The organism is Latilactobacillus curvatus JCM 1096 = DSM 20019 (genome assembly GCF_004101845.1).
GTDB lineage: Bacteria > Bacillota > Bacilli > Lactobacillales > Lactobacillaceae > Latilactobacillus > Latilactobacillus curvatus.
The window spans coordinates 1326041-1383471 of the sequence record NZ_CP026116.1 but is presented as its reverse complement, the minus strand read 5'-3'; the positions used below and the strand labels follow the sequence as shown (position 1 = coordinate 1383471).

The following is a 57431-nucleotide window of genomic DNA, read 5'->3' as shown; positions in this document are numbered from 1 at the left end:
TTAAGTACTGGGAGATGCCAGCGATGATTGCGGAAATGGTTGCGGACTATAATACTGCTAATCTATTTGTTTCCCGTGCGATTAAACTTGCGGAAAAAGAAGAACGATTTGCTTTAGCGGCGGATATGGTTTCTTTAATGGGCTACAACCAACACCAAATCCGTGAATTGCAAAGCCAACTAGGAAAAGCAGCGCGCGAAGGATTAGATGAAGAAGACGACGATTAAGATAGAGGGAAGTGGGCTAGGTGACTGACGAACAACATATTTGTGCTGAGATAGTACCGATTTTTAATCATTTAGACCGTGATAGTTTGGTCAAGATTTCGGCAGTTACCCATCATGAACGCGTTAAAAAAGGGACGTTGGTGATGAGCCCGATGGATCAGAAGCGGTTAGTGATCTTAGCTAAGGGGAGCATTAAGGTCTATCAGCTCTCTACAGCAGGCAAAGAGCAACTGCTACGCATGATGGAACCCGGTGATTTTGAAGGAGAAAAGTTACTTTTTAAAACGGAAGATGAGCCGTTGTACGGTGAGGTCTTGCAAGATAGTACAATCTGTACGTTATCGCGGAGTGCTTTTCAACAGTTACTGTTAGCCTATCCCGAAATTAGTTTAAAGTTACTAGAAGCAACTACTGATAAGATGACGCGTTTGGAAAAACAGGCGAACTTAATCAATATCGAGTCAGTTGAATCCAGAATCGTGACTTATCTACTTGATTTAGCTAAAGCGAGCGGAGAAACTGAAGTGATGATTCCGATGAAGTTAAAAGAACTGGCAACATATATTGGAACAACGCCTGAAACCTTATCGCGTAAGTTAAAACAGTTAGAAAGTCATGCGCTAATTGAACGAAACGGTCGAAAGATTGCGATATTAGACTATGAAAACCTAGAAGACTTCTATTAGGACGTGAAGATTCTGCGAATTTTGCAGGATCTTTTTGTTTACCTATACCAATTTGGATAAAATTGGAACAAATAGCAGTTTAAAAGTATTATGAGGGATAATCAATAGCGCAGATTAGGGATGAGAATCCGGGTGATATGAATTATTTTTTCGATATTTATACAGGAATTCAATTTTTTTGAATTTTTTTCAAATTAGTGATTGACGTTGTCCCACTAGGATGGTAAGATATTCTATGTCGTCGAGAGATGAGCATGTAGCAAAACGTTGAATGAATATTACTTAAAAAAAGTTGTTGACATTCGGGTTTATACATGATAAGATAGATTGTGTTGCTTATGAGTTTTAACTTAATAAGTGATTAACTAATATCTGATGTAGACCTTTGAAAACTGAACAAAGTTTCGACAAACCAAATGTGTAGGGTCGCCCTTCGGGGCACAAAACATATTTGCAAAGTCAATTTCGCTAGCAAATAAATTAAGTAACAAAACAAGAGCTACAAACTTTTAATCGAGAGTTTGATCCTGGCTCAGGACGAACGCTGGCGGCGTGCCTAATACATGCAAGTCGAACGCACTCTCGTTAGATTGAAGAAGCTTGCTTCTGATTGATAACATTTGAGTGAGTGGCGGACGGGTGAGTAACACGTGGGTAACCTGCCCTAAAGTGGGGGATAACATTTGGAAACAGATGCTAATACCGCATAAAACCTAGCACCGCATGGTGCAAGGTTGAAAGATGGTTTCGGCTATCACTTTAGGATGGACCCGCGGTGCATTAGTTAGTTGGTGAGGTAAAGGCTCACCAAGACCGTGATGCATAGCCGACCTGAGAGGGTAATCGGCCACACTGGGACTGAGACACGGCCCAGACTCCTACGGGAGGCAGCAGTAGGGAATCTTCCACAATGGACGAAAGTCTGATGGAGCAACGCCGCGTGAGTGAAGAAGGTTTTCGGATCGTAAAACTCTGTTGTTGGAGAAGAACGTATTTGATAGTAACTGATCAGGTAGTGACGGTATCCAACCAGAAAGCCACGGCTAACTACGTGCCAGCAGCCGCGGTAATACGTAGGTGGCAAGCGTTGTCCGGATTTATTGGGCGTAAAGCGAGCGCAGGCGGTTTCTTAAGTCTGATGTGAAAGCCTTCGGCTCAACCGAAGAAGTGCATCGGAAACTGGGAAACTTGAGTGCAGAAGAGGACAGTGGAACTCCATGTGTAGCGGTGAAATGCGTAGATATATGGAAGAACACCAGTGGCGAAGGCGGCTGTCTGGTCTGTAACTGACGCTGAGGCTCGAAAGCATGGGTAGCAAACAGGATTAGATACCCTGGTAGTCCATGCCGTAAACGATGAGTGCTAGGTGTTGGAGGGTTTCCGCCCTTCAGTGCCGCAGCTAACGCATTAAGCACTCCGCCTGGGGAGTACGACCGCAAGGTTGAAACTCAAAGGAATTGACGGGGGCCCGCACAAGCGGTGGAGCATGTGGTTTAATTCGAAGCAACGCGAAGAACCTTACCAGGTCTTGACATCCTTTGACCACTCTAGAGATAGAGCTTTCCCTTCGGGGACAAAGTGACAGGTGGTGCATGGTTGTCGTCAGCTCGTGTCGTGAGATGTTGGGTTAAGTCCCGCAACGAGCGCAACCCTTATTACTAGTTGCCAGCATTTAGTTGGGCACTCTAGTGAGACTGCCGGTGACAAACCGGAGGAAGGTGGGGACGACGTCAAATCATCATGCCCCTTATGACCTGGGCTACACACGTGCTACAATGGATGGTACAACGAGTCGCGAGACCGCGAGGTTTAGCTAATCTCTTAAAACCATTCTCAGTTCGGATTGTAGGCTGCAACTCGCCTACATGAAGCCGGAATCGCTAGTAATCGCGGATCAGCATGCCGCGGTGAATACGTTCCCGGGCCTTGTACACACCGCCCGTCACACCATGAGAGTTTGTAACACCCAAAGCCGGTGAGGTAACCTTCGGGAGCCAGCCGTCTAAGGTGGGACAGATGATTAGGGTGAAGTCGTAACAAGGTAGCCGTAGGAGAACCTGCGGCTGGATCACCTCCTTTCTAAGGAATAATACGGAAAACCTTGTACATTTGCGAAGTCGAAACTTTGTTTAGTTTTGAGAGGTCTACTCTCATTGAATTAGGACGTTTTTTGGGCCTATAGCTCAGCTGGTTAGAGCGCACGCCTGATAAGCGTGAGGTCGATGGTTCGAGTCCATTTAGGCCCATTGTACTAAGAATTAAATAGTACCAACACGGGGGATTAGCTCAGCTGGGAGAGCGCCTGCTTTGCACGCAGGAGGTCATCGGTTCGATCCCGTTATCCTCCATTGATGACAATAGTCATCGAAACTTTGTTCTTTGAAAACTGGATAATAAGTAATATATTAGTTTTAAAAGCCGAGAAAACATTGCGTTTTAAAGAGTTTTTTAATAGAAATATGAATTAGTTCATATCGCTAAACTCAAATAATAACCCTTTACCGTAGGTAAAGTTAGGTTAAGTTATAAAGGGCGCACGGTGGATGCCTTGGCACTAGGAGCCGATGAAGGACGGTACTAACACCGATATGCTTCGGGGAGCTGTAAGTAAGCTTTGATCCGGAGATTTCCGAATGGGGGAACCCAATACCTTTAGTCGGGTATTATCATTAAGTGAATACATAGCTTAATGAAGGTAGACGCGGGGAACTGAAACATCTAAGTACCTGCAGGAAGAGAAAGAAAAATCGATTCCCTAAGTAGCGGCGAGCGAACGGGGAAGAGCCCAAACCAAGAAGCTTGCTTCTTGGGGTTGTAGGACAGAACATTGGAGTTACCAAGTTAAGTTGTAATCGAATCAGCTGGGAAGCTGAGTCAAAGAGTGTGATAACCACGTAGATTAAACAACTTAACCTCCGTTCTGGATCCTGAGTACGGCGGAACACGTGAAATTCCGTCGGAATCCGGGAGGACCATCTCCCAAGGCTAAATACTCCCTAGTGACCGATAGTGAACCAGTACCGTGAGGGAAAGGTGAAAAGCACCCCGGAAGGGGAGTGAAATAGATCCTGAAACCGTGTGCCTACAATTAGTCAAAGCTCGTTAATGAGTGATGGCGTGCCTTTTGTAGAATGAACCGGCGAGTTACGTTTATATGCGAGGTTAAAGTGAAAAGCTGGAGCCGTAGCGAAAGCGAGTCTGAAATGGGCGAGTGAGTATATAGATGTAGACCCGAAACCAAGTGACCTACCCATGTCCAGGTTGAAGGTGTGGTAAAACACACTGGAGGACCGAACCCACGTCAGTTGAAAATGGCGGGGATGAGGTGTGGGTAGCGGTGAAATTCCAATCGAACTTGGAGATAGCTGGTTCTCTCCGAAATAGCTTTAGGGCTAGCCTCGGAATATTGGATCATGGAGGTAGAGCACTGTTTGGACTAGGGGCCCGTCATGGGTTACTGAATTCAGATAAACTCCGAATACCATTGATTTAGTTCCGGGAGTCAGACTGCGAGTGATAAGATCCGTAGTCGAAAGGGAAACAGCCCAGATCACCAGTTAAGGTCCCAAAATTTATGTTAAGTGGAAAAGGATGTGGCGGTGCACAGACAACTAGGATGTTGGCTCAGAAGCAGCCACCATTTAAAGAGTGCGTAATAGCTCACTAGTCGAGTGCCGCTGCGCCGAAAATGTACCGGGGCTAAACATAATACCGAAACTGTGGGTGGACACGTAAGTGTCCGCGGTAGGAGAGCGTTCTAAGGGCGATGAAGCTAGATCGTAAGGACTAGTGGAGCGCTTAGAAGTGAGAATGCCGGCATGAGTAGCGAAAGATCAGTGAGAATCTGATCCACCGTATGACTAAGGTTTCCTGGGGAAGGCTCGTCCTCCCAGGGTTAGTCGGGACCTAAGGCGAGGCCGAAAGGCGTAGTCGATGGCCAACAGGTTGAGATTCCTGTACTAGTTTATTTTGTTTGAACGATGGAGGGACGCAGGAAGCTAAGGAATGCACACGACTGGAAATGTGTGTCTAAGCAACAAGTCTTGAGTTGAGTGAAATGCTTGATTCTTTAAGGACAAGTTGTGATGGGGAGCGAAATTAAGTAGCGAAGTTCCTGATGTTACACTGCCAAGAAAAGCTTCTAGTGAGAAATAAACTACCCGTACCGTAAACCGACACAGGTGGTCGAGGAGAATATCCTAAGGTGAGCGAGTGAACTCTCGTTAAGGAACTCGGCAAAATGACCCCGTAACTTCGGGAGAAGGGGTGCTGACCGTCAGGTCAGCCGCAGTGAATAGGCCCAAACAACTGTTTATCAAAAACACAGGTCTCTGCAAAATCGAAAGATGACGTATAGGGGCTGACGCCTGCCCGGTGCTGGAAGGTTAAGAGGATGAGTTAGCGTAAGCGAAGCCCAGAATTGAAGCCCCAGTAAACGGCGGCCGTAACTATAACGGTCCTAAGGTAGCGAAATTCCTTGTCGGGTAAGTTCCGACCCGCACGAAAGGCGTAATGATTTGGGCACTGTCTCAACGAGAGACTCGGTGAAATTATAATACCCGTGAAGATGCGGGTTACCCGCGACAGGACGGAAAGACCCCATGGAGCTTTACTGTAGCTTGATATTGAGTGTTTGTACAGTTTGTACAGGATAGGTAGGAGCCGTAGAAATCGGAACGCTAGTTTCGATGGAGGCGTTGGTGGGATACTACCCTAACTGTATGACCACTCTAACCCGCGCCACTTAGCGTGGCGGGAGACAGTGTCAGGTGGGCAGTTTGACTGGGGCGGTCGCCTCCTAAAGTGTAACGGAGGCGCTCAAAGGTTCTCTCAGAATGGTTGGAAATCATTCGTAGAGTGTAAAGGTATAAGAGAGCTTGACTGTGAGATTGACAAATCGAGCAGGGACGAAAGTCGGACTTAGTGATCCGGTGGTTCCGTATGGAAGGGCCATCGCTCAACGGATAAAAGCTACCCTGGGGATAACAGGCTTATCTCCCCCAAGAGTCCACATCGACGGGGAGGTTTGGCACCTCGATGTCGGCTCATCGCATCCTGGGGCTGTAGTCGGTCCCAAGGGTTGGGCTGTTCGCCCATTAAAGCGGTACGCGAGCTGGGTTCAGAACGTCGTGAGACAGTTCGGTCCCTATCCGTCGCGGGCGCAGGAAATTTGAGAGGAGCTGTCCTTAGTACGAGAGGACCGGGATGGACATACCTCTGGTGTACCAGTTGTGCCGCCAGGCGCATCGCTGGGTAGCTATGTATGGACGGGATAAACGCTGAAAGCATCTAAGTGTGAAGCCCCCCTCGAGATGAGATTTCCCATTCCTTTATGGAAGTAAGACCCCTGAAAGATGATCAGGTAGATAGGCTAGGAGTGGAAGTACAGCGATGTATGGAGCGGACTAGTACTAATCGGTCGAGGACTTAACCAAAGGTGCAATGTTAGGCTTTTGAAATGAAATATTACTTATTATGCAGTTTTGAGAGAACGAAGTTCTTCTCAGTGCGCAAGCACAAAATAGTGTGGTGGCGATAGCAAGAAGGATACACCTGTTCCCATGTCGAACACAGAAGTTAAGCTTCTTAGCGCCGATAGTAGTTGGTGGGAAACTACCTGCGAGGATAGGACGTTGCCGCGCTTTTTATTGATGGAGGTTTAGCTCAGTTGGGAGAGCGTCTGCCTTACAAGCAGAGGGTCACAGGTTCGAGCCCTGTAACCTCCATTGAGTCGTTAGCTCAGTTGGTAGAGCATCTGACTTTTAATCAGAGGGTCGACAGTTCGAGCCTGTCACGACTCATCGGCCAAGTTACACGCCAAAATGCGGGTGTGGCGGAATTGGCAGACGCGCTAGATTTAGGTTCTAGTGTCTATATAGACGTGGGGGTTCAAGTCCCTTCACCCGCATTCAATTGAATATTCAATGAAAGTTATCTTATTATGCCGACTTAGCTCAGTTGGTAGAGCATCTGATTTGTAATCAGAGGGTCGGGCGTTCGAATCGTCTAGTCGGCATTAAGATGCGGAAGTAGTTCAGTGGTAGAACATCACCTTGCCATGGTGGGGGTCGCGGGTTCGAATCCCGTCTTCCGCTTTCATTATGATTAAGCCGGGGTGGCGGAACTGGCAGACGCACGGGACTTAAAATCCCGCGGTAGGTGACTACCGTACCGGTTCGATTCCGGTCCTCGGCATCATAATGAAAAATGCACCCATAGCGCAACTGGATAGAGTGTCTGACTACGAATCAGAAGGTTGTAGGTTCGACTCCTACTGGGTGCATATAACGGGAAATAGCTCAGCTTGGTAGAGCACCTGGTTTGGGACCAGGGGGTCGCAGGTTCGAATCCTGTTTTCCCGACTGGATACAAAAATATTAATAAAAAATGCGGAAGTAGTTCAGTGGTAGAACATCACCTTGCCATGGTGGGGGTCGCGGGTTCGAATCCCGTCTTCCGCTTTTTTTGTACCCGTAATAAAATAGTTTCCGGGAAGTAGCTCAGCTTGGTAGAGCACTACGTTCGGGACGTAGGGGTCGCAAGTTCAAATCTTGTTTTCCCGACTCTCAAAGACTTGTTGATGACAAGTCTTTTTTTGTGCGTCCAATTGATTAGCTACTAAAAGTCAGTAAACTTTCATTTTGTACTGATAATCGTTATAATAATAGTCAACGTTAGTCAAAGTTAAACTTTTGACACTGAAAAACGCAGAAGACTAAATGAAGGGGCTGATATGTTTGCAAAGTCAGAACATCTCGGATATTATTGAAGCCTATCTAAAAAAGATACTGGCTGACAATGAACAAATCGAAATTAGACGCTCCGAAATTGCTAAGCTTTTTAATTGTGTGCCGTCCCAAATTAACTATGTGATTAATACGCGGTTCACTGAGCAGCGCGGTTATGTCGTGAATAGTAAACGTGGCGGCGGTGGTTATATTCGGATCGTCAAGGTTCAATTTCTCGATGATCGGGACTTTTTAGAAGCGTTAATTGAAAATGTTGATACGCAGATTTCCCAGGCGGACACCTTAGCCATTATCCAGAAACTATATGATGAACAAATTCTTTCGCAAAAGGAAGGCAATTTGATACTCGCGGCAACGAGTCCACAGACATTAGCGGTTAATAATAAACAATTAGAAGAGCAGCTTCGAGCACAGATTCTAGTTGCAGTGTTAGAACGACTACGATATGAAATTAAGTAAAGAGTGGGGGATTATCCATGAATAATCTATTTACACCAAGTGCAAAAAACGTCTTAATGATGGCACAAGAACAAGCAAAGAAATTTAATCACCATGCACTAGGAACGGAACATCTCCTATTAGCAATCGTATTAGAAAATGAGGGAATTGCTGGGACTACCTTACGCGAATTAGGTGTCAATTCGACCGATGTCCTTGAAGAAATTGAACGCTTAACCGGATATGGCGATGCTGTAATCGCTTCTGGCATTGGCGGTTATTTACCATATTCGCCCAAAGCCAAACAAGTACTCGATATTGCTCGGGTTGAAGCGCAACAAGCTAATTCGGTTAAAATTGGCACAGCACACCTATTATTAGCACTTTTACGTGATGATGATATTATCGCTGCGCGGATCTTATTGAACTTAGGACTTAGTTTAGCTAAAACACGCCAACTACTACTTCAAAAGATGGGTGTGGATACGGCAACCGCTAAAAAACGGGCTAAAGCAGCTAAGAATAATGCCGATCAAGCTGGGACACCAACGTTGAACCAATTAGCGCGCGATTTAACACAACTTGCTCGTGACAATCAAATTGATCCGGTCGTGGGTCGTGATGAAGAAGTTCGGCGACTTGTGCAGATTTTAGCCCGGCGTTCGAAGAATAATCCCGTCTTAGTTGGTGAACCTGGTGTCGGTAAGACAGCGATTGCTGAAGGTTTTGCGCAACGCATCGTCAATGGCGATGTGCCAAGTGACATGCAGCAAAAGCGGCTCATGATGCTCGACATGGGGTCATTGGTTGCTGGGACAAAGTATCGTGGTGAATTCGAAGATCGTTTGAAGAAGATTATCGATGAAATCTATGCAGATGGGCAAGTGATTCTCTTTATTGATGAATTACACACCCTCATTGGTGCAGGTGGCGCTGAAGGGGCAATTGATGCTTCTAATCTCTTGAAACCAGCATTAGCGCGTGGTGAATTACAATTAATTGGTGCGACGACTTTAGATGAATATCAAAAGTACATTGAAAAAGATGCAGCTTTAGAGCGGCGATTCGCGACCGTCACGGTCAATGAACCAACGCCAGAAGATGCGGAACAAATCTTAAAGGGATTACGTCCACGTTATGAAGCTCATCATGGGATTGCAATTTCAGATGAAGCTTTACATGAAGCGGTTGCCTTATCAAATCGCTACATCACGAACCGATTCTTACCGGATAAGGCAATCGATTTAATGGATGAAGCGACGGCTAAAGTGCGCTTGGATGCTGTTAACCAGAAGACACCGTTGGATAAATTAGAACAAAAACTACAAACTTTAAATGACGATAAAGAAGCCGCTGTTCGCGCGCAAGATTTTGAAAAAGCGGCGACGATTCATGAGCAAGAAGTAACCACTAAGGCCAAGATTGCCAAGTTACAAGCTGCCGAACAAGAAAACGGTGTTCGCAGTGACATTCAAGTGACTGCTGAAGACATCGCTCAAGTGGTTGCGCAATGGACCGGTGTGCCTGTTACTCAGTTGCAACGCAAAGAAAGCGAACGTCTCATGCAACTTGAAAAAGTCTTGCATAAACGGGTTGTTGGCCAAGAAGAAGCCATTTCTGCCGTTTCACGTGCAATTCGTCGTGCGCGCAGTGGTTTGAAAGATCCAAAACGACCAATTGGTTCATTTATGTTCTTAGGCCCAACCGGGGTTGGTAAGACAGAGTTAGCCAAAGCATTGGCGGAAGCTATGTTTGGTTCTGAAGACAACTTGATTCGGGTTGATATGTCTGAATATATGGAACGTTACAGCACGAGCCGTTTAGTTGGGGCGGCCCCTGGCTATGTCGGCTACGAAGAAGGCGGCCAATTAACAGAAAAGGTCCGCAATAAACCATATTCCGTCATTTTATTTGATGAAGTTGAAAAGGCCCACCCTGATATCTTCAATATCTTGTTGCAAGTCTTGGATGACGGCTATTTAACCGATTCAAAAGGACGTAAGGTTGATTTCCGTAATACGATCATGATTATGACATCAAACTTAGGTGCGACAGCCTTACGTGATGATAAATCCGTTGGGTTCGGGGTTAAAGATGTAACTGCTGATTATAAAGCAATGCAAGGGCGCATTATGGAAGAATTGAAGAAAGCTTTCCGTCCAGAATTCTTAAACCGAATTGACGAAACGGTTGTCTTCCATTCCTTAACACAACCTGAATTGCGCGAAATCGTGAAGATTATGGCGAAGAATGTCTTGGGCCGTTTAGCGGAACAAGGGATTCAAATCAAGATGACAGCTGCAGCGATGGATGTTGTTGCCAAAGCTGGGTTCGATCCTGAATATGGGGCACGACCAATTCGACGGGCGCTACAAACCCAAGTAGAAGATCAGTTGAGTGAAGCGTTGCTTGCTGGCGAGATTACGATGGGTGTACCGGTGACAATTGGCGCAACTAAAGGTAAAATTACCATTACCAGTAAGACTGATAAAGTAACTGTTTAAACGTAAATAAGGTGTCAGACCAATTGGTCTGACACCTTATTTTTTTGCCCTAAAAGGGTCGTGAGCTGTTCAATTTCAGTTTTAATCGCAGCGCCGATATTCGTTTGACTGACACGTTGACGTTGACTAACTTGATCAATCACTCGACGCGTGGAAATAATGTCTTGCATCTTGGCAATTGCATTGGCTCGTGTGGTGAACGGCTGATGGGTGACTAACTGCATTCCATACGAATTGTACAGGAGCGTAAAGCCACCAATGCCAGTTGTGTGGTGATAAGCTTTTGAAAAGCCGCCATCAATCACGATCATTTTGCGATTAGCCATGATTGGATTGTGGCCTTTTTTGACAGGTGTGTGACCATTGAGAATGTGCCCCGTTTCTGGCGTTAAGCCAAACTCCAACAAGAGTTTCTCAATGAAGTCTTCCTGATGGCGGAGTTGGTAATATGCGTTCTTCTTTTCTTCGTGTAAAACGGGGTCGGCGCTGAAGTAGCGTTCGAAGGTCGTCATCGCATTCTTGCCAAATAGTGGGGAGAGCGGTCCTGTCCACAGGTACCAGAGTAAATCGGTGGATAAATTATCTTGATTGAGCGGGTGGTCGAAGCTCGTTCGAATTTGGTGATCGAAGAAGTCGAGTAATGATTTACCAGCGTATTGTCGGTTAGCGAGGGTTAGCGTGAGGAAGTTGCCGGCTTCATCAACTGGAATACAGCCGTGAAAAAGGAGGTTCTGGTTGTAGAGTTGGTACATGTTACCGTTGTCGATTAAAAAACGGAGATGCTTGCGTAGTTTTTGGCAGTGGGTAAACGTGTTTAGCAATGATGTAACAATGGCTGCTTCATCGGAAGTTAATATTTCTGGGTGTGTGGGGTCGACTGTTTGAAAGCAGGTGTTATCAAGTGGATAGTTATGACCATTTAGATGAATTGTCTGCTGTTCAAAGTCAACATGGCTGAGGGTTAAGCGGTGGTCCATTTTGAAATCAGGATTGCGTTTAATCACGGTTTGTTCCAACTTAAACTGCATGATGGCGATGGCTTGGTGCACTTGGTTGATGCTTTTCTTTTCAGCTGTTGAGATTGCGTGTTGATTGGCAGCAACCTTTGGTTCGAAGGCGGGATTGGGCTGATAAGTTCGTTGGGCAAACTGAACCAGTTCGCTAAGGTCAATTCCGTAAGCTTTCTCGATGATGGCTAAATTATTGTAGCGTGCGCAAATGCGTAAAAGGTTGAGCATACATAGTTGAGAACCGCTAGCGGCGCCGAACCAGAGAATATCATGATTGCCCCACTGAATATCAACCGCGGGGAGCTTGGTGAGTTGTTCGACAATCAGATCGGGACGCGGCCCACGATCGTAAATGTCACCGATGATATGCCAATGATCAACCACTAGTCGTTGAATCGTATGACTGGTGGCGATAATTAAGGCATCGGCTTGGCCCATCGAAATGATGGACGTCGTGATTTCTTGGAAGTAGCGTTTCTTATCGCTGTTAGCTACATCGCCGTACATTAATTCTTCGGTAATGTAGACGAAATCGGGCGCCATTGCTTTACGGACTTTTGAGCGTGTGTATTTTGTGGAGACAAATTTTAAGAGGTCGATTAACCGTTTAAAAGTGGTGAGGTACCACTGATCGAGTTCGCTAGCAGATAGTTGTGCGTGTTTGAGTGCAAGCCGCTCGGTTGGGTAGTAAACTAAAAAAGCGAACGCCTGCATTGTGTCTTCAGTCATTTCACCGGAAAAGACCTCTGCAATTTTTTGCCGGAGATTCCCTGCGCCAGTGCGAATGAGATGCTGGAAGGCATCATATTCGCCATGTAAATCACTCATGAAGGCTTCAGTGGGTTTGGGGAGGTTCAAGATGGCCTTTAAGTTGATGATTTCGGAAGTAATTGCCATTTTAGTGGGGTATTTTTCGGATAACGTTTTCATTTTATTGTTAATCATTCGCCAAACTCCTTTGATAAACTAATAGTTCGATTATACCAATCATAAATATAAATGCAAATTACTTTGTTTAAAAGCTTTTTATTAGTATATACCAATTAAAAAGTCGCGCAGTTTAGCGCGACTTCTGGAAACTATTGATCTTGGATGGTGCCATCAACGTGGCGCTCAACTTTCATTTGCGTCATTGGGATGTAGCCCAGTTTAGGGACGATTGTCTTTTGAATGTCTTTTGATTGGATGAAGTGGATGAAACGGGCTGTTTGATAGTTAGGTGCGCCCTTAGTATACATATGTTCGTAAGACCAGATTGGCCATGCATTGGTTGAAACGTTCTTTTCGGTAGGCTCAACGTCGTTTAACTTAACGGCTTGCAAGTTACCTTTGATGTATGGGAAGGCGAGGTAACTGATAGCGCCTGGCGTTTGTTCGACGATTTTTTGAACAGTCCCAGAGGAATCTTGTTCTTGGCTGGTAACAACTTTGTCGGTTTTAAGACCTAATTTTTCAAACGTTTGACGTGTCCCACTTCCTTGGGCCCGGTTGATAACGGTGATTTTTTCGTTAGGACCACCAACGGTTTGCCAGTTTGTGATTTCGCCTTTAAAGATGCCTAGCAATTGTGCACTGGTTAAATTTTTGATGCCTAACTTTTTATTAACAACGGGTGCGATTGCAACCACAGCAACTTTGTGATCAACCAGTTTCTTAGTATCGATACCATCTTTTTCTTCAGCGAAGATGTCCGAGTTACCGATTGTGACGTTGCCACCACTAATTTGGGTTAAACCAGTTCCTGAACCGCCACCTTGAACGGTGACGTTGACTTTAGGGTTATCCTTTTGATATTGATCGCCAGCTTGTTCAACAAGGGGTTGAAGGGCTGTCGAACCAACTGCAGTAATTTTAGCGCCTTGATCCTGGCTTTGACTTGCACTTTTTGATTGGCCTTGACAACCAGCTAATAAAAGAGCGGCCGCACCAACTGTGAGTAATGCCATACTAATGCGTTTCATAATGATTCCTCCTGAGGACTGATTTAAGGGTACAAGTTCAGTATAGAGACGTCGTGTAAAGATTGACCGCTAATTCGTGTAAAAAACGTAAATGATAAGTCGCGAGTTTGTAAATGATTCCGTGAGGGGCTTGAAGATTGTATGGCTGCTTATTGTGCCAATCGAGCTATTTTAGCGCCAATTGAATGTGCAGAAAAGTCGGGCTATTATATGGAAGTAAAAGAACATTATGGACGCTAAATTAAGGGATGAATAACCCGAGGCAGATTATTGACTTTTAGTAGTAAAAGAAGTATATTATACAGTAACTGCGAAAATCCGTAGAAAAATTTATTGTGCTGATCTATTGTCCAGCACGGTATTCATGAAAAACAAAAATAGTTAGTCTGATTTATTCAGCTTAAAATAACTGTTTTTGTTTTTTTTCTGCTCAAAATTACCAAAAAATGGCGATGTAATATTTTCTTAACATTTGTCATATTTTTGTAACAATGAGGCTGCGGAAAACTTATAGAGGGGTGAACAATTTGGCAGGACACTTAGTGAATTACGGTAAACATCGTACTCGTAGAAGCTACGCACGGATTAAAGAAGTGCTAGAACTACCAAACTTGATCGAGATCCAATCTAATTCCTATCAATGGTTTTTAGACGAAGGGCTTCGTGAAATGTTTGATGACATTATGCCAATTGACGATTTTGCTGGTAACTTATCATTAGAATTCGTTGATTACCAACTTCTTGAACCTAAATACACGGTTGAAGAAGCTAGACAACATGATGCCAACTACTCAGCACCATTACACGTTACTTTGAAATTAACAAACCATGAAACTGGTGAAATTAAATCTCAAGACGTTTTCTTTGGGGACTTCCCATTGATGACTGACCAAGGGACTTTCATCATCAACGGTGCTGAACGGGTAATTGTTTCTCAATTAGTTCGTTCACCAGGCGTTTATTTCAACAGCGCTGTTGATAAAAACAGCCGCACAACTTATGGTACAACTGTCATTCCTAACCGGGGTGCATGGTTAGAATTTGAAACAGATGCTAAGGATATTGCATATGTTCGGATCGATCGGACACGTAAGATTCCAATGTCTGTTTTAGTTCGTGCTTTAGGTTACGGTTCTGATCAAGAAATTATCGATATCTTAGGTGACAACGATTCATTAATGTTGACGTTAGAAAAAGATATCCATAAGAATACTGACGACTCAAGAACAGAAGAAGCTTTGAAGGATGTCTACGAAAGACTTCGCCCAGGCGAACCGAAGACAGCTGATAGCTCACGTTCATTACTTTATGCACGTTTCTTCGATGCTAAACGTTATGATTTAGCTGCTGTTGGTCGTTACAAGATCAACAAGAAATTAAGCTTAAAGACGCGTTTATTGGGTCAAACATTAGCTGAAACACTTGCTGATCCCGATACTGGTGAAGTGATTGCTGCTAAAGATACAGTTGTTGATCGTCAAGTGATGGATGCTTTGGCACCATACTTAGACAAAGAAGACTTCAAGACGGTTACTTACCAACCATCTGATGAAGGTGTCTTACCAGAACCAATGACACTCCAAGTGATCAAAGTGTACTCACAAAAAACACCTGATAAAGAAATCAACTTAATCGGTAACGGTCATATCGATGCCAAGATTAAGCATGTTATTCCTGCTGATATCATCGCTTCAATGAACTACTTCTTTAACTTACAAGAAGGTCTCGGTTCAACGGATGATATTGATCATTTAGGGAATCGTCGGATTCGTTCAGTTGGTGAATTGTTACAAAACCAATTCCGAATTGGTTTATCACGGATGGAACGTGTGGTTCGTGAACGGATGTCAATCCAAGACACAAGCACCGTGACACCACAACAATTGATCAATATTCGCCCAGTTGTTGCCTCAATTAAGGAATTCTTTGGTTCATCACAATTGTCACAATTCATGGATCAAACCAATCCCCTTGGCGAATTGACGCATAAACGTCGTCTATCTGCCTTAGGACCTGGTGGTTTGACTCGTGACCGTGCCGGTTATGAAGTTCGAGATGTTCACTATACCCATTATGGTCGTATGTGCCCAATCGAAACCCCTGAAGGCCCTAATATCGGTTTGATTAACAGTTTGGCTAGTTACGCTGTTGTTAACCGTTACGGCTTCATCGAAACACCATATCGCCGTGTTAGTTGGGATACGCATGATGTTACTGATAAGATCGACTATTTAACAGCCGACGAAGAAGATAACTATGTCATTGCGCAAGCCAACTCACCATTAAACGATGATGGTTCATTCGTTGATGATACTGTTTTAGCACGTTACAAAGATGACAATATTGAAACTTCAATCGACAAGTTAGATTACATGGACGTTTCGCCTAAGCAAGTAGTTGCTGTCGCTACGGCCTGCATTCCTTTCTTGGAAAATGATGATTCAAACCGTGCCTTGATGGGTGCTAACATGCAACGTCAAGCTGTGCCATTAGTTGACCCACATGCACCACTTGTTGGGACAGGGATGGAATATAAAGCAGCCCACGATTCAGGGATTGCTTTATTAGCACAACATGCCGGAACTGTTGAATACGTTGATGCGAAAGTGATTCGCGTTCGTCGTGAAGACAGCTCATTAGATACGTACGAATTAATGAAATTCCGTCGTTCAAATGCTGGTAAGAACTACAACCAACGTCCAATCGTTGCAAAAGGCGATCACGTTGATGTTGATGAAATTATCGCTGATGGACCAGCTATGGAAAAAGGTGAATTAGCCTTAGGTCAAAACCCATTGATTGCTTTCATGACTTGGAATATGTATAACTACGAAGATGCGATCGTTCTTTCAGAACGTTTAGTGAAAGAAGATTTATATACTTCAATCCATATTGAAGAATACGAATCAGAAGCTCGTGATACAAAACTTGGACCTGAAGAAATCACACGCGAAATTCCTAACGTTGGTGAAGATTCATTGAAGGATCTTGACGAATTCGGGATTGTCCGTGTTGGTGCTGAAGTCAAAGATGGCGACATTTTAGTTGGTAAGGTAACGCCTAAGGGTGTGACAGAATTATCAGCCGAAGAACGCTTATTGCACGCTATTTTCGGTGAAAAGGCTCGCGAAGTTCGCGATACATCATTGAAAGTACCTCATGGTGGCGGCGGGATTATCCAGGACGTTAAGATCTTTACGCGTGAAGCTGGCGATGAATTGTCACCAGGTGTTAACATGATGGTTCGTGTTTACATTACACAAAAACGTAAGATCCAAGTCGGCGATAAGATGGCTGGTCGTCATGGTAACAAAGGGACTGTTTCAATCGTTGTTCCTGAAGAAGATATGCCATACATGCCAGATGGTACCCCAGTTGATATCTTATTGAGTCCCATGGGTGTGCCTTCTCGTATGAATATCGGACAAGTTCTTGAATTACATCTTGGGATGGCTGCTAGAAACTTAGGCATCCATGTTGCAACACCAGTCTTTGATGGTGCGCAAGATAAAGATTTATGGGACGCTGTTCGAGAAGCAAACATGCCTTCTGATGGTAAGAGCATTCTTTATGATGGTCGGACCGGTGAACCATTCGATACACGTGTGTCAGTTGGTGTCATGTACTACATGAAACTAGCCCACATGGTTGACGATAAACTCCATGCACGTTCAATCGGACCTTACTCACTTGTTACGCAACAACCATTGGGTGGTAAAGCTCAATTTGGTGGCCAACGTTTCGGTGAAATGGAAGTTTGGGCTCTTGAAGCTTACGGTGCCGCTTATACCTTACAAGAAATCTTAACTTACAAGTCTGATGACGTTGTTGGTCGTGTGAAGACATACGAAGCAATCGTTAAGGGTGAACCAATTCCAAAACCAGGTGTTCCGGAATCATTCCGAGTATTGGTTAAAGAATTACAATCACTTGGCTTGGATATGAAGGTCTTGGATATCGATAATCAAGAAATTGAATTACGCGATATGGACGATGATGATGATATCGAAAACATCGATGCATTATCTAAATACGCTAAAGAACAAGAAGCCAAAAAGGCACAAGAAGAAGCTGAAAAAGCACAAGCAGCAAATGCTGATGCAGTAGATCCATCTGCTGAATAAAGCGTGCTATAAATTATGAGGAGGTCGGCCCTTTGATAGATGTCAATAAGTTTGAAAGTATGCAAATTGGTTTAGCATCTTCAGATAAAATCCGTAGTTGGTCGTATGGTGAAGTTAAAAAGCCAGAAACAATCAACTACCGTACTTTAAAACCTGAACGTGATGGCCTTTTTGATGAACGAATCTTCGGACCTACGAAAGATTGGGAATGTGCTTGTGGTAAGTACAAACGAATTCGTTATAAAGGAATTGTCTGTGATCGTTGTGGCGTTGAAGTTACACGTTCAAAAGTGCGTCGCGAACGCATGGGACATATCGAACTTGCAGCACCAGTAACACATATCTGGTACTTTAAAGGGATTCCTAGCCGGATGGGTCTTGTCTTAGACATGAGCCCTCGTGCATTGGAAGAAATTATTTACTTCGCATCATACGTTGTGATTGATCCAGGCGATACAGCCTTAGAAAAGAAACAACTGATGACCGAACGTGAATATCGTGAAAAATTAGATGAATACGGTAATCGTTTTAACGCTAAGATGGGTGCTGAAGCCATCAAAGAATTGTTACGTGACGTTGATCTTGAAGGCGAAGTTGCTGAATTAAAGGAAGACTTGAAGTCAGCACAAGGTCAAAAGAGAACGCGTGCTATCCGTCGTTTGGACATCTTAGATGCCTTCCGTAAATCAGGGAATAACCCTGAATGGATGGTTATGGATGCTATTCCAGTTATTCCACCAGATTTACGTCCGATGGTTCAATTGGAAGGTGGCCGTTTTGCCACATCTGATTTGAATGATTTGTACCGTCGTGTGATCAACCGTAACAACCGTTTGAAACGTTTGTTAGACTTGATGGCACCAAGCATCATCGTTCAAAACGAAAAACGGATGTTACAAGAAGCCGTTGATGCTTTGATTGATAATGGTCGTCGTGGCCGTCCAGTTACTGGACCTGGTAACCGTCCATTGAAGTCTCTTTCACACATGTTGAAAGGGAAACAAGGTCGTTTCCGTCAAAACTTACTTGGTAAACGTGTCGATTATTCTGGTCGTTCCGTTATCGATGTTGGTCCTACATTGAAGTTCTATCAATGTGGATTACCACGTGAAATGGCACTTGAATTGTTCAAACCATTCGTCATGCACGAATTAGTGAAACGCGATATGGCTTCAAACATTAAAAATGCAAAACGTAAAATTGATCGTCAAGATGACGATGTTTGGGATGTTTTAGAAGATGTCATCAAGGAACGCCCAGTTCTATTGAACCGAGCACCTACATTGCATAGACTTGGTATCCAAGCATTCGAACCAATCCTGGTTGATGGTAAGTCAATCCGTCTTCATCCATTAGCTTGTGAAGCTTACAATGCCGATTTCGATGGGGATCAAATGGCGATCCACGTACCTTTATCTGATGAAGCACAAGCAGAAGCAAGAATGTTAATGCTTGCCGCTCACCATATTTTGGCACCAAAAGATGGTAAACCAATCGTTACACCTTCTCAAGACGTTGTTTTAGGGAACTACTACTTAACGCTTGAACAAAAAGGTAGTCTCGGCGAAGGCATGATCTTCAAAGATACAAACGAAGTTTTAATGGCTTATCAAACAGGTCACGTTCATTTACACAGTCGGATTGGTTTGTCAGTTGTTGATATGGATAATCGTCCATTCCCTGACGAACAACGCCACAAGATTATGGTAACAAGTGTTGGTAAAGTGATGTTCAACGAAATCATGCCAACTGGCTTCCCATATTTGAACGAACCAACAACAGATAACTTGATGAATGGTGTGCCAGATAAATACTTCATCGATAACGGTGAAGATATTCATGACTACCTCTCAAGTGCCCCAGTGATTTTACCATTTAAGAAAGGCTTCTTAAGTGATATCATCGCGCAAGTCTTCAAGGTATATAAGGTTCAACGGACATCTGACTTATTGGATGATATGAAGACCTTAGGCTACGTTCAAGCGACCCATGCTGGTTTAACAGTTGGGGTTGCCGATGTTCCTCAATTACCTGAAAAACAAGAAATTGTTGATGAAGCCCATAAGAAAGTCACAACGGTTTCTAAACAATTCCGTCGTGGGTTGATTACAGATGAAGAACGCCATGCGCGCGTTATTGAAATCTGGAACGATGCTAAAGACGATATCCAACAACGACTCACAGATTCGTTTGATCCAACAAACCCAATCTCAATGATGTCTGATTCTGGTGCTCGTGGTAACATCTCTAACTTTACGCAACTTGCTGGTATGCGTGGGTTGATGGCTGCTCCTAATGGTGGGATGATGGAAGTTCCTGTTACATCAAACTTCCGTGAAGGCCTCTCTGTCATGGAAATGTTTATGTCTACCCATGGTGCCCGTAAAGGGATGACTGATACGGCGCTTAAGACTGCCGATTCTGGTTACTTAACACGTCGTTTAGTTGATGTTGCTCAAGACGTTATCATTCGTGAAGAAGATTGTGGGACTGATCGCGGTCTTCTCATTCACTCAATTCGCGAAGGTAATGAATTAATCGAACCATTGTATGACCGTCTTGTTGGTCGTTGTGCAATGAAGACCATTGTTAATCCAACAACGGGTGAAGTGATGGTTCAACGTAACCAATTAATGGATGAACAACTTGCTCAAGCTGTTGTTGATGCCGGTGTTGAAGAAGTCACAATTCGTTCTGTCTTCACATGTAACACAAAACACGGTGTCTGCAAAAAATGTTACGGTCGTAACATGGCCAACGGCGAAGAAGTTGAAGTTGGTGAAGCAGTCGGAACAGTCGCAGCTCAATCAATCGGTGAACCTGGTACGCAATTAACCATGCGTAACTTCCATACCGGTGGGGTTGCCGGCGGTGAAGATATCACTCAAGGTTTGCCTCGTATCCAAGAAATTTTCGAAGCGCGTAATCCTAAGGGGCTTGCAACAATCACTGAAGTAACTGGTGAAGTTGTTGCGGTGGAAGAAAACCCTGCAGAACATACACGTGAAATCACTGTTCAAGGTGAAACAGATACACGTTCATATAGTGTGCCTTACACAGCCAACGTCATCGTTAACGAAGGCGACATGGTTCGTCGTGGTTCTAAGTTAACGGGTGGTTCTGTTGATCCTAAACAATTAATTAAAGTCCGTGACGTCTTATCAACTGAAAACTACCTCTTGCATGAAGTTCAAAAAGTTTACCGTATGCAAGGTGTTGAAATCGGCGATAAACACGTTGAAGTTATGGTCCGTCAAATGCTACGTAAAGTCCGTGTCATGGATCCGGGTGATACAGAAATCTTACCTGGTACATTAATGGATATTAGTGAATTTACAGACCGTAACCACGAAACCTTAATTAGCGGTGGCGTACCTGCTACTTGTCGTCCTGTCTTGCTTGGTATTACGAAAGCATCATTGGAAACAAATAGTTTCTTATCAGCCGCATCATTCCAAGAGACAACACGTGTCTTAACGGATGCTTCTATCCGCGGTAAGAGCGATCCATTACTTGGTTTGAAAGAAAATGTTATCATCGGTAAGATTGTCCCAGCTGGTACTGGTATGGCGAAGTATCGTCATATGGAACCTAAGACAGTCGGCGCTGTATCAGAAAATGTCTACTCAATCAGTGACATCGAAGCACAGATGAAAGAAGAAACAAAAGAATAACTGAGTGCCAATTTAGAACAGTTGCTCTAAATTGCACGTTAAAGGGCCTCACCGACATGGTGAGGCCCTTTTTTATGTGTTTGCAATAAACAAAACGATTAAGACACCGTAGCTGATATACGGGACAAATGGAATTGGGCGGCGTCCGACTAAGGCGAGGACAACTGGATGGTGGAGACTATCAATGAGATATTTGATTAAACAGAGGAGACAGGCAATTAATAACATGGATAGGGTGACCTCCAATCCAAACCACAACCCAAGAATTGCCAATAATTCAATGTCACCAGTACCGATGCCATCTGAAAAGTAGTTGATGACAGATAAGGTGCTGCCAATCAATAGGGCACTGAGCCAATGGTTTGTCGGCCAGTAGTCAATAAACAAAGGCATAAAAGCCAGTACCATTGGAACTGGGTATAGAGCTGTATGGAAAATATCGACTAGGCTCAACAAATAAAGGATAAGCAATAAATAGCCAATCTGTGGTGTGAAATATTGACTGGCTAAACAACACGCTAACAAGCCGCCAATAACCTCACTAGTAAAAAAATGGTGCTGGATTCGAGTATCACAATAGCGGCAGTGCCCTCTGAGAATGAGGTAACTGATAATTGGACATAAGTCGTACCAAGCGAGGGCGTGATGGCAGAAGTCACACCGTGAACCAGGCCATGTGATGGATAAACCGAGTGGCCAACGCCAAGCACAAACAGTTAAAAAAGAGGCGCAACACGCGCCAATAACAAAGGTTAAAAAATATATTAACAAACGTGTCATCTCCTTTATGATAACTACAAAAAAAGGGCGCAACTTTTTCTGAAAAACTGGCTTATAGCACGTTGACTTTCGTAGTTGTGCATGCTATTCTTGTAGATGTGCTTTTTACGGAAGTTTTCTGATATTCAGACATGCTGACTGACGTCTAAAAATGCATTACAATCCACGCAATCTAGGTTGCCATTTTTTTATCGCAAAAAAAGAACCACCTGGATGTGTGGACTTAAAACTCAAAAATAACTTTCAGATCAAGGAAGGAGGAACCTTCAAATGCCAACAATTAACCAATTGGTACGTAAGGGTCGTAAATCAAGAACTTCAAAGTCTGATGCACCTGCATTAAACTTTGGCTACAACAGTATGAAGAAAAAAGCTACAGATAATCCAGCACCACAAAAACGTGGGGTTGCTACTCGTGTGGGTACTATGACACCTAAAAAGCCTAACTCTGCTTTACGTAAGTATGCGCGTGTGCGTTTATCTAACTTAATCGAAGTTACAGCTTATATTCCTGGTATTGGTCATAACCTACAAGAACATAGTGTTGTTCTTATCCGTGGGGGCCGTGTTAAGGATTTACCTGGGGTACGTTATCACGTTATCCGTGGTGCTTTAGATACTGCCGGTGTTGACGGTCGTATGCAAAGCCGTTCTAAGTATGGTACTAAGAGACCTAAAAAATAACACACAAAAAAATTTGAAAAAGTCGATTGAAGTTTAAATGACACTGTGTGTTACTTCAAGGACTTAAATATCTTGAGGAGGTTATCAGGATGCCAAGAAAAGGCTATGTTGCAAAACGTGACGTTTTACCTGATCCAATGTACAATTCTAAATTGGTTTCACGCTTAATCAACCGCTTAATGGTTGATGGTAAACGTGGTACTGCGTCAACAATCTTATACGATGCATTTGATATTATTAAAGAAGAAACTGGTAATGAACCATTAGAAGTGTTCGAAGAAGCTATGAACAACATCATGCCAGTACTTGAAGTTAAAGCTCGCCGTATCGGTGGTTCTAACTACCAAGTACCAATTGAAGTTCGTCCAGAACGTCGTACAACTTTAGGTTTACGCTGGTTAGTAAGCTATGCTCGCCTACGTGGGGAACATACCATGGATCAACGTCTTGCACGTGAAATCATGGATGCTGCCAATAACACTGGTGCTGCAGTTAAGAAACGTGAAGATACACATAAAATGGCTGATGCCAACCGCGCATTTGCACATTATCGCTGGTAAGATTAACAAGGTTGGCTGTTATATGTATTCAAATCATATAATGGCCTCTTGTTGTATATAGCTTAATATTCGAGAGGAGTAATATTCACTTATGGCAAACAAACGTGAATTTCCGTTAGACAAAACGCGTAATATCGGTATCATGGCTCATATTGATGCTGGTAAGACAACAACCACAGAACGTATCTTGTACTACACTGGTAAAATCCATAAGATCGGTGAAACCCACGAAGGGGCTTCACAAATGGACTGGATGGAACAAGAACAAGAACGTGGGATTACAATTACATCAGCTGCTACAACAGCTGAATGGAAAGGTAACCGAGTTAATATCATTGATACACCAGGACACGTTGATTTCACAATCGAAGTTGAACGTTCATTGCGTGTTTTAGATGGTGCAATCACTGTCTTAGATGCTCAATCAGGTGTTGAACCTCAAACTGAAAATGTTTGGCGTCAAGCAACTACTTATGGTGTTCCCCGGATTGTTTTCGTTAACAAGATGGACAAACTTGGTGCTAACTTCGATTACTCAATGACAACATTGGAAGATCGTTTACAAGCTAATGCACATGCTGTTCAAATGCCAATCGGCGCTGAAGATGAATTCCAAGGCGTTATTGATTTGATCGAAATGCAAGCTGACATCTATGATGAAGATGAATTAGGTGCTAAGTGGGATACAGTTGATGTACCTGCTGACTACCTTGAAGAAGCTACAAAACGTCGTGCCGAATTAGTTGAAGCTGTTGCTGATGTTAATGACGACATTATGGACAAATATTTAGAAGGCGAAGAAATTTCTAAAGATGAATTGAAAGCTGCTATTCGTCAAGCAACTATCGATTTGAAATTCTTCCCAGTTTTCGCTGGTTCAGCTTTCAAAAATAAAGGTGTTCAAATGTTAATGGATGGTGTTGTAGATTACTTACCATCACCATTAGACGTACGTCCTTATAACGCTAAAAACCCAGAAGATGATTCAGAAGTTGAATTGATGGCTGGCGATGACAAACCATTTGCTGGTTTAGCATTTAAGATTGCTACTGACCCATTCGTTGGTCGTTTAACATTCTTCCGTGTTTATACTGGTACATTACAATCTGGTTCATACATTTTGAATGCAACTAAAGACAAACGTGAACGTGTTGGTCGTTTATTACAAATGCATTCAAATCACCGTAACGAAATTCCTGAAGTATTCTCTGGGGATATCGCTGCTGCAATCGGTTTGAAGAATACAACAACTGGTGATTCATTGACTGACGTTGATCATCCATTAATCTTGGAATCAATGGAATTCCCTGACCCAGTTATCCAAGTTTCTGTTGAACCTGAATCAAAAGAAGATCGTGATAAGTTAGATCTTGCTTTACAAAAACTTGCTGAAGAAGATCCTACATTCAAGGCTGAAACCAACAATGAAACAGGCGAAACGCTTATTTCTGGGATGGGTGAATTGCATTTGGATATCATGGTTGATCGTATGAGACGTGAATTTAAAGTGGTTGCCAAAATTGGTGAACCTCAAGTTGCTTACCGTGAAACATTCACAAAACAAGCATCTGCACAAGGTAAATTCGTTCGTCAATCCGGTGGTAAAGGTCAATATGGTGATGTTTGGGTTGAATTTACACCTAACGAAGAAGGTAAAGGCTTCGAATTCGAAGACGCTATCGTCGGTGGTGTGGTTCCTCGTGAATACATCCCATCAGTTGAACAAGGCTTGAAAGAATCAATGGCAAACGGTGTCTTAGCTGGTTACCCATTGATTGACGTTAAAGCTAAGTTATATGATGGTAGTTATCATGATGTCGATTCTAATGAATCAGCATTTAAGATTGCTGCATCAATGGCATTGAAGAACGCTGCTAAACAAGCTGGCGCTGAAATCCTTGAACCTATCATGAAGGTTGAAGTTATTGCTCCTGAAGAATATCTTGGCGATATCATGGGACAAGTAACTGCTCGTCGTGGTGCTGTTGAAGGTATGGAAGCACGTGGTAATGCCCAAATCGTTAATGCAATGGTACCATTGTCAGAAATGTTTGGTTATGCGACAACATTACGTTCAGCTACACAAGGTCGTGGGACATTTACAATGGTATTTGACCACTACTCAGCTGTTCCTAAGAGCATCCAAGAAGAAATCATCAAGAAGAACGGTGGCCAATAAGCCGCTAATCTTAAGTGATTGGTTTCGATTGGAAAAGGACTCGTCATTGCGACGAGTCCTTTTTTTGTGCGTAAAAATGCGATTTTACAGTTTCGTAAATGAAAGTTCATATTTAATTCATAACTGGTTGGTATTCTGTATACATCAGATGAATTCCTCCCAAGAAATAATCTGAAAAGGTAAAAATGCTTTTCAAGGTGGTTAGCTTTTGAGCATAACATAGCGAGGATAATGAGCAACGAAGGTGATCGTTGTCTTCACGTAGTTAGGCGGAAAAAGTTACCTTGAAAAGCAAGATTAAATGAATTTTCATTAGACAATTCCTCCCTAAAGAATCCGTCTAAGTAAAGCACCGCCAATGAGTTATAGTTTAATGGTAAAACGAACCGGCCCATTTGAAATTCCTCCCAAGAACAGTGAATGGTTTTCTGGTGATTGATAGAGACTTGCTTTCGAAGGCGCAAGGATTTGTTGATCATTAAGACTGGTTCATGCGGGTTCAATCCCCGCTAACTCGATTTGCCACCGCCCTGGCAAAAAAACTCAAACTCTTTTTCATATAAACTTCTCCAAAAAAGGGAGTTACGACAAAAATCACTTTTGTCGTAACTCCCTTTTTGTGTTTCTAGGCACGGCTTACTGAGTTAGTTTTGTTTTGTAGGACGTGTTTTCAAACTGCCCATCAGACGTTTAACCTTTGCTTGTTCGATTTCGCGGGCGGATAGTTGACTATAGTCCGCTTCGATAGCCAGTTTATTGAAATCAGCTAGCCGTTCAGGCATTAATGAACCTGCATCGATTGCGGCTCGTACGGCGCAACTGGGTTCGCTTTGATGCTGGCAATCCTTAAATCGACAGTCCTGTGCGAGCGTCTCAATATCAGTAAAGACTGTCTTGAGTGCCTTAGACATGCTACTTGTCATGCCGAGTTCGCGCATGCCAGGAGTATCGACGATGAAGGCCCCGCTAGCAGTTTGATAGGCTTGTCGATTGGTGGTTGTGTGGCGCCCCTTATCATCGTCAGCGCGAATGCCGCTCGTTAAAACGGAAGGCTCTTTAATGAGCTGGTTGATCAGGGTTGATTTACCAACGCCGGATGAGCCGACAAATGTCACCCATTGTCCAGCTGTTAAATACGGTTTGAAAGTCGCTGCAACATTTGATGCCGTCTGGCCAGTTGTGATGACGGGAACGCTGTCGAATGTCACACTTGCGATGGCGTCAAGAAAGGTTGTTAGCTCAGAGTCGCTGACTAAATCGGTTTTACTCAAAACAATCACCGGTGTTGCGCCGCTATCCCAAGCCATCGTTAAATAGCGTTGTAAGCGCGCTTCGCTGAATTCTTGATTGGCGGATGTTACGATGAAAATCGTTGCAATATTGGCCGCTAAAGTTTGAATCCGTTGTTGCTTATTACTGTTGTGTCGTTGAATAAGCGTGTGCCGGGGGAGATGTCCTTGGATTTGGAAATAATCCGTATCATAGATCACGCCGGTTACTTGATCACCGACAACGGGCAGGTCGTTAGTGCTTTCTGCCAAGTGGCGATACCGACCGCTGATTGTTGCGGTTAATTCTTGATGATTGAGTAGGACTTTGTAATGGCCTTGGCTTTGAAAAATTAAAAAAGCTGTTTGTTGTGTTTGCATGATGATGCGCCTCCAGTGTGTTATTTCATGATGATCTAAATGAAATAATGGCGGCACTGGCTATCTAAGCAGCGAATACCGCCATTGATAGCATAATTGCTGTGTTTGTTTTTAACATAAAAAGAATCTTCTTTATATAGAATGGGTACATTGTCCCGTCATTTAAGATAGCAAATGATCGTTAAAAGTCAAATTAGATAATTGTAGCTCCGAGGCTGTTTTTAAAATGCGCGAGTGCCCATTCTTGCCCGTTCGGTGTAAAAGTTGCGACAGCAGCGGCTGGAATTGTTAGTGGGTAATTTAAGTTGTATGCCGAGACTGCAGTGTGGAGCACGCAAATGTCGGTGCAAACGCCAGTCAGTGTTAACGCGTCAATCTCGCGCTCGCGTAAGAAATTATCCAGATTAGTGTTAGCAAATGCTGAATAGCGATTCTTTGCAAATGCATAGACGTGAGGATCGGTTTGGTGCTTGGTGTACCAGCTAGCTAGTGGTCCGTAAAACTCACGGCCCCAAGTATTGGCTAGATTATGTGGTGGGAATAGGGCGCTCTCTGGATGAAATGGATCATCCTTGACGTGTAAGTCAGTCGGTAAGATGACGTAATCACCGGCTGCTAGGAACTGGTTAGCTAATTCGATAATTACAGGAACGATTTGCTGAGCGGGTTTGCCGGCTGTCAGAGCACCGTTTGGGTCAACGAAGTCATTTGTATAGTCGATAATCAAAAGTGCGTTATGGGACATAATAAGGACCTCCTGGAGGGGATTTAAGTTGCTTTCAGTGTATCAAAACATGGCTAGAAATCCACGAATGACGCTTGCTACAAGATTTATGAAAATGTTATGAAAAACTTTGATAAATCAGCAAAAAAGGGTTGCGTTATCGGGTTGTATCTTGTAAGATAGATAAAGTGCTATTTCCATAGCAGGAGTGCGCACCATGGTAGTCAAAAAGATTACCGAGTAGCTAAGATGTGAGAGGTTGCGACACACCCGGCCGCTTTGCCATGGGCGGGCGTGCCGGAAAAATTTTCACGGAGCTAGTCTACTTTTAAAATAGACGAAGGAGGGAAAAACATGGCAAAACAAAAGATTCGTATTCGTTTGAAAGCATTCGAACACCGTATTTTGGATCAATCAGCTGACAAGATTGTGGAAACAGCAAAGAGAACAGGTGCTACTATCTCTGGCCCAATCCCATTACCAACTGAAAGAACACTTTATACAGTGCTTCGTTCACCACATAAGCATAAAGATTCACGTGAACAATTCGAAATGCGTACACACAAACGTTTAATCGATATTGTTAACCCTACACCTAAGACAGTTGATTCATTGATGAAACTTGACTTACCAAGTGGTGTAGATATCGAAATCAAGCTTTAATTCGTACCAACCAATTAAAAATACTAGAAAAGAGGTGTTACCATGACCACAAAAGGAATCTTAGGTAGAAAAGTAGGTATGACACAAGTCTTTACTGAAAACGGCGAATTAATTCCCGTAACAGTTATCAAAGCAACTCCAAACGTTGTTTTACAAGTTAAAACAAACGAAACAGACGGCTATGAAGCCATCCAAGTTGGTTTTGAAGATAAACGTGAAGTCTTGTCAAACAAACCTGCTAAAGGTCATGTAGCAAAAGCAAATACTACTCCTAAGCGCTTCATTAGAGAATTCAGAGATGTCGCATTAGGAGATTACGAAGTAGGAACAGAAATCAAAGTTGATACTTTCGCAGCCGGCGACGTCGTTGACGTTACTGGTGTAACGAAAGGTCATGGTTTCCAAGGTAACATTAAAAAAGACGGACAATCACGTGGGCCTATGGGTCACGGTTCTCGTTACCACCGTCGTCCTGGTTCAATGGGTGCTGTTATCAACCGTGTCTTCAAGGGTAAATTATTACCTGGACGCATGGGTAACAACCAACGTACTGTTCAAAACCTTGTGGTTGTAAGTACAGATGTTGAAAAGAACGTTATCCTTGTTAAAGGTAACGTGCCAGGTGCTAAAAACTCAATGATTACAATCAAAACAGCTGTTAAAGCTCGTAACAAATAATCTGAGAAGGGAGGATTTTACCAATGGCAAACGTAACATTATTTAAACAAGATGGTAGCCAAAATGGGAACGTTGAATTAAACGACTCAATCTGGGCTATCGAACCTAACGAAAACGTTGTGTTTGATGCAATCATCATGCAACGTGCTTCATTAAGACAAGGAACACACGCTGTTAAGAACAGATCAGCTGTTCGTGGTGGTGGTCGTAAACCTTGGCGTCAAAAAGGTACAGGTCGTGCTCGTCAAGGCTCAATCCGTTCACCTCAATGGCGTGGTGGTGGTACCGTATTTGGTCCTACACCTCGTTCATACAGCTACAAATTACCTCGTAAAGTACGTCGTCTTGCAATCAAGTCAGTACTTTCACAAAAGGTTATCGACAATGATTTAGTTGTTGTAGATGCATTCAACTTTGACGCACCTAAGACTAAAGAATTCGCTGAAGTACTTAACAAGTTAGACGTTAATACTAAAGCATTGGTAGTACTTGAAGACGGAAATGATTTTGCTGCATTATCAGCTCGCAACTTACCTAACGTAACCGTTGTAGCTGCTGATGGTATCAACGTATTAGACGTTGTTGGCAACCAAAAATTAATCCTTACTCAAGCTGCTCTTTCTAAAATTGAGGAGGTGCTTGCATAATGGAAGCACGCGATGTTATTTTACGCCCAGTAGTTACTGAAAATTCAATGGCTGCAATGGACGACAAGAAATACACATTTGATGTTGATGTTCGTGCCAACAAAACACAAGTGCGTTACGCAATCGAAGAAATCTTTGGTGTAAACGTTAAAAACGTAAACATCATGAACGTTCGTGGCAAGTTAAAACGTCAAGGTCGCTATGCTGGCTATACTAAAAAACGCCGTAAAGCAATCGTTACTTTAACTGCTGATTCAAAAGAAATCAAGATTTTCGAAGATTAAGCAACACTTAAATAGAATAATTATAGGAGGGTATACACGTGGGAATTATTAAGTACAAACCAACCACAAATGGTCGTCGTAATATGACCAGCTCAGATTTTGCTGAGATCACAAAGACAACCCCTGAAAAGACGTTGTTGGAATCCCAAAGCCATACTGCTGGTCGTAATGCACATGGTCATATCACTGTTCGTCATCGTGGCGGCGGTCATAAGCAAAAATACCGTGTCATCGACTTCAAACGTATCAAAGATGGTATCAAAGCGACTGTTAAGTCAATTGAATACGATCCAAACAGAACTTCAAATATTGCATTAATCCAATATCCAGATGGTATCAAAGCATACATCATCGCCCCTAAAGGTCTTGAAGTAGGCATGGTTGTTGAATCTGGTGTGGATGCCGATATTAAAGTAGGTAACGCATTACCATTAGCTAATATTCCTGATGGTACACTTATCCACAATATCGAATTAAAACCTGGTAAAGGCGGCCAATTGGTTCGTTCAGCTGGTACATCAGCTCAATTATTAGGTAAAGAAGGCAAATACGCTATCGTTCGTTTAACTTCTGGCGAAACACGTATGATCCTACTTACATGTCGTGCAACGATCGGTACTGTTGGTAACGGTCAACACGAATTAATCAAGATTGGTAAAGCTGGCCGTAAACGTTGGATGGGTATCCGTCCTACAGTTCGTGGGTCAGTAATGAACCCTAACGATCATCCTCATGGTGGTGGTGAAGGTAAAGCTCCAATCGGTCGTCCTTCTCCTATGTCTCCATGGGGTAAGAAGACGCTTGGTAAGAAGACTCGTAGTAGTAAGGCTCGTTCAGAGAAACTTATTATTCGTCATCGTAAATCAAGATAATCAATTCCAATTGAACATGTCTAAAGCCAATGCGGCTTAAACATAAGTCACATTGAACTTTTTATTCGAAGGAGGTTTCATAATGAGTCGTAGTTTGAAAAAAGGACCATTCGCAGACGCACACTTGCTCAACAAGATTGAAGCACAAGCCGATAGCGAAAAGAAACAAGTCATCAAGACTTGGTCCCGTCGCTCGACAATTTTCCCTAGCTTTATTGGCTACACAATCGCTGTTTATGACGGACGGAAACACGTTCCCGTTTTCATCTCAGACGATATGGTAGGCCATAAATTAGGTGAATTCGTACCAACAAGAACTTTCCATGGTCATGGAAATGACGATAAGAAAACAAAAGCACGCTAGAAAGGAGGATGAATCTCAATGGCAGATCAAATTACTAGTGCAACAGCTAGCGCAAAATCAGTTCGGATGGCAGCCCGTAAAGTACGGATGGTAGTCGACTTGATTAGAGGCAAGAGCGTTGCAGAAGCAATTGCAATCTTAGAATTTACACCAAGAGCTGCTTCACCAGTCGTAATCAAAGTTTTGAAATCAGCTATCGCTAATGCAGAACATAATTACGACTTAGATGCAGAAAACTTGGTCGTTACAGAAGCTTATGCTAACGAAGGACCAACATTGAAACGTTTTCGTCCTCGCGCTAAAGGCTCAGCATCACCAATCAACAAACGTACAAGTCACATCACTGTAGTTGTATCAGAAAAAGAAGCATAAGGAGGGATATCGCGTGGGTCAAAAGATTAATCCAACCGGTTTTCGTGTTGGCGTCATCCGTGATTGGGACGCTAAATGGTATGCAGAAAAAGATTTCGCAACATTCTTACACGAAGATCTTAAGATTCGTAAATATATCAACACAAAATTAGCTGACGCATCTGTCTCTACTATTGAAATCGAACGCGCTGCAAATCGCGTGAACGTTTCAATCCATACTGCTAAACCTGGTATGGTCATCGGTAAAGGCGGTTCTGAAGTAGAAAATCTACGTAAAGAATTAAACAACTTAACAGGTAAGAAAGTACACATCAACATTGTGGAAATCAAGAAACCTGATTTAGACGCTCACTTAGTAGGTGAAGGCATTGCTCGTCAATTGGAAGCACGTGTTGCTTTCCGTCGCGCTCAACGCCAAGCTATGCAACGTACAATGCGCGCTGGTGCTAAGGGTATTAAAACTCAAGTTGCCGGCCGTTTGAACGGTGCTGACATGTCTCGTGTCGAAACACATGCTCAAGGAACTGTTCCTTTGCATACGCTACGTGCAGACATCGATTATTCATGGGACGAAGCCATGACTACTTACGGTAAATTAGGAGTTAAGACTTGGATTTATCGGGGCGAAGTATTACCCGCTAAAGCCAACAACAATACGAAAGGAGGGAAATAAACATGTTAGTACCTAAACGTGTAAAACATCGTCGTGAATTCCGTGGGAAGATGCGCGGTGCTGCAAAAGGTGGCAAAGAAGTCACTTTTGGTGAATTCGGGCTACAAGCTTTAGAATCAAGTTGGATTACCAACCGTCAAATCGAAGCTGCTCGTGTTGCCATGACTCGTTACATGAAACGTGGTGGGAAAGTGTGGATTAAAATTTTCCCTCACAAATCATACACTGCAAAAGGTGTCGGCGTTCGAATGGGTTCAGGTAAGGGTGCTCCTGCTGGATGGGTTGCTGTAGTAAAACGTGAAAAAGTCATGTTTGAAATCGGCGGCGTTTCTGAAGAAGTTGCTCGTGAAGCATTACGCTTGGCATCACATAAATTGCCAGTTAAAACTAAGATCGTAAAACGCGAGGAAGTAGGTGGCGAGTCAAATGAAGGCTAAAGATATTATTGAATTAACCACTGCTGAAATGCTTGAAAAAGAACACCAATACAAAGAAGAATTATTCAATCTTCGTTTCCAACAAGCTACCGGTCAATTAGAAAATACCGCCCGCTTAAAGCAAGTTCGTCAGAACATTGCACGGATTAAAACTGTATTACGTCAACAAGAACTTAACAAATAATAAATGGAAAGGAGCTATTTACTTTGAGCGAAGAAAGTCGTAACCATCGTAAAGTGTACCAAGGCCGTGTTGTTTCAGACAAAATGGATAAAACAATTACTGTCGTGGTTGAAACTTATAAAACACATCCTGAATATGGTAAACGTGTTAGATATTCAAAGAAATATTATGCACAAGATGACAACAACGAAGCAAAAGTTGGCGACGTTGTGCGTGTTATGGAAACTCGTCCTTTGTCACGTACAAAACGGTTCCGTTTATTAGATGTCGTTGAAAAAGCAGTTATTATCTAAATCGTTACTCAATATATATATAAGTGACGGAAGGAGGACCTATAAGTGATTCAATCAGAAAGTCGTCTTAAGGTTGCTGATAACTCCGGTGCCCGCGAAATTTTAACTATTAAAGTTTTGGGTGGTTCAGGTCGCAAGACTGCTAACATCGGTGATGTTATCGTTGCAACAATTAAACAGGCAACACCAGGTGGCGTTGTCAAAAAAGGTGAAGTTGTCAAAGCTGTTATCGTTCGTACTAAGTCAGGTGCTCGTCGTGCAGACGGTTCTTACATCAAGTTCGACGAAAACGCTGCTGTTATCATCAATGATGACAAGACTCCAAAAGGAACACGTATCTTCGGGCCAGTTGCACGTGAATTGCGTGACAGTGATTTCATGAAGATCGTTTCCTTAGCGCCTGAAGTTCTATAATTACAGACAACCAAGGAGGTGCGTATATCAATGTTCGTTAAAACTGGTGATAAAGTTAAAGTAATCAGTGGTAAAGATAAAGGTAAAGAAGGTACAATCATCAAAGCTATGCCTAAAGAAGGCCGTGTTGTTGTTGAAGGTATCAATACCATTAAAAAGCATGTTAAGCCAAATGCTCAAAACCCTAATGGTGGGATTGTTGACACAGAGGCAAGTATCGATGCTTCAAACGTTATGCTAATTGATCCATCAACCAACGAAGCTACTCGTGTAGGTTTCAAAGTGATTGATGGTAAGAAAGTACGCGTTTCAAAGAAAACTGGAGAATCAATCGATAAATAATCTTTTGGGGAAAGGAGGCACTTTTTACATGACTAACCGTTTAAAAGAAAAATATGTTAAAGAAATGACACCAGCGTTGATCGAAAAGTTCAACTACACATCAAGCATGCAAGTACCTAAGATCGAAAAGATCGTACTTAACATGGGTGTTGGTGATGCTGTTTCAAACGCTAAGAATTTGGATAAAGCTGTTGAAGAATTAGGTTTGATTGCTGGTCAAAAACCATTAATCACAAAAGCTAAGAAATCAATCGCTGGTTTCCGTTTACGTGAAGGTATGCCAATCGGCGCTAAAGTAACTTTACGTGGCGAAAGAATGTACGATTTCTTAGATAAATTAGTTAACGTATCTTTACCTCGTGTTCGTGATTTTCACGGTGTTAGTGCAAAATCATTCGATGGTCGCGGTAATTATACATTAGGTGTACGCGAACAATTGATCTTCCCTGAAATCGATTATGATAAGGTAGATCGCGTTCGTGGTTTGGATGTTGTTATTGTAACAACTTCAAATACTGACGAAGAAGCACGCGAATTGTTAACACAATTTGGCATGCCATTTGCTAAATAAAAAGGGAGGTCAATTTCTTGGCTAAAAAATCTTTAGTTGTAAAGAATCATCGTCCAGCAAAATTTTCAACACAAGAATATTCACGTTGCGAACGTTGTGGACGTCCACATTCTGTATATCGTAAGTTTAAGCTTTGCCGGGTTTGCCTCCGTGAATTAGCTCATAAGGGCCAAATTCCAGGCATGAAAAAAGCAAGCTGGTAATTATAAAGAGTCAATAAGGAGGTTAATTCCACATGGTCATGACAGATCCAATCGCAGACTATCTAACACGTATTCGTAATGCCAACATGGTACATCACGAATCATTAGAAGTCCCTGCTTCACGTATGAAAAAAGAAATTTCTGAAATTTTGAAACGCGAAGGCTTTATCCGCGATTACGAAGTGATTGAAGACGACAAACAAGGTATCATCCGTGTATTCTTGAAATATGGTAAGAATAACGAACGTGTTATCTCTGGTTTGAAACGGATTTCAAAACCTGGTTTACGTAATTACGTTAAAGCTAATGATGTTCCTAAGGTATTAAACGGCTTAGGCATCGCAATTATCTCAACAAGCAACGGTGTCGTAACTGACAAAGAAGCTCGTGAAAAGGCTGCCGGCGGCGAAGTTCTCGCATACGTTTGGTAATCTAAACTTAAAATAAGGAGGTGTCATAACGTGAGTCGTATCGGATTAAAAGTAATCGAAGTTCCTGCAGGTGTTACCGTTACTAAAGACGGTGAAAACATCACAGTTAAGGGACCTAAAGGTGAACTAACACGTCATTTCAGTCCAGTGATTGAAATGCACGAAGAAGGTAACCTTATCAACTTTACACGTAATAGTGAAAGTGATCGTGCAATGCACGGTACTATGCGTGCTAACTTAAACAACATGATCTTGGGCGTAACGGAAGGTTTCAAGAAGACATTGGATCTTATCGGTGTTGGTTACCGTGCTCAATTGAAAGGCAAGACTTTAGTATTGAACGTTGGGTATTCACATCCAGTTGAAATGGAAGCCCCAGAAGGCGTTACAGTCGAAGTCCCATCAAACACAAACATCATCATCAGCGGTATTAGCAAACAACAAGTTGGCCAATTCGCAGCTGAAATCCGTGATGTTCGTCCTCCAGAACCTTACAAAGGTAAAGGTATTCGTTATACTGATGAATATGTTCGCCGTAAAGAAGGTAAAACTGGTAAATAAAGCAGCCTGAGCTGTTAAACGATATTAAGAGGTGAAAATTGTGATTACAAAACCAGACAAGAATAAGACACGTCAAAAACGCCATACACGCGTTCGTGGCAAGATCTCTGGTACTGCTGACTGCCCACGCTTGAACGTTTTCCGTTCTAACAAAAACATCTACGCTCAACTTATTGATGACGTAGCGGGTGTGACGCTAGCAAGTGCCTCAACATTAGATAAAGAAGTAAAAGCAGAAGGTACTAAAGTAGAACAAGCACAACAAGTTGGCGCATTAGTTGCACAACGCGCTGTTAAAGCCGGCCATAAAGTTGTTGTTTTTGATCGTGGCGGTTACTTATACCACGGTCGTATCGAAGCTTTAGCTACAGCTGCTCGTGAAAACGGACTAGAATTCTAATAAGGAGGAAAACCATTTATGACTTACATTGATCCAACTCATTTAGATTTAGAAGATCGCGTTGTTTCAATCAACCGTGTTACAAAAGTTGTTAAAGGTGGACGTCGTCTACGTTTCGCAGCAATCGTAATCGTTGGTGATAAAGACGGTCACGTAGGTTTCGGGACAGGTAAAGCACAAGAAGTTCCTGAAGCTATCCGTAAAGCCGTTGAAGACGCTAAAAAGAATCTTATCAATGTTCCTAAGGTCGGAACAACATTACCTCATGAAATTATTGGTCGCTTCGGCGCTGGTCGTGTTCTATTAAAACCAGCTGTTGAAGGTTCTGGTATTGCTGCCGGTGGTGCTGTTCGTGCCGTCATGGAATTAGCAGGAATCGATGATGTGACAAGTAAAACATTAGGTAGCAAAACTGCTATCAATGTTATCCGTGCCACAATTGACGGTTTAACTCGTATGAAGACTGCTGAAGAAATTGCAGAATTACGTAATGTATCTGTAGAAAGCTTACAAAACTAGGAGGATAACTGAACATGGCTAAATTAAAGATTACTTTAAGAAAAAGTGCTGCTCATCGTCTTCCAGAACAACGTAAAATGGTCAAAGAATTTGGCTTGAACCGAGTAAATAGTTCTGTAATCAAACCAGATGATGCTGCAACTCGCGGTGTGATTTTCAAACTCGCACATTTAGTAACAGTCGAAGAAATTAAAGACTAATTTCAACATATATTGCAAGGAGGTGCGCACAATAATGAAATTACATGAAATGAAACCTAACGAAGGTGCTCGTGACGTTCGTAAACGTGTCGGCCGTGGTACTTCTTCAGGTACTGGTAAAACTGCTGGTCGTGGTCAAAAAGGCCAAAAAGCTCGTAGTAAAGTACGTTTAGGATTTGAAGGTGGACAAATGCCTTTATTCCGTCGTATGCCAAAACGTGGATTCAAGAATATCAACCGTAAGGAATATGCTGTTGTCAACTTAAACGATTTAAATCGTTTTGAAGACGGTGCAGAAATTACTTCAACTGTTTTAATCGAAGCAGGCGTTGTTAAGAATGAATTATCAGGTGTTAAATTATTAGCGAATGGTGAATTAAACAAAAAATTGAACATTAAGGTAAGCAAGTATTCTGAAGCTGCAAAAGCTGCTGTAGAAGCTGCTGGCGGTTCAATTGAGGTGATTTAATTGCTAAAGACACTCAAAAACGCATTTAAAGTAAAGGAAATCCGTAGTAAGATTTTGTTTACTTTAGGCGTTTTGATCGTTTATCGTTTAGGTGCACAAATTACGGTACCAGGTGTGAATGCTGGTGCATTGACTAAGTTGGGTTCAACTGGTTTGATCCCATTGCTTGATACCGTAAGTGGTGGTGGCTTGGCGAACTATTCCATCTTCTCGATGGGGGTTTCACCATTCATCACTGCCCAAATTGTGGTTCAATTACTACAAATGGATATTGTGCCTAAGTTTGTTGAATGGAGCAAGCAAGGTGAAGTTGGGCGACGTAAGCTTAACCAAGTAACGCGTTACTTAACCATCATCTTAGCATTTATCCAATCGATAGGGATTACCGCTGGCTTTAACTCACTCAGTCAAATGGGCTTGGTTAAAGATCCGGGGATTAAGACCTTCGTTAGCATCGGGATCATTTTAACGGGTGGTACGATGTTAATTACATGGTTGGGTGAACAGATAACGGATAAAGGCTTAGGGAATGGTGTGTCAATGATCATCTTTGCAGGGATCATTGCACGCCTTCCAAGCGGTCTTTACCAAATCTTCCGCGAACAAGTCTTGAACGCTTCAAAAGGCGATATGTGGAAAGGTGTCTTATTCATCATCGGTTTGATTATTGCAGTACTCGTGATTGTCACATTTGTGACATGGGTCCAACAAGCAAATCGAAAGATTCCGATTCAATATACGCGTCGTGAAGCTGGTGCAGGTGAAAATAGTTACCTACCCCTTAAAGTTAACGTCGCTGGTGTGATTCCGGTTATCTTCGCCAGTTCATTTATTATGACACCTCAAACAATCTTAATGGCCTTCCAATCAGGTCATGGTGCAGATACTTGGTTTAAAGTATTATCAGATATCTTCAGCATGCAGACTGTGACAGGTTCGATTGTTTATACGGTGCTCATTGTTCTCTTTACCTTCTTCTATGCTTTTGTTCAGGTTAACCCTGAAAAAGTTGCGGAGAACTTGACTAAGCAAGGGAGTTATATCCCAGGTGTTTGGCCAGGTAAAGGTACCGAGAAGTATCTTTCTAGCGTATTAATGCGTCTTTCAACTGTCGGTGCGTTGTTCCTTGGGGTAATTGCATTATTACCACAATTAGCAGCAAACCTCGGTGGCTTACCCCAATCAATTGGTTTGGGTGGGACGAGTTTACTAATCGTTGTTGGTGTTGCGCTTGAAAGCACACGTCAACTCGAAGGGTTACTTATGAAACGCAAGTATGTTGGATTCATTCGATAAGCAATTATCGTTTAAAAAGTATTGAATCCTGGTTTTAAATAGGAGGCAAAGGCATGAATCTCATGTTAATGGGACTTCCCGGCGCTGGTAAGGGAACGCAAGCTGAAAAGATTGTTGACGCTTATCATATTCCACACATTTCAACTGGTGACATGTTCAGAGCTGCTATGGCAGATCAAACAGAACTTGGGGTTAAAGCTAAGTCATTCATCGATAAAGGTGAATTGGTACCAGATGATGTGACCAACGGAATTGTTGAGGAACGTCTTGCACAAGCAGATACTAATGTAGGTTATCTCCTTGATGGTTTTCCTCGGACTCTTGATCAGGCGGATGCTTTAGCTGCCATTACTGATAAATTGAACAAACCTTTAGATGGTGTGATTAACATTGATGTTGATCCTGAAATCTTGGCTGATCGTTTATCTGGCCGCTTTATTTGTAAAAATTGTGGTGCAACGTACCACAAACTTTACCATCCAACTAAAGTGGAAGGTACATGTGATCGTTGCGGCGAACATGTTTTCTTCCAACGAGAAGACGACAAACCTGAAACGGTTAAGAATCGCTTAAAGGTCAATATCGAAATGAATACACCTTTACTTGATTATTATGAAAAACGTAACCTACTTTACACGGTGGATGGGAATCAAGAAATTGATGATGTGTTCTCTGCCGTTCAAAAAGTACTTGATACCATTAAAGACTAGTCATCAACTCAAGTGATCTCACGGTCATTGTTCACGTAAAAGCCTGACTAGTTGTTTAATGACAGAATTCTCAGTGCTTTTAAAAATTTAATACTTGTGATATAATATCTCGGTATGACCACTAGCGGTGAGTGCGGAGAGCTCTCACCATTTTTCTGTATGAATTTTCACAACCACAAGGGGGTACTTTTGCGTGGCAAAAGATGACGTCATTGAAATTGAAGGTAAAGTAACTGATACTTTACCAAATGCAATGTTTAAAGTAGAACTTGAAAATGGTGCAGTTATTCTGGCACACGTTTCTGGTAAAATCCGTAAGAACTACATCAAGATTTTACCTGGAGACCGTGTGACAGTTGAATTGTCACCCTATGATTTGACTAAGGGACGAATTACGTATCGCTTTAAATAGGCGTAAGGATCATATCAAGGAGGTCAGTCGATATGAAAGTAAGACCATCAGTAAAACCAATGTGCGAACATTGTAAAGTTATCAAACGAAAAGGCCGCGTTATGATTATCTGCGCAGCTAACCCAAAACATAAACAACGTCAAGGTTAATATTAATTAAGCAGGAGGTGCAAGAATGGCACGTATCGCAGGTGTGGATTTACCACGTGATAAACAAATTGTGATTGCTTTAACTTATATTTTCGGTATCGGAAATACAACTGCCGTTAAAGTCTTGGCTGATGCTGGCGTCGCAGAAGACGTCCGTACTCGTGATTTAACGCCGGATCAAGAAGACAAGATCCGTGCAGCAATCGACAAAGTTAAAGTTGAAGGCGATCTTCGTCGTGAAGTTAGCTTAAACATCAAACGTCTACAAGAAATCGGTTCTTATCGTGGCATGCGTCATCGTCGTGGATTACCAGTTCGTGGTCAAAACACGAAGAACAACGCACGTACTCGTAAAGGTAAGAAAGTTACGATTGCAGGCAAGAAGAAATAATCAGTAAAAGGAGGTTATAATTTATGGCAAACAAGAAAAATGCTCCACGTAAGCGTCGTGTGAAGAAAAATATCGAAGCCGGCGTTGCACATATTCACTCAACATTTAACAATACTCTTGTGATGATCACTGATCCTCATGGGAATGCTGTTGCATGGTCATCTGCTGGTTCATTAGGTTTCAAAGGTAGTCGTAAGTCAACACCTTTTGCTGCTCAAATGGCTGCAGAAGCTGCTGGTAAAGAAGCCATGGAACATGGTATGAAATCTGTTGAAGTTGCTGTTAAAGGACCAGGTTCTGGCCGTGAAGCTGCAATTCGCTCATTACAAGCAACTGGTTTAGAAGTTACTGCTATTCGTGACGTTACACCAGTTCCTCATAATGGATCTCGTCCTCCAAAACGCCGTCGTGTTTAGTCTGGGCTACGCTTCATTTTGAGACAAACTGAAACGTGTTCACGTATAAACACTTCTCGTTTTGAAAGGGGTAAAAGATAAGAATGATCGAATTTGAAAAACCAAACATTACAAAGGTTGATGAAAGTACTAACTATGGTAAGTTCGTTGTAGAACCACTTGAACGTGGCTATGGTACGACTTTAGGTAACTCTTTACGTCGTATTTTACTCGCTTCTTTACCAGGTACTGCTGTCACAGATATTCAAATTGATGGTGTTTTACATGAATTTTCAACAATTGATGGCGTCCTAGAAGACGTAACACAAATCATCTTGAATATTAAAAAATTAGCACTTAAATTGCATGTTGAAGAAGACAAGACAATTGAAATCGATGTTAAGGGTCCGGCAACAGTTACTGCTGCTGATATCATTTCTGATGATGACGTTGAAGTCTTAAATACTGATCAATATATTTGTACAGTAGCTGAAGGCGGCAATTTCCACGTGCGAATGACAGTTAAAGAAGGCCGTGGTTATGTTGCTGCTGATCAAAACAAGTCAGACGATATGCCAATTGGTGTTTTGCCAATCGACTCAATTTATACCCCAATCAGTCGTGTCAACTATCAAGTAGAAAGTACACGTGTTGGTCGTCGTAACGATTTCGACAAGTTAACACTTGATGTTTGGACAAACGGTTCCATCAGTCCTAGAGAAGCTATTAGCTTAGCTGCGAAGATTATGACAGAGCATTTGGCAATCTTTGTAGATCTTACTGATGAAGCGAAAAATGCTGAAATCATGGTCGAAAAAGAAGAGACACATAAAGAGAAAATGCTTGAAATGACAATTGAAGAGTTAGATTTATCAGTTCGTTCATACAACTGTTTGAAACGCGCTGGAATCAACACTGTTCAAGAGTTAACTGACAAATCAGAAGCAGATATGATGAAAGTTAGAAATCTTGGTCGCAAGTCGTTAGAAGAAGTTAAGAACAAGTTATTTGATCTTGGCTTAGGCTTACGCACAGAAGAATAAACTGATAAGAAGGAGGGACTCCATTCATGAGTTATCGTAAATTAGGTCGCACAAGCTCACAACGTAAGGCAATGTTACGTGATTTGACAACTGATTTAATCATCAATGAACGTATCATTACTACAGAAGCTCGTGCCAAAGAAATTCGTAAAACAACTGAAAAAATGATCACTTTAGGTAAACGCGGTGATTTACACGCTCGTCGTCAAGCTGCAGCATTCGTTCGTAACGAAGTAGCTGATATTCGCGAAGAAGACGATGCTGTAATCGTTCAATCTGCTTTACAAAAATTATTTAGTGACATTGCTCCACGTTATGCTGAAAGAAATGGTGGTTACACACGTATTCTTAAAACAGCCCCTCGTCGTGGTGACGGTGCATTAATGGTGATTATTGAACTTGTTTAATCACAAAATGATTTAGGTCATTTGATCGATGAGACAGGGCGTTATGATGATGGAAGTACTCCGAGTCTAGTCCTAAGGTCATACTAGCAACACAGTATGGCTTTCATCGATTGATGATTTACATAAAATAACGTCTAATTCCGAGTTAAATCGGAGTTAGACGTTTTTTGTGTTGGATATCCTTTGAATAAAGGGTGACTAACGAAAGCGCTATGGCCTTTTATATGATAAAATAGGAACAGGTTTTTGATTTGAAACGTGCATGGATAACATAACCAATGCACTTTAATTCCAAGGAAAATACGGGTTATTAATCATGAATGAGCAAAAAATAATTCAAGTTGAACATTTAAAATATGAATACCCACAATCTGAAGGACATTTAGCACTGAATGATCTTTCTGTCAGTATCAATGCCGGCGAATGGGTCGCCATTATCGGTCATAACGGTAGTGGTAAGAGTACCTTCGCGAAATCATTGAACGGTTTGTTAGATTTACAATCGGGATCAGTGACGATTGATGGGTTACCATTGTCGTTGGATAACGTGTGGACTATTCGCCAGAAAATTGGCATGGTTTTTCAGAATCCGGATAATCAATTTGTCGGTGCAACGGTTGAAGACGATGTTGCTTTTGGTCTCGAAAATCAGGGGATTCCGCGAGCTGAAATGATTGAACGGGTTAAAGACGCGGTTGAACGTGTTGGTATGAGTGAATACTTGAAACGTGAACCAAGCCGTTTGTCGGGTGGCCAAAAACAACGAGTGGCCTTAGCAGGGATCATCGCACAACAACCTGAGATTCTGATTCTCGATGAGGCCACCAGTATGCTAGATCCAAAAGGGCGCGAAGAAGTTCTCGCAACCATTCATAAGTTAAAACAAGAAACAAACATGACCGTGCTATCAATTACCCACGATATTGACGAAGCCGCAAGTGCGGACCGGATCATTATCTTAGATAAGGGGCAAGTGCATGATCAGGGCACACCGGCCGATATTTTTGCATATGGGCAACGTTTGCTTGATTTAGGGCTAGATGTTCCATATCCAGAAAAACTTAAAGCAGCGCTAAATGAACGCGCTATCGAGATGCCCACAGATTATCTCACAACGGAAAGGATGGTTGAGTACTTATGGACATTACATTCAAAAATGTAAGCTACACTTACCAGCCAGGCACGCCTTTTCAAGGGATTGGGCTAGAAAATATCAATGTGACCATTCCAAGTGGCTCCTATACGGCTTTGATTGGTCATACAGGTAGTGGCAAGTCGACATTGCTCCAACACCTCAATGCACTCTTAAAACCAACGAGCGGCGTTGTTCAGATTGGTGAGCGCGAAATCACGCCTGAGACCAACAACAAAAACTTAAAGGCTGTTCGTCAAAAAGTTGGGATGGTTTTTCAATTTCCTGAAAGCCAATTATTTGAGTCGACGGTGCAAAAAGATATTGCTTTTGGTCCGCAGAACTTCGGTGTCCCTGAAGCTGAAGCACTTGAACGCGCTAAAGAGATGATTGAACTCGTCGGTTTACCCGCTAACGTGATTGACAAGTCACCTTTTGATTTATCTGGTGGGCAAATGCGCCGCGTTGCCATTGCTGGTGTGTTGGCAATGAAACCGGAAGTATTGGTCTTAGATGAACCAACCGCGGGGCTCGATCCAGTTGGCCGGCGTGAGATGATGACGCTTTTTGAAAAGTTACACATTGAGCAGGGGATGACGATTGTGATGGTCACCCATCAGATGGATGATGTGGCGAACTACGCCGACAACGTTATCGTTTTGGAACATGGCAAGCTAGCTAAGACCGGAGCACCACGCGAAATTTTTGCGGATCCGGATTGGTTAACGGAAAAACAACTTGGCTTACCAACAACGACTCAGTTCGCGCAAGCTTTAATGCGACAAGGCTTTGTCTTTGATCAAGTACCACTAACCGAACATGAATTGGCCGCCTTATTAGCGGAACAACTACCGAAGAAGGCGGGGATTGGACATGAATAAATTAATTCTGGGCCGATATATCCCCGGTGATTCAGTGTTACACCGGATGGATCCACGGGCGAAGTTATTAGCCAGTTTTTATTATATTGGGATCATCTTTTTAGCGCGTACATGGCAAGCCTATGCTTTATTACTGGTCTTTACGTTAGCGCTAATCGGGATTTCAAAAATTAAACTCGCCTTCTTTATTAAAGGGGTTAAGCCGCTGTTATGGCTAATTCTATTTACAGTGCTCTTACAGATTTTCTTCACCCGTGGTGGTCATGTCTATTGGCAGTGGGGATTTCTGACGCTTACCCAGTACGGGCTGATTAATGGCGTCTACATCTTCATGCGCTTTGTATTGATTATTTTCATGTCGACTCTCCTGACATTGACGACGCCGCCATTGTCGTTAGCGGATGCGATTGAATCAATTCTCAAGCCGCTTAAAGTAGTCCATTTTCCAGTGTATGAAGTTGCATTGATGCTATCAATTGCATTGCGCTTTGTACCAACATTGATGGATGAAACCACTAAGATTATGGATGCGCAACGTGCGCGTGGGGTTGATTTTGGTGAAGGGAATTTATTCCAACAAATGAAAGCAATCGTGCCGATTTTAATTCCGTTATTTGTCAGCAGTTTTAACCGCGCGGATGATTTAGCAACGGCAATGGAAGCACGGGGGTACCAAGGTGGCGAAGGCCGCAGTAAGTACCGAATTTTGAAATGGCGGACAAGAGACACCGTGGCATTTATCACGATGGGCCTTTTAACCGTCGCACTTTTATTCTTAAGATAACGCAAAAAGGACTCAGTTAAACCAACGGAGGTTGATTTAGCTGAGTCCTTTTTTTTTGCACTTTTTTGATTAGCTTGTTTTTTGAACCGACGTTTCAACGTTGAAGCACTAATGCCAGTTTAGTAACTAATTTGAGCGTACGTAAAGCCCTCTTCACGCATGTCTAGGGCTGCTTGTATGTTCATCATCAGTATAGGTCGTTTTACGACCTTCAGTGTAACTAGGGTTGGTGACACGAGCATTATGTTTCCCTTCCTGGGTACGAGTGAGAATCATATCGCGCTCAAATTGCGCAAAAGCACTAAATAAGGTAAAAATGAGTCGTCCGGAAGGGGTGTCTTCAATGATGCCCATGTTCAAAATATGAATTTTAATGCGGGCTTTAAAAAGTTCTTGGATGATTTCAAGTGCTTCTTTGGTATTTCTTGCGAAGCGATCAAGTTTTGTAACAACGATGGTATCACCACTTGAAACCCGATCTAATAGTTCATTAAATTTAGGGCGATCAACGGTAGTTCCGGTAAACTTTTCGCTGTAGATAATGTCACAGCTTTCTTCCTTTAATTGACTAATCTGGGTTGCTAGACTTTGTCCGGCAGATGAAACGCGTGCGTATCCGAACTTCATTGCACAATTCTCCTTATTTCTACTTATAATAATAATTATACAGCATTTGAACTTGTTTTATATTAAAAATGCATTTTTAAATCAAATTTTTTACGAACATTCATAAAAAGATTGCTACTTTTCAGAAAATTATTTAGAATAGAACTACTAACTTTTTAACACAAGAGGGATAAAATGACACAACGGTATCGCGTAACAATTGCCTATGATGGAACGGATTTTGCGGGTTTCCAAGTGCAACCGAACCAACGAACAGTACAGGGCACATTAGAAAAAGCACTGACAAAGATGAGTAAGGGTGCTTATATTCAAGTGTATGGTTCAGGGCGGACGGACGCAGGTGTCCATGCAACGGGGCAGGTGGTCCATTTCGACTATCCAGGTCAATTACCCGCTATTAGTATGTTACGGGCCTTAAATAGCCTCTTACCGCTTGATATGGAGGTTGTGGATAGTCAGTTAGCGGATGATGACTTTCATGCACGATTTTCAACGGTCGGTAAACGGTATATGTATCGGGTCGATCTTGGGCATTATACGAATCCATTCAAGCGACGTTATACCGGTCATTATCCGTATCCAATCGATGTGGAACGGATTCAAGCGGCGCTGCCAGATGTGATGGGCACGCATGATTATACGAGTTTTGCGGCTTCAGGTGGGGTCATTAAGGATAAGGTGCGGACGATTTATGATGCGACCGTTGTTTTCAATGAACCCGAAAATGAACTCGTTTTTGAGTTTTATGGGAACGGCTTTTTGTATAACATGGTGCGGATCTTGGTCGGAACTTTATTAGAAATTGGTAACGGTCGGCGGGATGTCCACGATTTTTTACGGCTGTATGAAGTTAAGGACCGTCAACAAGCTCGCTCAACCGCGCCAGCAAGCGGTTTGTACCTTAAAAAAGTTTATTACGAAACTGATGAAAATAATTGAGATTCAATTGACTTAATCGTGAAATTACGATACTATAGTATCTGGTATTGTTTGCCCCACGATAGGCCCCGGAAACTTATTGAGTGTCAAACAAACACAGAATATTGGAGGAATAAATCGTGCGTACAACTTACATGGCTAAACCAGGCGAAGTAGAACGTAAATGGTATGTGATCGATGCAACTGATATTGCATTAGGTCGTCTATCAACTGTAGTCGCTTCTATCTTACGCGGTAAAAATAAACCAACATTTACACCTAACGTTGATACAGGTGATAACATCATCGTCATCAACGCTGAAAAAATTAAATTAACAGGTCGCAAAGCAACCGACAAGTTATATCATCACCATAGTAACCATCCTGGTGGTTTGAAAACTCGGACTGCTGGCGAAATTCGTGAAAACAACCCAGAACGTTTAATTGAAATGTCAGTTAAAGGGATGTTACCTAAGAACTCATTGGGTCACAACCAATTCTTGAAGTTACACGTATACGCTGGTGGCGAACACAAACACCAAGCACAAAATCCAGAAGTCTTAGACATTACGGACATTATTTAAGGAGGAAACTATAGTGGCTCAAGTAACTTATAACGGTACAGGCCGTCGTAAAAACTCAGTAGCTCGTGTACGTTTAGTACCAGGTACTGGTAAAATCACTATCAACAACAAAGACGTTGTTGATTACATTCCATTTGCTAACTTGATTTTAGATATGAAACAACCTTTAACAATTACTGAAACAACAGATAGCTATGATATCTTGGTAAACGTTAATGGTGGTGGATTCTCAGGCCAAGCTGGTGCAATCCGTCACGGTATTTCACGTGCCCTATTGACAGTTGACCCTGACTTCCGTCCAGCTCTTAAGAGCGCTGGCATGTTAACACGTGACCCTCGTATGAAGGAACGTAAGAAACCAGGTCTTAAGAAAGCTCGTAAAGCTTCACAATTCAGTAAACGTTAATATCACTTTTATATCAATGTTTACAAGCACCTCGCAATTTTATATTGCGGGGTGTTTTTTTGTTTTTGACACCATCGGAATTTTTAAGTGTAAGCCTAATGCGCCATCCCAGCCTATTCCCAATATTTTTGCTATGCTTAGAGTAATTGAAGGAGGCTTTTTTATGTATCGTTATGCCGTTATTTATAATCCCCACTCTGGGCACAACAATGGTGAGTCGGTTGGTCAGAAAATTGAGCAGGCACTCATCAAGAATCAACACAAGGTCGAACTGATGCCGACGGAAGGGCCGAAAGATGCAACGCGGTTAGCTAAAAAAGCGGCGCGGGCAGGCTTTGATGTGGTGGTCGCTGTCGGCGGGGATGGGACCATTAATGAAGTCGTTAGTGGTCTTGCGACGTTAGATCAGCCGCCTTATTTAGGCATTGTACCTGCTGGGACCGTGAATAATTTGGCGCGGATGTTACAAATCCCGTTGGACATTGATCAAGCGATTGAAAATCTGCAGCAGGTTCATCTGCGCCCACTCGACGTCGGCCAAGTGAACGATGATTACTTGATTAGTACAATGACATTGGGCATTTTGGCGGACGCCGCGTTGAACGTGACTCAGAGTGAAAAACAAAAATGGGGGCCGCTAGCTTTTTTAAGCAAAGGCATCCATGCATTAGCGGAGCATCAGCATTATCCGCTAACGATTGAAACGCCTGATCGGCACTGGCAAAAAGACACGCAATTCTTGCTGGTGACCCTCACGAATTCCGTTGGTGGATTTACCAACTTCAATCCCGAAGCGCAACCCGATGATGGTTATTTCCATGTCTTCGTTGCGCCGAAAATGTCGCTAGCACGGTCAGTGATGTTTCTCCCTTATTTCTTAACGGGTAATTTTAAGAAGATTCCCGGGATGACTTACTTTAAAGCGAATGAAATCAGCATCACAGTCGACAATCAGCAAAGTGCACAAACCCGCATTGATGGTGATCCGAGTGCCAAGTCACCATTGGAGATGCGACTCTTAGAACATAAGTTGCAAGTGATTACGCCTAATCCGGATTTATAAGACTAGGGGTAGGTTAGAGTCATCGGTAAAACAAAAAAGAATTCAAATTTTCTAACGAAAATTCTGAATTCTTTTTTTTAATTATTGCGTTAATTCAGCTTGTTTGGCCGCAACGCGTTCACTAATCTTCAGGAATGGCCAGTAGATTAGAACGCCGAGGATTAAAGTGAAGCCTTGAATCACAGGGGCGCGCCAATCGCCGCCGGTTGCTAAATAGGAGTTGAGTAATGGTGGTGTGGTCCAAGGTACCATGACGACTACTCGATTCATCCAGCCAATTGCGGTGAAGAAGTAGGCAATACTGATGCCAAGTCCTGGCATTAGGACAAATGGAATGATGAGCGCAAAGTTGAAGACAATTGGATAACCGAAAATAACAGGTTCGTTAATGTTAAATAAACTTGGGACGAATGATAGCTTTGTAATATCACGACTAGCGCGTGATTTTGAGAAGAGCAAGGTCGCAATCAATAAACAAATAGTACTACCGGTACCACCAAGCATCCCAAATGTATCGCGGAAAACGTTGTTGATGATATAAGGGATGTGTTGACCAGCTGCGTAAGCTGCCATATTTTTGTTCATGTTGATCAGTAAGACTGGATCCAATAAAGTACCGTTAATGACAGCTTGATGGATCCCAAATGAGAAGAGGAGATTACCAGTCCCGTAAATCAAAAGGAGACCCGGTAAACTTGTATTAACGCGCCGAAGTGGTTCTTGAATCACATTTGTAATTAAAGTGATGAGATCAGTGTGGAAACCAGCCGTTAAAATCGCAGCAAGTGCCGCAAAAAGACTCATTGTAATGAGGGCTGGAATCATTGTGTTGAAGGAACCAGCAACAGCTGATGGGACGGCATCACTCAAGTTAATCTGTAATTTTTTAAGCTTTGAAAGAGTCATAAAGAGTTCTGTTGCGACTAAACCAATAATAATGCCGGCAAACATTCCGGTTGTTCCCACGTTTTGGAAAGTTAAGACGCCAGAAACTTCGACGGCTTTTTTGGCAGCTAGTGGTGTGACCGGAACAGTATTAGGCATCATGATGATTAAAGTCCCTAGTGCCATGACAGCCGCGGAAATTTTGTTGACGTAATTCTTATTACGCGCTAAACAGTAGCCGATTGTAGGTGCGAGTAATAGCCCAGCAACGTTCAAAGTCCCATTGGTAATGTAAGTGCCGAAGTATTGAAAGTTGGTTAGCATTTGGCCGTGGAGGACCCAAGGGAATACAACGTTATTCACGAGCACCCCAATTCCGGCGAGGATGAATAGTGGCATAATAATCGCGAAGGCATCACGTAATGAACGCAAATGCACTTGATTCCCGATTTTAAAGGCGATATTTGTAAACTGATCAATAAATCTTTGTCGCCGACTTCCTTGTTTAAGCATAGAAAACACTCCTTTTAACGCACTTTTTTTAGTCTAATTGTTCACCGTTAGATTGAATGACTTTTTGCAGCCAATAAAAACTAGCCTTCGGAATTCTAGCAAGGTCTTTGAGGTCGTGATTGGTTCGATTGACATAAACGACGCCATAGCGTTTATTCATATCACCTTTTGAACTTGGGATGTCGATTAACCCCCAACCAAGATAGCCCACAACGTGAGCGCCGTCTTCATCAACTGCGTCTTTCAAAGCCTGGATATGGTCGCGGTGATAGGCAATCCGTTCGTCATCTTGAATCATTTCATGATTCAGCGATTCTTCGCGAATGCCAATCCCGTTTTCGATGGGGAAGATGGGGAGGCCAGTTTCATTCGAAAGTTTTGTTAAGACGTTTCTAAAACCGAGGGCATCAATCTGCCAGCCCCATTCGCTACTTTCTAAATAAGGATTAGGGACACTCGCATCGCGCATGTAATAATTGGGTGGTGTGTTGGGTGTTAATTTTGTGTGATCGAGTGCGACAGTGTAGTAGTAACTGAACGCTAAGAAGTCGTTGTGATGACTTGCAATGAGCGCTAAATCACCAGGCTGAATACTGCTCATTAAGTCATGATTTTGCATATATTGCAGTACTTCGGCTGAATAGTGACCTTTTGTAAAGGCGTCAACGAAATGTTGGTTGATAAATTCTGATGCTTTTCTAGCAGCAAAGATATCTTGGGGATGACTGGTTGCAGGATATAATTCTTGATAGGCTAACATCCCACCAATTTGGTCATTAGGGTAGTGGGCGTGTAAGTAATTGGCGATTTCAGCATGCGCAACCATTGTATTATTAGCGATCGTATAAAGGGTTAATAAGTCGCGCTCTCCGTTGATAAAGCCAGTATTATCAAAGCCAGGTTCAAAGAAAAAACCATTTTGTTCATTAAAGCTTAGCCAATATTTGACTTGTTCACCATACCGGTCAATGACAGCCTTAGCGAACTTAGTGAATGCTTGTGTGACATACAGACTTGAGAAACCATTATATTTTTCAGCAAGATGCAAAGGCATGTCAAAATGGTACAGGCAAATCATCGGTTCGATGCCCGCTTTGAGCAAAGCTGATATCAATCGATCATAATAATCGAATCCCGCTAAATTAATTTCACCATCACCATTTGGAAAAATGCGCGTCCATGAAATTTGGAAACGATAGCAGTTCATGCCCATCTGTTGCATTAAATCGATATCTTCTTGATAACGGTGGAATTCATCAATTCCCACTTTCCAATCCGATAAATCAGCTGTCTCAGGTTTCACATCGTACACTGATAAACCTTTGCCATCAGCATCCCAGGCACCTTCACTTTGCATACTTGATACAGAATTACCCCATAAAAAATGTTTGTCTAATGTCATCATGGTACCTCCATCACTTGAATGATTCCATGATAGCGCTTTTAATATAACTTGTAAAGTCATATTTTATAATTTGAACAACGAATATTCCGAATCTGAATATGCTATAATAACCATATCAAATGGTAGGTGGTTACTATGGCAAAGTATAAGGATATTGCGGCAACGATTCGCACCCGAATTTTAGAAGGACAATATTCAGCTGATGGCCCGCTTCCTGAACAGAAGAAGTTAGCCCAAGAATTCGAAACATCGAGAATGACCATTCAAAAAGCACTCGAAATGCTAACTTATGAAGGGCTCATTTATAGTGAACAAGGGCGCGGTACGTTTATCAAATCAAACGTCTCCGCGATATCACAATTAGATGCGACTGTGAATCAATATGTAGGGACGACTAAGCTGTTTGCCGGAAAGGCCACAGTAAAGAGTGACATTCTAAAGAATGAATTGCGATTACCGGATGCAGAAGAACAAGAAAAGCTTCAGTTAGCTAAAACAGAAGCGGTCTATGACGTTGTTCGACTCCGATTTTTAAACGAAGTACCCTATAGTATTGAGCATTCGATCATGCCAGCTAAGATTTTAGGGGAATTAACAGACACAGTACTTAAGAAGTCGATCTACGAATACTTGGAACAAACATTGCATCTAAAGATTGGCGTGGCTTACCGGCGAATTAGTGCCGATCAACCGAATCAAATGGATCAAGAATACCTGCACTGCAAACCAGTCGAACCTGTCTTACAAGTTACCCAGACAGTCTTTCTACAAAACGGGCTGCCTTTTGAATACTCAACCACACGACATCGATATGATATGGGGAGTATTACAACCATTACACAAGGGAATCATTAATAAAATGACCTCACTCAGTTAATGAGTGAGGCTTTTTTTGTTGCATTGATTTGAAGTTGTTGACAAAAATTCATATCAATGGTTTAATGGTTTAAACTTATGAACCATTAAAATAAAACCGGAGATTAATGTATGGATGAAATGAAGGTTATTAAACAGAGCTTTGCTGAGCTGAGCCCGTTTTTGACGGCGCTTGGGGATGAGAAGCGGCAGAGTATTATTTTAGAATTGATGGCTGATAAAGCTTGTGATGGCTTACAGGTCACGGATTTAATGGCGGCGTCGGACTTGTCGCGCCCGGCAGTGTCGCATCATTTGAAAGTGTTGAAGGAAGCCAACTTGGTCGACTTTAGACGCGAAGGCACGAAGAACTATTATTACTTGCAACACGAACTGGGCGAAATCAATCAACTAAAAACACTGCTGGATCAGATTACGGCAGTCATCGAAAAACAACAGTAAAAGGAGTTTTTAAAATGCAAACCATCTTAGGTAGTAGCGGTCAGATTGGCCAAGAGTTAGCCAAGGCACTTCATAAGGACTTCACAACGGACATTCGACTGGTCAGTCGGAATCCAAAAAAAGTGAACGCGAACGATCAACTATTTCCAGCAAACTTGCTCGACGCCGCCCAAACTGATCGTGCGGTTGCAGGCAGTGAAATTGTTTATTTTACCGCTGGCTTACCGATGAATTCAGACATGTGGGAAGCGCAATTTCACATTATGATGACTAACGTGATTAACGCGTGCGTCGCGCACAAGGCCAAGCTCGTCTTTTTCGATAATACCTATATGTATGCGAAAAATAGCACGCTCCAGACAGAAGCGAGTCCTTTTGAACCCGTTGGCCGCAAAGCGGTTGTCCGAGCGGAGATCGCACAGTTGTTACTTGATAAGATGGCAACTGGCGCAATTGAAGCGGTCATTTGTCGTGCACCTGAATTTTATGGCCCAGGCAAGACGCAAAGCATTACGAACACAATGGTCTTTAACAATATCAAGGCGGGCAAAAAGGTGCGCGTGCCATTGAATGATCAAGCGGTTCGGACATTAATTTGGACGCCAGATGCTAGTCGTGCGATGGCGTTGATTGGCAATACGCTGGATGCATTTGGTCAAACGTGGCACCTCCCTTGTGATGACGGTAAAACATACGCCGAAATCATCGCGCTAGCAGGCACCTTAACGCATCAACCAATCGACTATACCGTTTTAAAAATGTGGCAGTTCAACATCGGTAGCTGGTTCAGCAAACCGCTAAAGGAATTAAAAGAACTCCTACCTAGATATGAAGAAGATAACCTGTTCAGTTCAGACAAGTTTAAGAAACGGTTCCCAGAATTTAAGGTGACGACGATTGAAGAAGGGGTTCAGGAGATTCTTTAAAAAGTCAGCCTTTCGCTCGATAGACTAACTGTTGTTCAATATTATATAATCGCTTTAAAGTAGCGATGTTAGTCAATCAGATAAGGAGCGTGGCATGATGAAGAAACCTTTTAATAAGCAACAAGTGAATGGTGAACCAAATCCGGAATTTGATTCCTTCTTTGCGGAAGTCTTAAAGAAGTTGCCGCAACAATCGGCAGCTGTGATTGCGAAGTCTTTTAACCAATCCAAAGCATTGGCGGAAAAGACGATGGCGAAGAGTCGGACACAGTTTGATGGGGTCTTTGAAGACTTCCTAGTCGGTGTGGATGATCAGATGCGTAAAAAGGCACACAATATCATTCACGCAGCATCACTAACAGCAGCGATTATTGGCTGTTCACCAATTCCATTTTCCGATGCGTTCTTGTTGGTGCCGGTTCAATTAACGATGATGGCGCGTTTGCATAAACTATTCGGTCAATCTTGGTCGGCTAGTTTGGGCAAGAGCCTGTCGAAAGAATTGGTACTCGTTGGCCTAGGTCGGAGTGCAGTCGGTAACATTCTAAAACTGGTACCGGTCGTTGGAACGGTCACCGGAGCCGCGGTCAATGCGACCGTTGCGATGTCGATTACCGAAGCGCTCGGCTGGTTAACGGTCAAGATGTTGAACGACGGCGAAGACATCTTCAATGATGTTGTTTCATTTAAAAATCAATTCAGAACGCTATTTGGATTGTTACGACGTAAGTAGTTATTTTTCAATTGACAGAATAAGAACAAAACGATTTAATAAACCCACATCACTAATTTTTAGGGAGGCTAACCAGATGCCCAAAGTACTAATTGTCCATACGAATGTTACGCGTTATCAAGGAACCACCGATCCAACCGGATTATGGCTGGGGGAATCCGCAGAGTTCGTTGATGAACTGCAAAAAGCGGGGATTGATTACGATTTTGTCAGTCCTAAAGGCGGCTTTGTCCCGCTTGATCCACGGGGGATGAAGTACACGGATGAATCAATTCTGACCATCTATGAACAACCGGATTACGTGCAACGGGGGTTAGTCGCAACGCTCAAGCCAAGCGATATCAATCCAGCTGATTACGCTGCGATTTACTATACGGGCGGCCATGGCGTGATGTGGGATTTTCCTGATAATCCAGAATTACAAGCAATTGCCCGGGAAATTTATAATCACGGTGGCTATCTTGCGTCCGTTTGTCACGGGATCGCGGGTTTACTACGCATTAAAAATGATGACGGTCAGTATCTGATTGCTGGTAAAAAAGTGACTGGGTTTACCACTGCAGAAGAAATTATTGCGGGCAAGAAAAAAGTGGTGCCATTTTTAAACCAAGAAGTGGCAACTCAAAACGGCGCGCAATTTGTGCAAAAACGGTTTTACAAACCATTTACTGTCCAGGATGGTCAGTTGATTACGGGGCAAAACCCGTTTTCTGTACGAGAAGTGACGGAGCGCTTGATTCCGGCCCTACAAAATAACGGTTAGGCATTCTTTGAATTCTATGCTAATCTTATAGAATGTAGAAAAGTTAGGAGTCAGAAGATGAGTGAAAAACAAACACCAAAATTAACGCAAAAAGAAAAAATGCAAGCACTAATTGATCAGAAAAAAGGTGGCGGCAGATCAAAACAGACCGACGTTGCTAAAAATGATCGGACAAAGATGCGCAAAGGGCCAAAGATTTTTAACGAAATCCACTGGTAAAGAGTGCGTTTGGTTGCGGTTAGCAACTGAGCATTAAGACAAAATCCGCAGTAATCCAGGTTTTAGGAGTACTGCGGATTTTAGCTTAAGCGGAAGTTGTTGCAACCAAAAAGCACGTTTCAAACAAAGTGCGTTTGAAACGGTTTGGTTCTGAGCATTAACCTAAAAATAAGCACTATGGCGGTCCTTGCCATAGTGCTTATTTTGTAGTTAAGCACAGGAGCCAGTTTCAAAAAGCACGTTTTTGGGCTAGGGCAATTTTGCGCTAGCCCTTTTTGTGTTAACGCGCTATGCTAGAAGCAACTTATTTTAAATCGAATGGAGTCTTTGTATGTCATCTTTAATCGAACAAATGCAACACCATGTTTCAGTTCGTGATTTCGAGCCAACACCCCTCAGCACGACAGTGAAACAACAACTCATTGCGGCAGCTCAAAGTGGGTCTTCTTCGAATTTCGTTCAGGCATTTTCAATCATTGAAGTGACCGATCCCGTAATTCGTGATGAAATCGCAACGATTTCTCAAAGTGCGGCGTACGTTAAACAGACGGGGACGTTCTATGTTTTCGTCGCGGACTTATACCGACAAGCCACACTCTTAGAAAAAGCGGGCCAGTCATTAGCTGGCATACAAAATATGGAAGCCTTATTAGTCGCAACGATCGACACAGCCATTGCAGCAGAGGATATGGCAGTCGCTGCCGAATCGTTAGATTTAGGCATCTGTTATATCGGTGGGATTCGCAATGACATTGCGCGTGTCGCTGAACTACTCGGGTTGCCCGCCTATACCGTCCCACTATTTGGGTTAACGGTCGGGATTCCGAAGACTAAAAATCAGGTTAAACCACGATTACCGCAAGTTAATCAAGTCGCTCAAAATCAATATGATGTGCATCAGGCAACCAATTTAGTGCAATACGATCAACAAATGCAAAATTATTATGCTAATCGTGGGACCAATCAGCAACAAACTGATTGGTCGACCAAGAATACGGCCTTCTTTAGTGAAGTGCGACGACCAGCAGTGGCGATTTTTTTGAAAAAACAGGGCTTTACGTTGAATTAAGAAAAAATGGTACTTATCTTAAAGGACAATCAGTTTTCTGATTGTCTTTTTTTTGTGTCGTGCAAGCTCGGATATGCGATAATAAAACTAGTCAAATGTAACCGGTTAAATAGGTATAGGAGTGATCGTTATGAGTTTAATTGATGTACGACATGTAGCCAAGCGGTATCAGATGGGCGAGACAACAATCGTGGCCAATCATGATATTAGTTTTACAGTCAATGAAGGGGAGTTAGCGGTGATTCTCGGACCGAGTGGTGCGGGAAAATCGACAGTGCTGAACATCTTAGGTGGGATGGATACACCCGATGAAGGGCAAGTGTTGATTGATGGTGTCGATATTGCGCAGTTTAGTGCGCGCCAATTGACGGCGTTTCGCCGGACTGATGTCGGGTTTGTGTTCCAATTTTACAATTTAGTGCCGAATTTAACGACGCAAGAAAATGTGGCGCTGGCAACGGCTGTCTCGCCGAATGCTTTAGATGTTGCGCTTGTTTTGCAACAAGTTGGTCTACAGGATCGGCTTCAGAATTTTCCGGCCCAACTATCCGGTGGGGAGCAACAACGGGTGGCGATTGCGCGGGCGCTTGCTAAGAATCCGAAGCTCCTCTTGTGTGATGAACCAACTGGCGCACTCGATTATGAAACGGGCAAGCAGATTCTTAAATTATTACAAGAAGTTAGTCGGCAACAACACCGGACCGTTGTTTTGATTACGCATAATGCCGCGATTGCTCAGATGGCTGATCGCGTGATTCACATTAACGATGCGCGCGTGCGTTCAATTGAAGTGAACACTAATCCCTTGCCAGTTGAAAAGATTGAATGGTAGGTGGTTAATATGCAGACACGTTTATATTTACAAACCACATTCCGC

General features: G+C 42.6%; 62 protein-coding genes, 12 tRNA genes and 3 rRNA genes (2 of these 77 running past the window's edge). 69 read left to right on the top strand and 8 right to left on the bottom strand.

Annotated features, from left to right (window positions below; all coding sequences use genetic code 11):
* From LCU_RS07245 to LCU_RS07155, 19 genes are all read left to right on the top strand, one after another.
* Positions 1 to 227 carry the 3' portion of a ferritin-like domain-containing protein gene (locus LCU_RS07245; protein ID WP_004270965.1) on the top strand. 322 nt of this gene lie to the left of the window's left edge, so only the last 227 of its 549 coding nucleotides appear in the window; its start codon lies off the left edge, out of view; its stop codon occupies positions 225 to 227.
* Between the two features lie 20 nt (positions 228 to 247).
* On the top strand, positions 248 to 913 hold the full coding sequence (locus tag LCU_RS07240; protein ID WP_004270961.1) for a Crp/Fnr family transcriptional regulator: 666 nt from the start codon (positions 248 to 250) through the stop codon (positions 911 to 913).
* A gap of 509 nt (positions 914 to 1422) precedes the next feature.
* Positions 1423 to 2992: ribosomal RNA gene (locus LCU_RS07235) — 16S ribosomal RNA — on the top strand.
* A gap of 93 nt (positions 2993 to 3085) precedes the next feature.
* Positions 3086 to 3159 (top strand) — tRNA-Ile (locus tag LCU_RS07230).
* 29 nt (positions 3160 to 3188) lie between these two features.
* Positions 3189 to 3261: transfer RNA gene (locus tag LCU_RS07225), tRNA-Ala, on the top strand.
* A gap of 168 nt (positions 3262 to 3429) precedes the next feature.
* Positions 3430 to 6348: ribosomal RNA gene (locus tag LCU_RS07220) — 23S ribosomal RNA — on the top strand.
* Positions 6349 to 6438: 90 nt separating this feature from the next.
* Positions 6439 to 6555: ribosomal RNA gene (rrf, locus tag LCU_RS07215) — 5S ribosomal RNA — on the top strand.
* The 16S, 23S and 5S rRNA genes sit together here with 12 tRNA genes alongside, the layout of an rRNA operon.
* Before the next feature lie 11 nt (positions 6556 to 6566).
* Positions 6567 to 6639: transfer RNA gene (locus LCU_RS07210), tRNA-Val, on the top strand.
* 2 nt (positions 6640 to 6641) lie between these two features.
* Positions 6642 to 6714: transfer RNA gene (locus tag LCU_RS07205), tRNA-Lys, on the top strand.
* Between the two features lie 23 nt (positions 6715 to 6737).
* Positions 6738 to 6821 (top strand) — tRNA-Leu (locus LCU_RS07200).
* Between the two features lie 35 nt (positions 6822 to 6856).
* A tRNA-Thr gene (locus LCU_RS07195) sits at positions 6857 to 6929 on the top strand.
* Positions 6930 to 6936: 7 nt separating this feature from the next.
* Positions 6937 to 7008 (top strand) — tRNA-Gly (locus tag LCU_RS07190).
* Between the two features lie 14 nt (positions 7009 to 7022).
* A tRNA-Leu gene (locus tag LCU_RS07185) sits at positions 7023 to 7108 on the top strand.
* Between the two features lie 14 nt (positions 7109 to 7122).
* A tRNA-Arg gene (locus LCU_RS07180) sits at positions 7123 to 7196 on the top strand.
* A 5-nt stretch (positions 7197 to 7201) separates the two neighbouring features.
* Positions 7202 to 7275 (top strand) — tRNA-Pro (locus tag LCU_RS07175).
* Between the two features lie 27 nt (positions 7276 to 7302).
* A tRNA-Gly gene (locus tag LCU_RS07170) sits at positions 7303 to 7374 on the top strand.
* A gap of 28 nt (positions 7375 to 7402) precedes the next feature.
* A tRNA-Pro gene (locus LCU_RS07165) sits at positions 7403 to 7476 on the top strand.
* Between the two features lie 174 nt (positions 7477 to 7650).
* Positions 7651 to 8121 carry a CtsR family transcriptional regulator gene (locus LCU_RS07160; protein ID WP_004270210.1) on the top strand — a complete coding sequence of 157 codons (471 nt, stop codon included), beginning with the start codon at positions 7651 to 7653 and terminating at the stop codon, positions 8119 to 8121.
* Between the two features lie 17 nt (positions 8122 to 8138).
* Positions 8139 to 10604 (top strand): ATP-dependent Clp protease ATP-binding subunit, encoded by a 2466-nt coding sequence (locus LCU_RS07155; RefSeq protein ID WP_128486127.1) that lies wholly within the window; start codon positions 8139 to 8141, stop codon positions 10602 to 10604.
* Positions 10605 to 10618: 14 nt separating this feature from the next.
* On the opposite strand, the gene LCU_RS07150 is transcribed toward LCU_RS07155, so the two are convergent.
* Both LCU_RS07150 and LCU_RS07145 read right to left on the bottom strand, forming a co-directional pair.
* Positions 10619 to 12559 carry a fructose-1,6-bisphosphatase gene (locus LCU_RS07150; protein WP_128486126.1) on the bottom strand — a complete coding sequence of 647 codons (1941 nt, stop codon included), beginning with the start codon at positions 12557 to 12559 and terminating at the stop codon, positions 10619 to 10621.
* Positions 12560 to 12693: 134 nt separating this feature from the next.
* Complete coding sequence (locus tag LCU_RS07145; RefSeq protein WP_128486125.1) at positions 12694 to 13575, bottom strand: phosphate ABC transporter substrate-binding protein PstS family protein; 882 nt, start codon at positions 13573 to 13575, stop codon at positions 12694 to 12696.
* Between the two features lie 527 nt (positions 13576 to 14102).
* Between LCU_RS07145 and rpoB the strand changes: the two genes are divergently transcribed.
* On the top strand, positions 14103 to 17699 hold the full coding sequence (gene rpoB, locus LCU_RS07140) for a DNA-directed RNA polymerase subunit beta (RefSeq protein WP_054644262.1): 3597 nt from the start codon (positions 14103 to 14105) through the stop codon (positions 17697 to 17699).
* A gap of 32 nt (positions 17700 to 17731) precedes the next feature.
* Positions 17732 to 21373 carry a DNA-directed RNA polymerase subunit beta' gene (gene rpoC, locus LCU_RS07135; RefSeq protein ID WP_004270200.1) on the top strand — a complete coding sequence of 1214 codons (3642 nt, stop codon included), beginning with the start codon at positions 17732 to 17734 and terminating at the stop codon, positions 21371 to 21373.
* A gap of 72 nt (positions 21374 to 21445) precedes the next feature.
* On the opposite strand, the gene LCU_RS10175 is transcribed toward rpoC, so the two are convergent.
* Positions 21446 to 22153, bottom strand: coding sequence for a prepilin peptidase (locus LCU_RS10175; protein WP_081038321.1), 708 nt, complete (start codon positions 22151 to 22153; stop codon positions 21446 to 21448).
* A 270-nt stretch (positions 22154 to 22423) separates the two neighbouring features.
* Between LCU_RS10175 and rpsL the strand changes: the two genes are divergently transcribed.
* The 3 genes from rpsL (at position 22424) to fusA (ending at position 25576) form a co-directional block, all read left to right on the top strand.
* Positions 22424 to 22837 (top strand): 30S ribosomal protein S12, encoded by a 414-nt coding sequence (gene rpsL, locus LCU_RS07125; RefSeq protein ID WP_004270179.1) that lies wholly within the window; start codon positions 22424 to 22426, stop codon positions 22835 to 22837.
* Between the two features lie 89 nt (positions 22838 to 22926).
* Positions 22927 to 23397, top strand: a complete 471-nt coding sequence (gene rpsG, locus LCU_RS07120; RefSeq protein ID WP_054644265.1) for a 30S ribosomal protein S7 — start codon at positions 22927 to 22929, stop codon at positions 23395 to 23397.
* A 91-nt stretch (positions 23398 to 23488) separates the two neighbouring features.
* Positions 23489 to 25576 carry an elongation factor G gene (gene fusA / locus LCU_RS07115; protein WP_004270213.1) on the top strand — a complete coding sequence of 696 codons (2088 nt, stop codon included), beginning with the start codon at positions 23489 to 23491 and terminating at the stop codon, positions 25574 to 25576.
* Between the two features lie 644 nt (positions 25577 to 26220).
* On the opposite strand, the gene rsgA is transcribed toward fusA, so the two are convergent.
* Together rsgA and LCU_RS07105 are read right to left on the bottom strand one after the other, a co-directional pair.
* Positions 26221 to 27225 (bottom strand): ribosome small subunit-dependent GTPase A, encoded by a 1005-nt coding sequence (rsgA, locus tag LCU_RS07110; protein WP_056966425.1) that lies wholly within the window; start codon positions 27223 to 27225, stop codon positions 26221 to 26223.
* A gap of 193 nt (positions 27226 to 27418) precedes the next feature.
* Positions 27419 to 27970, bottom strand: a complete 552-nt coding sequence (locus LCU_RS07105; RefSeq protein WP_054644267.1) for a cysteine hydrolase family protein — start codon at positions 27968 to 27970, stop codon at positions 27419 to 27421.
* 333 nt (positions 27971 to 28303) lie between these two features.
* Here LCU_RS07105 and rpsJ point away from each other — a divergent pair, with 333 nt between their 5' ends.
* The 32 genes from rpsJ (at position 28304) to LCU_RS06945 (ending at position 45126) form a co-directional block, all read left to right on the top strand.
* On the top strand, positions 28304 to 28612 hold the full coding sequence (rpsJ, locus tag LCU_RS07100; RefSeq protein WP_004270220.1) for a 30S ribosomal protein S10: 309 nt from the start codon (positions 28304 to 28306) through the stop codon (positions 28610 to 28612).
* A 42-nt stretch (positions 28613 to 28654) separates the two neighbouring features.
* Positions 28655 to 29290, top strand: a complete 636-nt coding sequence (rplC, locus tag LCU_RS07095; RefSeq protein ID WP_039098368.1) for a 50S ribosomal protein L3 — start codon at positions 28655 to 28657, stop codon at positions 29288 to 29290.
* Positions 29291 to 29313: 23 nt separating this feature from the next.
* Positions 29314 to 29937, top strand: a complete 624-nt coding sequence (gene rplD, locus LCU_RS07090; RefSeq protein WP_004270194.1) for a 50S ribosomal protein L4 — start codon at positions 29314 to 29316, stop codon at positions 29935 to 29937.
* Positions 29937 to 30221, top strand: a complete 285-nt coding sequence (rplW, locus tag LCU_RS07085) for a 50S ribosomal protein L23 (RefSeq protein ID WP_004270217.1) — start codon at positions 29937 to 29939, stop codon at positions 30219 to 30221. The genes rplD and rplW overlap by 1 nt, the downstream gene beginning before the upstream one ends.
* A 38-nt stretch (positions 30222 to 30259) precedes the next feature.
* Complete coding sequence (gene rplB / locus LCU_RS07080) at positions 30260 to 31093, top strand: 50S ribosomal protein L2 (RefSeq protein ID WP_056966423.1); 834 nt, start codon at positions 30260 to 30262, stop codon at positions 31091 to 31093.
* 82 nt (positions 31094 to 31175) lie between these two features.
* On the top strand, positions 31176 to 31457 hold the full coding sequence (rpsS, locus tag LCU_RS07075) for a 30S ribosomal protein S19 (RefSeq protein WP_004270198.1): 282 nt from the start codon (positions 31176 to 31178) through the stop codon (positions 31455 to 31457).
* Between the two features lie 18 nt (positions 31458 to 31475).
* Positions 31476 to 31829 carry a 50S ribosomal protein L22 gene (rplV, locus tag LCU_RS07070; protein ID WP_004270187.1) on the top strand — a complete coding sequence of 118 codons (354 nt, stop codon included), beginning with the start codon at positions 31476 to 31478 and terminating at the stop codon, positions 31827 to 31829.
* Positions 31830 to 31842: 13 nt separating this feature from the next.
* Positions 31843 to 32502, top strand: a complete 660-nt coding sequence (gene rpsC / locus LCU_RS07065; protein ID WP_004270189.1) for a 30S ribosomal protein S3 — start codon at positions 31843 to 31845, stop codon at positions 32500 to 32502.
* Positions 32503 to 32504: 2 nt separating this feature from the next.
* A complete protein-coding gene (rplP, locus tag LCU_RS07060) occupies positions 32505 to 32939 on the top strand; it encodes a 50S ribosomal protein L16 (RefSeq protein WP_004270207.1) in 435 nt (144 codons plus the stop codon).
* The gene (gene rpmC, locus LCU_RS07055) at positions 32929 to 33123 is read left to right on the top strand and encodes a 50S ribosomal protein L29 (protein ID WP_004270191.1); all 195 of its coding nucleotides are present in this window, start codon (positions 32929 to 32931) and stop codon (positions 33121 to 33123) included. Before rplP ends, rpmC begins: the two co-directional genes overlap by 11 nt.
* A gap of 23 nt (positions 33124 to 33146) precedes the next feature.
* Complete coding sequence (rpsQ, locus tag LCU_RS07050) at positions 33147 to 33416, top strand: 30S ribosomal protein S17 (protein WP_004270192.1); 270 nt, start codon at positions 33147 to 33149, stop codon at positions 33414 to 33416.
* 45 nt (positions 33417 to 33461) lie between these two features.
* Positions 33462 to 33830, top strand: coding sequence for a 50S ribosomal protein L14 (rplN, locus tag LCU_RS07045; RefSeq protein WP_039098372.1), 369 nt, complete (start codon positions 33462 to 33464; stop codon positions 33828 to 33830).
* A 30-nt stretch (positions 33831 to 33860) separates the two neighbouring features.
* Positions 33861 to 34172, top strand: coding sequence for a 50S ribosomal protein L24 (rplX, locus tag LCU_RS07040; RefSeq protein ID WP_054644271.1), 312 nt, complete (start codon positions 33861 to 33863; stop codon positions 34170 to 34172).
* Between the two features lie 28 nt (positions 34173 to 34200).
* On the top strand, positions 34201 to 34743 hold the full coding sequence (gene rplE / locus LCU_RS07035; protein ID WP_004270214.1) for a 50S ribosomal protein L5: 543 nt from the start codon (positions 34201 to 34203) through the stop codon (positions 34741 to 34743).
* Positions 34744 to 34760: 17 nt separating this feature from the next.
* A complete protein-coding gene (locus tag LCU_RS07030; protein WP_076786297.1) occupies positions 34761 to 34946 on the top strand; it encodes a type Z 30S ribosomal protein S14 in 186 nt (61 codons plus the stop codon).
* Between the two features lie 32 nt (positions 34947 to 34978).
* Entirely contained in the window at positions 34979 to 35377 is a 399-nt protein-coding gene (gene rpsH, locus LCU_RS07025) for a 30S ribosomal protein S8 (protein WP_004270181.1), read from the top strand.
* Positions 35378 to 35407: 30 nt separating this feature from the next.
* Positions 35408 to 35938: a 50S ribosomal protein L6 gene (gene rplF, locus LCU_RS07020; protein WP_004270197.1), complete on the top strand. Its 531-nt coding sequence runs from the start codon at positions 35408 to 35410 to the stop codon at positions 35936 to 35938.
* A gap of 40 nt (positions 35939 to 35978) precedes the next feature.
* Entirely contained in the window at positions 35979 to 36338 is a 360-nt protein-coding gene (gene rplR / locus LCU_RS07015; protein WP_004270211.1) for a 50S ribosomal protein L18, read from the top strand.
* Between the two features lie 18 nt (positions 36339 to 36356).
* On the top strand, positions 36357 to 36857 hold the full coding sequence (rpsE, locus tag LCU_RS07010) for a 30S ribosomal protein S5 (RefSeq protein ID WP_004270199.1): 501 nt from the start codon (positions 36357 to 36359) through the stop codon (positions 36855 to 36857).
* 14 nt (positions 36858 to 36871) lie between these two features.
* A complete protein-coding gene (gene rpmD, locus LCU_RS07005) occupies positions 36872 to 37057 on the top strand; it encodes a 50S ribosomal protein L30 (protein ID WP_004270183.1) in 186 nt (61 codons plus the stop codon).
* Between the two features lie 34 nt (positions 37058 to 37091).
* Complete coding sequence (rplO, locus tag LCU_RS07000) at positions 37092 to 37526, top strand: 50S ribosomal protein L15 (RefSeq protein WP_004270222.1); 435 nt, start codon at positions 37092 to 37094, stop codon at positions 37524 to 37526.
* Positions 37527 to 38822, top strand: a complete 1296-nt coding sequence (gene secY, locus LCU_RS06995; protein WP_039098375.1) for a preprotein translocase subunit SecY — start codon at positions 37527 to 37529, stop codon at positions 38820 to 38822.
* A gap of 53 nt (positions 38823 to 38875) precedes the next feature.
* Entirely contained in the window at positions 38876 to 39532 is a 657-nt protein-coding gene (locus LCU_RS06990) for an adenylate kinase (RefSeq protein WP_004270218.1), read from the top strand.
* 193 nt (positions 39533 to 39725) lie between these two features.
* The gene (gene infA, locus LCU_RS06985; protein WP_004270190.1) at positions 39726 to 39944 is read left to right on the top strand and encodes a translation initiation factor IF-1; all 219 of its coding nucleotides are present in this window, start codon (positions 39726 to 39728) and stop codon (positions 39942 to 39944) included.
* Between the two features lie 32 nt (positions 39945 to 39976).
* Positions 39977 to 40093, top strand: coding sequence for a 50S ribosomal protein L36 (gene rpmJ / locus LCU_RS06980; protein WP_011375433.1), 117 nt, complete (start codon positions 39977 to 39979; stop codon positions 40091 to 40093).
* Between the two features lie 25 nt (positions 40094 to 40118).
* Entirely contained in the window at positions 40119 to 40484 is a 366-nt protein-coding gene (rpsM, locus tag LCU_RS06975) for a 30S ribosomal protein S13 (protein WP_054644273.1), read from the top strand.
* A 23-nt stretch (positions 40485 to 40507) separates the two neighbouring features.
* Complete coding sequence (gene rpsK, locus LCU_RS06970; protein WP_004270203.1) at positions 40508 to 40900, top strand: 30S ribosomal protein S11; 393 nt, start codon at positions 40508 to 40510, stop codon at positions 40898 to 40900.
* A gap of 83 nt (positions 40901 to 40983) precedes the next feature.
* Positions 40984 to 41922: a DNA-directed RNA polymerase subunit alpha gene (locus LCU_RS06965; RefSeq protein ID WP_056966986.1), complete on the top strand. Its 939-nt coding sequence runs from the start codon at positions 40984 to 40986 to the stop codon at positions 41920 to 41922.
* A gap of 26 nt (positions 41923 to 41948) precedes the next feature.
* Positions 41949 to 42329 (top strand): 50S ribosomal protein L17, encoded by a 381-nt coding sequence (rplQ, locus tag LCU_RS06960; RefSeq protein ID WP_004270204.1) that lies wholly within the window; start codon positions 41949 to 41951, stop codon positions 42327 to 42329.
* Positions 42330 to 42645: 316 nt separating this feature from the next.
* The gene (locus LCU_RS06955) at positions 42646 to 43491 is read left to right on the top strand and encodes an energy-coupling factor ABC transporter ATP-binding protein (RefSeq protein WP_065825278.1); all 846 of its coding nucleotides are present in this window, start codon (positions 42646 to 42648) and stop codon (positions 43489 to 43491) included.
* On the top strand, positions 43467 to 44342 hold the full coding sequence (locus LCU_RS06950; protein ID WP_054644275.1) for an energy-coupling factor ABC transporter ATP-binding protein: 876 nt from the start codon (positions 43467 to 43469) through the stop codon (positions 44340 to 44342). Before LCU_RS06955 ends, LCU_RS06950 begins: the two co-directional genes overlap by 25 nt.
* Positions 44335 to 45126, top strand: coding sequence for an energy-coupling factor transporter transmembrane component T family protein (locus tag LCU_RS06945; protein WP_056966954.1), 792 nt, complete (start codon positions 44335 to 44337; stop codon positions 45124 to 45126). Before LCU_RS06950 ends, LCU_RS06945 begins: the two co-directional genes overlap by 8 nt.
* Before the next feature lie 153 nt (positions 45127 to 45279).
* Here the strand turns inward: LCU_RS06945 and LCU_RS06940 are convergent, their stop codons facing one another.
* The gene (locus tag LCU_RS06940) at positions 45280 to 45753 is read right to left on the bottom strand and encodes a recombinase family protein (protein WP_065825281.1); all 474 of its coding nucleotides are present in this window, start codon (positions 45751 to 45753) and stop codon (positions 45280 to 45282) included.
* A 174-nt stretch (positions 45754 to 45927) separates the two neighbouring features.
* Here LCU_RS06940 and truA point away from each other — a divergent pair, with 174 nt between their 5' ends.
* The 4 genes from truA (at position 45928) to LCU_RS06920 (ending at position 48724) form a co-directional block, all read left to right on the top strand.
* Positions 45928 to 46692, top strand: coding sequence for a tRNA pseudouridine(38-40) synthase TruA (gene truA, locus LCU_RS06935; protein WP_056966952.1), 765 nt, complete (start codon positions 45928 to 45930; stop codon positions 46690 to 46692).
* 119 nt (positions 46693 to 46811) lie between these two features.
* Entirely contained in the window at positions 46812 to 47255 is a 444-nt protein-coding gene (gene rplM, locus LCU_RS06930) for a 50S ribosomal protein L13 (protein ID WP_011375413.1), read from the top strand.
* A 13-nt stretch (positions 47256 to 47268) separates the two neighbouring features.
* Positions 47269 to 47661 (top strand): 30S ribosomal protein S9, encoded by a 393-nt coding sequence (rpsI, locus tag LCU_RS06925; RefSeq protein WP_004270614.1) that lies wholly within the window; start codon positions 47269 to 47271, stop codon positions 47659 to 47661.
* A gap of 163 nt (positions 47662 to 47824) precedes the next feature.
* Positions 47825 to 48724: a diacylglycerol/lipid kinase family protein gene (locus LCU_RS06920; protein ID WP_056966949.1), complete on the top strand. Its 900-nt coding sequence runs from the start codon at positions 47825 to 47827 to the stop codon at positions 48722 to 48724.
* An 81-nt stretch (positions 48725 to 48805) separates the two neighbouring features.
* Here LCU_RS06920 and LCU_RS06915 read toward each other — a convergent pair whose 3' ends face one another.
* Both LCU_RS06915 and LCU_RS06910 read right to left on the bottom strand, forming a co-directional pair.
* Positions 48806 to 50122: a PTS sugar transporter subunit IIC gene (locus LCU_RS06915; RefSeq protein WP_057908135.1), complete on the bottom strand. Its 1317-nt coding sequence runs from the start codon at positions 50120 to 50122 to the stop codon at positions 48806 to 48808.
* Between the two features lie 28 nt (positions 50123 to 50150).
* The gene (locus LCU_RS06910; RefSeq protein ID WP_128486124.1) at positions 50151 to 51527 is read right to left on the bottom strand and encodes a glycoside hydrolase family 1 protein; all 1377 of its coding nucleotides are present in this window, start codon (positions 51525 to 51527) and stop codon (positions 50151 to 50153) included.
* Positions 51528 to 51662: 135 nt separating this feature from the next.
* Here LCU_RS06910 and LCU_RS06905 point away from each other — a divergent pair, with 135 nt between their 5' ends.
* From LCU_RS06905 to LCU_RS06870, 9 genes are all read left to right on the top strand, one after another.
* Complete coding sequence (locus tag LCU_RS06905) at positions 51663 to 52382, top strand: GntR family transcriptional regulator (RefSeq protein WP_054644277.1); 720 nt, start codon at positions 51663 to 51665, stop codon at positions 52380 to 52382.
* Positions 52383 to 52514: 132 nt separating this feature from the next.
* Positions 52515 to 52844, top strand: a complete 330-nt coding sequence (locus tag LCU_RS06900) for an ArsR/SmtB family transcription factor (RefSeq protein ID WP_004270606.1) — start codon at positions 52515 to 52517, stop codon at positions 52842 to 52844.
* A 14-nt stretch (positions 52845 to 52858) separates the two neighbouring features.
* Positions 52859 to 53770 carry an NAD-dependent epimerase/dehydratase family protein gene (locus LCU_RS06895; protein ID WP_056966915.1) on the top strand — a complete coding sequence of 304 codons (912 nt, stop codon included), beginning with the start codon at positions 52859 to 52861 and terminating at the stop codon, positions 53768 to 53770.
* Positions 53771 to 53867: 97 nt separating this feature from the next.
* On the top strand, positions 53868 to 54503 hold the full coding sequence (locus tag LCU_RS06890) for a YcjF family protein (protein WP_054644278.1): 636 nt from the start codon (positions 53868 to 53870) through the stop codon (positions 54501 to 54503).
* Between the two features lie 76 nt (positions 54504 to 54579).
* Positions 54580 to 55266: a type 1 glutamine amidotransferase domain-containing protein gene (locus tag LCU_RS06885; protein WP_056966913.1), complete on the top strand. Its 687-nt coding sequence runs from the start codon at positions 54580 to 54582 to the stop codon at positions 55264 to 55266.
* A 57-nt stretch (positions 55267 to 55323) separates the two neighbouring features.
* Complete coding sequence (locus tag LCU_RS09975) at positions 55324 to 55485, top strand: hypothetical protein (RefSeq protein ID WP_004270617.1); 162 nt, start codon at positions 55324 to 55326, stop codon at positions 55483 to 55485.
* A gap of 331 nt (positions 55486 to 55816) precedes the next feature.
* Positions 55817 to 56554 carry an oxygen-insensitive NADPH nitroreductase gene (gene nfsA / locus LCU_RS06880; protein ID WP_056967118.1) on the top strand — a complete coding sequence of 246 codons (738 nt, stop codon included), beginning with the start codon at positions 55817 to 55819 and terminating at the stop codon, positions 56552 to 56554.
* Between the two features lie 130 nt (positions 56555 to 56684).
* The gene (locus tag LCU_RS06875) at positions 56685 to 57386 is read left to right on the top strand and encodes an ABC transporter ATP-binding protein (RefSeq protein WP_054644279.1); all 702 of its coding nucleotides are present in this window, start codon (positions 56685 to 56687) and stop codon (positions 57384 to 57386) included.
* Between the two features lie 9 nt (positions 57387 to 57395).
* Positions 57396 to 57431, top strand: the 5' portion of a protein-coding gene (locus LCU_RS06870) for an ABC transporter permease (protein ID WP_128486123.1). 2367 nt of this gene lie beyond the right edge of the window; 36 of the gene's 2403 nt are visible here — the first part of the coding sequence; its start codon is at positions 57396 to 57398; its stop codon lies off the right edge, out of view.

Coding starts and splice junctions, on each gene's coding strand:
- LCU_RS07155 (WP_128486127.1), top strand. CDS start 8,139: ATGAATAATCTATTTACACCAAGTGCAAAAAACGTCTTAATGATGGCA.
- LCU_RS07150 (WP_128486126.1), bottom strand. CDS start 12,559: ATGATTAACAATAAAATGAAAACGTTATCCGAAAAATACCCCACTAAA.
- LCU_RS07145 (WP_128486125.1), bottom strand. CDS start 13,575: ATGAAACGCATTAGTATGGCATTACTCACAGTTGGTGCGGCCGCTCTT.
- LCU_RS10175 (WP_081038321.1), bottom strand. CDS start 22,153: ATGACACGTTTGTTAATATATTTTTTAACCTTTGTTATTGGCGCGTGT.
- rpsL (WP_004270179.1), top strand. CDS start 22,424: ATGCCAACAATTAACCAATTGGTACGTAAGGGTCGTAAATCAAGAACT.
- rpsG (WP_054644265.1), top strand. CDS start 22,927: ATGCCAAGAAAAGGCTATGTTGCAAAACGTGACGTTTTACCTGATCCA.
- fusA (WP_004270213.1), top strand. CDS start 23,489: ATGGCAAACAAACGTGAATTTCCGTTAGACAAAACGCGTAATATCGGT.
- rsgA (WP_056966425.1), bottom strand. CDS start 27,225: ATGCAAACACAACAAACAGCTTTTTTAATTTTTCAAAGCCAAGGCCAT.
- LCU_RS07105 (WP_054644267.1), bottom strand. CDS start 27,970: ATGTCCCATAACGCACTTTTGATTATCGACTATACAAATGACTTCGTT.
- rpsJ (WP_004270220.1), top strand. CDS start 28,304: ATGGCAAAACAAAAGATTCGTATTCGTTTGAAAGCATTCGAACACCGT.
- rplC (WP_039098368.1), top strand. CDS start 28,655: ATGACCACAAAAGGAATCTTAGGTAGAAAAGTAGGTATGACACAAGTC.
- rplD (WP_004270194.1), top strand. CDS start 29,314: ATGGCAAACGTAACATTATTTAAACAAGATGGTAGCCAAAATGGGAAC.
- rplW (WP_004270217.1), top strand. CDS start 29,937: ATGGAAGCACGCGATGTTATTTTACGCCCAGTAGTTACTGAAAATTCA.
- rpsS (WP_004270198.1), top strand. CDS start 31,176: ATGAGTCGTAGTTTGAAAAAAGGACCATTCGCAGACGCACACTTGCTC.
- rplV (WP_004270187.1), top strand. CDS start 31,476: ATGGCAGATCAAATTACTAGTGCAACAGCTAGCGCAAAATCAGTTCGG.
- rplP (WP_004270207.1), top strand. CDS start 32,505: ATGTTAGTACCTAAACGTGTAAAACATCGTCGTGAATTCCGTGGGAAG.
- rpmC (WP_004270191.1), top strand. CDS start 32,929: ATGAAGGCTAAAGATATTATTGAATTAACCACTGCTGAAATGCTTGAA.
- rplX (WP_054644271.1), top strand. CDS start 33,861: ATGTTCGTTAAAACTGGTGATAAAGTTAAAGTAATCAGTGGTAAAGAT.
- rplE (WP_004270214.1), top strand. CDS start 34,201: ATGACTAACCGTTTAAAAGAAAAATATGTTAAAGAAATGACACCAGCG.
- rpsH (WP_004270181.1), top strand. CDS start 34,979: ATGGTCATGACAGATCCAATCGCAGACTATCTAACACGTATTCGTAAT.
- rpsE (WP_004270199.1), top strand. CDS start 36,357: ATGACTTACATTGATCCAACTCATTTAGATTTAGAAGATCGCGTTGTT.
- rpmD (WP_004270183.1), top strand. CDS start 36,872: ATGGCTAAATTAAAGATTACTTTAAGAAAAAGTGCTGCTCATCGTCTT.
- rplO (WP_004270222.1), top strand. CDS start 37,092: ATGAAATTACATGAAATGAAACCTAACGAAGGTGCTCGTGACGTTCGT.
- LCU_RS06990 (WP_004270218.1), top strand. CDS start 38,876: ATGAATCTCATGTTAATGGGACTTCCCGGCGCTGGTAAGGGAACGCAA.
- rpmJ (WP_011375433.1), top strand. CDS start 39,977: ATGAAAGTAAGACCATCAGTAAAACCAATGTGCGAACATTGTAAAGTT.
- rpsM (WP_054644273.1), top strand. CDS start 40,119: ATGGCACGTATCGCAGGTGTGGATTTACCACGTGATAAACAAATTGTG.
- rpsK (WP_004270203.1), top strand. CDS start 40,508: ATGGCAAACAAGAAAAATGCTCCACGTAAGCGTCGTGTGAAGAAAAAT.
- LCU_RS06965 (WP_056966986.1), top strand. CDS start 40,984: ATGATCGAATTTGAAAAACCAAACATTACAAAGGTTGATGAAAGTACT.
- rplQ (WP_004270204.1), top strand. CDS start 41,949: ATGAGTTATCGTAAATTAGGTCGCACAAGCTCACAACGTAAGGCAATG.
- LCU_RS06955 (WP_065825278.1), top strand. CDS start 42,646: ATGAATGAGCAAAAAATAATTCAAGTTGAACATTTAAAATATGAATAC.
- LCU_RS06950 (WP_054644275.1), top strand. CDS start 43,467: ATGGACATTACATTCAAAAATGTAAGCTACACTTACCAGCCAGGCACG.
- LCU_RS06945 (WP_056966954.1), top strand. CDS start 44,335: ATGAATAAATTAATTCTGGGCCGATATATCCCCGGTGATTCAGTGTTA.
- LCU_RS06940 (WP_065825281.1), bottom strand. CDS start 45,753: ATGAAGTTCGGATACGCACGCGTTTCATCTGCCGGACAAAGTCTAGCA.
- truA (WP_056966952.1), top strand. CDS start 45,928: ATGACACAACGGTATCGCGTAACAATTGCCTATGATGGAACGGATTTT.
- LCU_RS06920 (WP_056966949.1), top strand. CDS start 47,825: ATGTATCGTTATGCCGTTATTTATAATCCCCACTCTGGGCACAACAAT.
- LCU_RS06915 (WP_057908135.1), bottom strand. CDS start 50,122: ATGCTTAAACAAGGAAGTCGGCGACAAAGATTTATTGATCAGTTTACA.
- LCU_RS06910 (WP_128486124.1), bottom strand. CDS start 51,527: ATGATGACATTAGACAAACATTTTTTATGGGGTAATTCTGTATCAAGT.
- LCU_RS06905 (WP_054644277.1), top strand. CDS start 51,663: ATGGCAAAGTATAAGGATATTGCGGCAACGATTCGCACCCGAATTTTA.
- LCU_RS06900 (WP_004270606.1), top strand. CDS start 52,515: ATGGATGAAATGAAGGTTATTAAACAGAGCTTTGCTGAGCTGAGCCCG.
- LCU_RS06895 (WP_056966915.1), top strand. CDS start 52,859: ATGCAAACCATCTTAGGTAGTAGCGGTCAGATTGGCCAAGAGTTAGCC.
- LCU_RS06890 (WP_054644278.1), top strand. CDS start 53,868: ATGAAGAAACCTTTTAATAAGCAACAAGTGAATGGTGAACCAAATCCG.
- LCU_RS06885 (WP_056966913.1), top strand. CDS start 54,580: ATGCCCAAAGTACTAATTGTCCATACGAATGTTACGCGTTATCAAGGA.
- LCU_RS09975 (WP_004270617.1), top strand. CDS start 55,324: ATGAGTGAAAAACAAACACCAAAATTAACGCAAAAAGAAAAAATGCAA.
- nfsA (WP_056967118.1), top strand. CDS start 55,817: ATGTCATCTTTAATCGAACAAATGCAACACCATGTTTCAGTTCGTGAT.
- LCU_RS06875 (WP_054644279.1), top strand. CDS start 56,685: ATGAGTTTAATTGATGTACGACATGTAGCCAAGCGGTATCAGATGGGC.